The organism is Promicromonospora sp. NPDC057138 (assembly GCF_042670845.1).
In the GTDB taxonomy this organism is placed as follows: Bacteria; Actinomycetota; Actinomycetes; order Actinomycetales; family Cellulomonadaceae; genus Promicromonospora.
In genome coordinates, this window is sequence record NZ_JBHUUX010000014.1 from 1 (window position 1) to 56,400 (window position 56,400).

Consider the following 56,400-nt stretch of genomic DNA (forward strand, 5'->3'; position numbering starts at 1 on the left):
CAGCCTGTCCCCCCTGCGCAAGGCTCACCTTGCGCAGGGGGGACAGGCGCTCTACTTCGCGGGTCCCGTCAGAGGCCGAAGCGCTTCTGCACAGCCCGCACGCTCTCGGCGGACGCCCGCAGGCCCGCCAGCTCCTCGTCCGACATCGGGACTCGCACGTTGTCGGTGACGCCGCGCCGGTCCACGAGGGACGGTACCGACAGGCAGACGTCGCTGATGCCGTAGTAGTCGTCCAGCAGCGAGGACACCGGCATGATCCGGCGCTCGTCGTTGAGCACCGCCTCGATGATGCGGGTCGTGGCCAGGCCGACGGCGTAGTTGGTGGCCCCCTTCCCGGCGATGATCCGGTAGGCCGAGTCGACCACCTCGTGGTGCACCTCCGCGCGCGCCGCGGCGTCGATCGGCGCGGCGCCGCCCACCGGCTCCCAGTCGAGCAGCGGGACGCCGCCGATCGAGGCGGAGCTCCACAGCGCGATCTCGGAGTCCCCGTGCTCCCCGGCGATGTAGGCGTGCACGTTCGCGACCGCGACCCCGCAACGCTCGGCGAGCACGACGCGCAGCCGGGACGAGTCCAGGACGGTGCCGCTGCCGAACAGCTGCTCGCGCGGCAGGCCGGAGATCTTGAGCGCCGCGTACGTGACCACGTCCACGGGATTGGTCACCATCAGGTAGGTCGCGTCGGGCGCGACGTCGACCAGGCCGGGCAGGATCTGCCGCATCAGCCCGATCGTCGCCTCGGCGAGGTCGGTTCGGGTCTGCCCGGGCTTCTGCTTCGCCCCGGCGGTCACCACGACGACGTCGGCGCCCGCGCAGACAGCGACGTCGTCCGAGCCGATCACGTGCGCCTGGGGCGTGAACATCAGGCCGTGCTGCAGGTCCAGCACCTCGGCCTGGACCTTGGCCCGGTTCACGTCGTGCAGGGCGATGGTGCGCGCGGATCCCCGCGCGAGCGCGGCGAAGGCCAGCGTGGACCCGACCGCCCCGGCACCCACCACGGCGATCTTGGTGGTCTGCGAGCTGGAAGGCTCCGTGACCGGGACGTTCGAGAGGGCTGCCATGCGCCCAGGCTATGCGGGTCGGCGGGCTAGGTGTCGAGCCGGGCCAGCGCGGCGCGGACCAGCGCCGGGTCCGTGGTGGGCCAGAACCCGGGCATCGAGCGGGTCAGGAACGACGCGTACCGGGCGGTCGCGAGCCGCGGGTCCAGGACGGCGACCACTCCGCGGTCGTCCATGCTCCGCACCAGGCGCCCCGCGCCCTGCGCGAGCAGCAGCGCCGCGTGCTGCGCGGACACCGCCATGAACCCGTTGCCGCCCGCCTGCTCGACGGCGCGGGCGCGCGCCGCCTTGACCGGGTCGTCGGGGCGCGGGAACGGGATGCGGTCGATGAGCACGAGCTGGCAGGACGGGCCCGGCACGTCGACGCCCTGCCACAGCGACAGCGTGCCGAACAGGCAGGTGGCCGGATCGTCGGCGAACTGGCGCACCAGGGTGGGCAGCTGGTCGTCGCCCTGGGCCAGGATCGGGATGTCCAGCCGCTCGCGCATGGCCTCCGCCGCCGCGTTCGCCGCGCGCCGCGACGAGAACAGGCCGAGCGTGCGGCCCCCCGCCGCGGTGATGAGCTCGGCGATCTCGTCGAGCTGCGCCTCCGTGGTGGGCTCCCGGCCGGGGGCCGGGAGGTGTCGCGCGATGTACAGGATGCCCTGGCGCGGGTAGTCGAACGGGCTGCCGGCGTCCAGGCCCTGCCACGGCGGGGCGTCCTCGCCCTTGAGACCCAGCGTGCCGGCCACCGGGTCGAAGGTGCCGCCCAGCGCCAGCGTGGCCGAGGTGAAGATGCCCGTCGCCTCGCCCAGCAGGTGCGTCCGGATCAGGCCCGCCACGTGCAGCGGCGCCGCGTGCAGGCGCGTCACGTTGTCGCCGAACCCGCCCCACCCGTTGTCGGGGCGCGAGCACCACAGCACGTCGGCGGTCGTGTCCTGCGACGCCATGCGCTCCGCCGTCTCGAAGAGCTGGAGCATGGCGCCCTGCGCCATCTTCAGACCCGGGTCGGGCTGGCCGGCGGCCTGGCCCTTGCCGCCGTTCGCGTCCGGCTTGAGCGTGCTCAGCACCTCGCGCGCGGCGTCGCGCACCGCGCCGACCGCCGTCCGCAGGGAGTCCGGCAGGCCTTCCGGGAACCGCTCGGCGGGCGCCGTGACGAGCAGCGTCCCGAGGTCCTGCGCGGCCTTGTCCAGGGTCTCGGTGTTGGTCCCGGCGTGCCGCCGCGCGAGCCGCGCCGCGTTCTCCACCGAGGCCATCGACAGGTCCACCGTGGCCGACGACGTCACGCGGTCCGTGAGCTCGTGCGCCTCGTCCACCACGACGACGTCGTGCTCCGGGAGGACGCCCGGGCTGCCCGTGGCCGCGATGCCGAGCATCGCGTGGTTGGTGACCACGACGTCCGCGTCCCGGGAGGCGGCGCGCGCCTTGTCCGGGAAGCACTCGGCGAGCATGGGGCACTTGCCGCCGAGGCACTCCATGGCCGTCACGGACACCTGCCGCCACGCCCGGTCGGGCACGCCGGGCACCAGGTCGTCGCGGTCGCCCGTGTCGGTCTCGCTCGCCCACTCGTGCAGGCGGCGGACGTGGTCGGCGAGCGTGGCGCCGTCGTCCTTGCGCCGGCCGCGCGCGCCGCCAGGGCCGGGCGTCTCGTCGGTGCGCGGGTGGTCCTCGCCGCCGGGCAGGTCGAAGAGCGTGGGCTCGTCGGCCGGGTACCCGCCGCCGATCTTGTGCACGCACAGGTAGTTGTGCCAGCCCTTGAGCAGGGCGATCCGCGGCTCGCGCGGGAGCTGGGGCGTTACCGCCTTCGCGACGAGCGGGAGGTCGCGCGTGATGACCTGGCGCTGCAGGGCGAGGGTCGCCGTCGAGATGATGACCTTGCTGCCGTCGGCCACCGCGTGCCGGACGGCGGGCACGAGATAGCCGAGCGACTTACCCGTGCCCGTGCCGGCCTGGACGAGCAGGTGCTCGCCCTTCTCGATCGCCTCGCCGACGGCCACCGCCATCCGATGCTGGCCGTCCCGGCGTCCGCCACCCAGCTCGCCGACGGCAAGGTCGAGGAGCTCCTCGACGTCGGGAACTCGCTGGTCGGAAGTCGTGTCGGTGGGTGCGTCGGGAAGGCTGGTCACGCACTCGATCCTAGGCCGGACCTCCGACATCCACCCCACGTCGTCCACAGGCCCGGCACCGCCGCCCGGACATGCCAGACGCCCAGGTCGGCGGTGCGACCTGGGCGTCTGGCACGTTCCGGGGTGGCTGTGGGTCAGGACGCTACAGCGACCTGCTTCAGCTCTGTGGCGAGCTGCTCGTCGACGCGGCCGCGCAGGTGCGTACCCGCCGCGACGTGCTCGGTCAGCTCGATGTCGCCGTGCTCGTGCACGCGGTGCACCAGGTCGCCTCGCTCGTACGGGACCACGAGGTCGATCTGGATCCCCGGGCGCGGCAGGTCGGCGGCGATCCGGGCCCGCAGCTCGGCGATGCCCTCACCGGAGTGCGCCGAGACGACGGCGGTGTGCCGCTCCCGCCGCTGGATGCGGCCGACGACCGTCGGGTCCGCGATGTCGGCCTTGTTGAGCACCACGATCTCGTGCACGTCCCCGAAGGCGGGGATCTCGGACAGCACCTCGCGGACCGCCGCGATCTGCCCCTCCGGGTCCGGGTGGGACGCGTCGACCACGTGCAGCAGGATGTCGGCGTCGCCGACCTCCTCCAGCGTGGACCGGAACGCCTCGACGAGCTGGTGCGGCAGGTGCCGCACGAACCCGACCGTGTCCGTCAGCGTGTAGATGCGGCCGTCCTCGGTCTTGGTACGCCGCACCGTCGGGTCCAGCGTGGCGAACAGGGCGTTCTCGACAAGCACTCCCGCGCCCGTGAGCGCGTTCAGCAGCGAGGACTTGCCCGCGTTCGTGTAGCCGGCGATGGCGACCGCCGGGATGGCGTTGCGCTTGCGGCTCAGCCGCTTGGTCTCGCGCGCCGGCTTCATCGCGACGATCTCGCGCCGCAGCTTCGCCATCCGGTTGCGGATGCGCCGCCGGTCCAGCTCGATCTTGGTCTCACCGGGGCCACGCGAGCCCATGCCGGCGCCCGCGCCGCCCACCTGGCCACCGGCCTGGCGGGACATCGAGTCGCCCCAGCCGCGCAGGCGCGGCAGCAGGTACTCGAGCTGGGCGAGCTCGACCTGCGCCTTGCCCTCACGGGACTTCGCGTGCTGCGCGAAGATGTCCAGGATCAGGGCCGTACGGTCGACGACCTTGACCTTCACCACGTCCTCCAGCGAGCGGCGCTGGGACGGGGCGAGCTCACCGTCGACGATCACGGTGTCGGCGCCCGACGCCATGACGACCTGTGCGAGCTCCAGGGCCTTGCCGGAACCCAGGTACGTGCCCGGGTCGGGCTTCTGCCGGCGCTGCAGCAGGCCGTCCAGCACCTGCGAGCCGGCCGTCTCGGCCAGCGCGGCGAGCTCGCGCAGCGAGATCTCCGCGTCGCGGGCCGCGTGCTCGCCGCCCGTGAACAGGCCGACGAGCACCACCTTCTCCAGACGCAGCTGCCGGTACTCGACCTCGGTGACGTCTTCCAGCTCGGTCGACAGACCGGCCACGCGGCGCAGCGCAGTGCGCTCCTCGAGGTCCAGCTGGTCGCCGTCGGCCACGGTGTGCACCGTTGCGCCGTCGGCACGTGCGGTCCCCGCCCGAGCGAGAACCCGTGCCACGACATCGTTCGCGATGGCCTGGGCGTCTGCCTGGACCGCGCGGAGTTCGGGCGTCTCCTCTGCGGGGAGCTCGGGCTCTGTCGGGGTGTGGGTCATGTACTGCCTAACTCTCGGTTGTTCGTCCTTCGGTACAACAAGGATCCCACGGCCGAAAGTCCCGCGGCTATGTCTTTCCACGGCGGTCTGGTCAGAAATCCAGCCGCATCACCCGGCGCCGCTTCGTCGGGCGGCTGACCTCCGTCAGGCCCGCCGCCGCGAACGGGCCGGGCGTGCCCACGTTGACCTCGCCCCACGCGATCTCCTGGCCCGGGTTCGGCGCCATCGGGTACCCCTCGACGGCCTGGGCGCCCCGTTCCCGCGCGTGCTCGACGGCGGCCGCCGCCAGCGCGTACATCAGCCCCTGCTTGCGGTAGCCGACCCGGACGGCGAAGCAGGTGACCGCCCAGACGCCGTCGTCGTCCTTGTCCTCGTGCCGGCCCGCCCAGGGCACCTGGCTGCCCCGGTACCGCACGAACTCGGTGCGAGGCGCCACCGCCACCCACCCGGCCGGCTCGGCGTCGACGTAGGCCAGCAGGGCGCCCGACGTCGGCGCGGCGGCGCCGTCCTCGCCGGCCGGAGCGTCGCCGGCCGGACCGCCGTCGGGTGAACCGGCGTCGAGCTGTTCCCGCAGGTGGTGCGCGCGCTCCTCGACGGACAGGTACCACCAGGCGCGGTCGCCGAGCCGGATGCGCTGGCACTGGCAGTGGTGGGCGCCGCCGCGCGTGCCGAACACGGCCTGCACGTCGTCCCACCGATCCGGGGTGGCCGGAACGATCTCCATTCCGGAAGGCTGGCACCGGTCACGCCGGGCGGCAAGCGCCTACGATTACGCGGTGTCCACCGACCACTACTTCACCGCCCAGCCCGCCTCGGACGACGAGCGCCGCACCCGCACCGTCCACCTCGCCGGCCGGGAGCTGGAGGTCGAGGTGGCGTCCGGCGTCTTCTCGCCCGGCGGCGTCGACAAGGGCACGGCGGTGCTGCTGAACCGGGTGCCGGCGGCCCCGCCGTCGGGCAACCTGCTCGACCTGGGGTGCGGCTGGGGGCCCATCACGATCTCCCTCGCGCTGGAGGCGCCGCATGCCACGGTGTGGGCGGTCGACGTCAACGAGCGCGCCCTCGACCTGGTGCGCCGGAACGCCGAGCGGCTCGGCCTCGGCAACGTCCGAGCCGCCCTGCCCGACGACGTGCCCGCCGGCCTGGAGTTCGACGCGTGCTGGTCCAACCCGCCGATCCGCGTGGGCAAGCAGGCGCTGCACGAGCTGCTCGCCCGGTGGCTGCCCCGGCTGGCCGAGGGCGCCGAGGCGTGGCTGGTGGTGCAGAAGAACCTGGGCTCCGACTCGCTCGCGCGCTGGATCACCGACACGCTCGGCCAGCAGGTCGACCGGGAGGCGTCGTCCAAGGGCTTCCGCGTCCTGCGCGTCGCGGGCTGACCTGTCAGAAGTGCGGCGCCCGTCAGCGGGCGACCTGGCCCGAGTACACCAGCTCCGCCGGTCCCGCCAGCTCCACGTTGCCGCTCGGCAGGACGCGCACCCGCACCTCGCCGCCCGGCACCTCGACGATCCACGTGTCGGGCGCGCCGTCGCCGGACGTACCGCCCTGCCAGGTACGCACCGCGAGCGCCGCGGCGCACGCGCCGGTGCCGCACGACGGCGTCTCGCCGACCCCGCGCTCGTGCACCCGCATGCGGAGGCGGCCGACGACGCCGTCGGGCCCCTCCTCCTCGCCGAGCGGCACCACGAGCTCGACGTTGGTGCCGTGCGGCGGGAGGGGCGCGACCTCGGGGGCGTGGAAGAGCTCCAGCGAGGCCAGCTCCTCGACGCTCGCGAGGGCGACGACGGTGTGCGGGTTGCCGAGGTCCACGCTGAGGGCGGGGCGGGGCCTGGTCCAGCCGCGGACCGCGACGGCGGCGTCGTACCCCTCGGCCGCCGCGGTCTCGCCGCCGGGCAGGAACCAGGGGCCCATGTCGACGGCGTACCAGCCGCTGGGCTCCTTGGTGACGCGCTTGACGCCGGCGCGGGTGGCGAGGCTGAGCGGGCCGGCGGACAGGTCGGCTAGCCCCTCCTGCTCGGCGAACGCCGCGAAGACGCGCACGCCGTTGCCGCACATCTCGGCGACGGAGCCGTCGGCGTTGCGGTAGTCCATGAACCACTCGGCCGTCGGGTCCTCCGCCAGCGCGGCCAGGGCGGTCTCCTCGCCGGCGCGGGCGAGCGCGGCGGTCGGGGCGAGCCGGATCACGCCGTCGCCGCCGATCCCGGCGCGCCGGTCGGCCAGCTTGCGCACGTCGGCCGGGCCGAGGTCGAGCACGCCCTCGGGGTCCGCGATCAGCACGAAGTCGTTCTGCGTGCCGTGCCCCTTCGTGAAGGCGAGGGTCGCCGGCGTCGGGGCGGAGGGCACAGGGCTGGTCGCAGGCTGCGTCATGATCCCAGGCTACGGCGCACGGGCTCGGTCCCCGCAACGGGCAGGTTCCCGGCGTCGGCGTCGGCCACGATCTGGAGGGCCTCCTGAAGGAGGCGGGGCGAGGCGGCGTCGAGCCAGTGCACGCGGGGGTCGCGCCCGAACCAGCCCATCTGCTTGCGGGCCAGGCGCCGGGTGTTCGCGGTGATCGCAGCCCTGGCCTCGGTCTCGGTGTACTCGCCGCGCCACCAGGCGAGCACCTCCGCGTAGCCGACGGCGCGGGCCGCGGTGACACCCAGGCCGGTGCCCGTGCCGCCCTGCTCGGGGCTCGCGAGGGCGCGCACCTCGTCCACGAGGCCCGCGTCCCACATGCGGTCCACGCGACCGGCGACGCGTGCGTCCAGCACCTCGCGGGAGCAGTCCAGGCCGATCTGCACGGCGGGCCGCACGTACTCCTGGCGCGGCAGGTTGGCCGTGTAGGGGCGGCCCGTGATCTCGATGACCTCCAGCGCGCGCACGATGCGGCGGGTGTTCTGCGGGCCGATGCTGGTCGCGGCCTGCGGGTCGAGCCGCTCCAGCTCGGCGTGCAGGGCGCGGCGGCCCTCGGCCTCGGCGCGCGCCTCCAGGCGTGCCCGGACGTCGGGGTCGGTGCCCGGGAAGTCCATGGCGTCCAGGAGGGCGCGGACGTACAGTCCTGACCCGCCGACGACGACGGCGCGCGCGCCCCGCCCCTCGATCGCGTCCAGGTCGGCGCGTCCCGCCTCCTGGTAGCGCGCAACGGAGGCGTCCTGCGTCGGGTCCAGCACGTCGACCTGGTGGTGCGGGATGCCGCGCCGCTCGGCCGGCGGCACCTTGGCCGTGCCGACGTCCATGCCGCGGTAGAGCTGGTAGGCGTCGGCGTTGACGATCTCCGCGCCGTTCTCGGAGGCGCCGGGCCCTGTAGTGCTCGGCTCTCTGGTGCCCAGCGCCTCGGCCATGTCGAGCGCGAGGTCCGACTTTCCGGTGGCGGTGGGCCCCACGACGGCGACGACTATCACGCGGCCACTTTACGGGCCGCCGCAGGTCACGACAGGATCGTCACCCAGTACTCGGGCGGCAGGTGGTCGTGCGACTGCCCGAACACCTGGACGTCGGTGTTCCAGGCGTCGGCGCCGGCCGCACGCAACGCCGCCCGGATCCCGTCCGTGAGCGCGCCCGGGGTGCTGTCCAGCCCGCCGGGCACTCCCCCGCTCGCGACGACGAGGCCGGCGGCGCCGCGCAGCAGGTCGGCCGCCGCGGCGTCGAGCAGGGCGGCGTCGGGCGGCACCTCCAGCGTCTCGACGTCGGCGGCCCGAGCGCCCAGCACGTCCGCGAGCGCCAGGAGCGCCACCGACGCGCCGGTGCCGGCGGGGGCGCCGTCCGCCCAGGACGTGGCCGCGGCGGCGCGCCGTCCTGAGCCTGTCGAAGGGCGCCGCCCTGAGCCTGTCGAAGGGTCGGGCAACCAGCGCTCACCGATGCCCGAACCCGCGAGCGACGGGCGCAGGCGCCCGTGCCGGAGCGTGGGTCCGTGCGCCAGGACCAGCGGCAGCCGGCCCCCCGCGGTGAGCTCCGCGAGGGCCGCCCGGACTGCGCCGCGAGCCGCCGCGAGCGGGTCCGGCCGCAGGCCAGGGGCCAGCCCGGGGACGAGCAGCGGGGTCGCAGGCAGGATCACGGCGCGCACGGTCATCGAAACTAGCAGCAGGCCCGGCCGTTGGCCGTTCCCGGACGATTCCACCCCATTTCTCACGCGTTCGACGCAGCGGGGGAAGGGGTCTGGCGGGTACTGTGGCCTGGTGAGGTTTTTCGGGTCACGACGCCGGAACACGGCGGGCGACGGCAACCGCGCGGCTACCGGCCCGCAAAAGCCCGAGCCCAAGGAACTCGACGACGACGAGCTGCGGGCGCAGGTCGAAGGCGTACTGCTCCGAGAGCTGACGGGCGGCCTCGACGATCCCGGCTCCATTCCTCAGCCGCTGACGCGCGACCGCGTCGTCGAATGGCTGGGCGAGAACGGGTTCAGCTATTTCGTGGACTCGGAGGGCGACGTCGGCGGGCTGTGGCACGGCTGGCTCTTCTACTTCCTCATGGTCGGCGAGAGCTCCGAGGTGCTCCAGGTGCGCGGGCAGTGGCACCGGGACCTCACCATCGAGCGGCTCGAGGAGATCCTCGAGCTCTGCAACGAGTGGAACGCCGAGCGCATCTGGCCCAAGACGTACGTCCGGGTCCGTGACAACGGGGCGGTGCTGGTCTACACCGAGGTCACCGTCGACCTGGAGCACGGCGTCACGGAGGACCAGCTCGACCAGCTCCTGCAGTGCGGGCTGACCACCGGGTCCATGTTCTTCGAGCACCTCGACGAGACGTACCCCGACCCGCTGAGGTCCGCGCCATGAGCCCGGCCCGGAGTGGAGGCGGCGCCGGCCGCTGGCTCGCCCGACTGCTCAACCCGCGCCCGCCGGCCGCGCGGCGTACCTCGGGCACGCAGACCCGCACCCTTGCGAACGTGCAGGTCGACAAGCCGCGCCCGCTGAGCACGCAGCGCGTCGGCGACGACCTCTCGCGCCGCGGCTACCGGTTCCGGATCGACGACGACGGCGACGTCACCGGCACCTGGGACGGCAACCGGTTCTGGTTCCTGCTGCTCGGCGAGCACGACGAGATCCTGCAGGTGCGCGGCCGCTGGGCCGGCGCGCTGCCGCCCGGCGCGCGGCTGGCCGTGCTGCAGGCCGCGAACGACTGGAACCGCGAGCGCATCTGGCCCAAGGTCTACACGCGCGAGGAGAGCTCGGGGCTCGCCCTGTACGCCGAGGTGTCGGTGGACTTCGAGCACGGCGCCACGGAGGACCAGCTCGCCCAGACCGTGTCGTGCGGCCTGGTGACGGCGAGCCAGTTCTTCTCCACCGTGGCCTCGCTGGCACCCCCGCCCGACGCGGAACCGGGCACCGAGCCGGACCCGGGCGACACCGCGAAGTAGCGCGGCCCTACCTCGCGCGGAGGGTCGGCAGGCCCAGCGGCACCGGGCCCGACGGCGCCGGGGTGCCGTGCGAGTGCGCGTCCTCCCCGCCGCCGAGGCGGACCTTCTCGCGCTCCGCCCACGCGTCGCCCGAGCGGGTGCGCCGCACCGCGAGCGGTCCGTCGGTCACGGGGTCGGCGATGAGGTGGTGCGGGGCGGCCTTCGTCACGGTCACGGTCACCATGTCGCCGGGCCGCGGCAGGCCTTCGGGCACGACGGCGGACAGGCGCGGGTCGTCGAGGCTCGCCGGAGCACCGGTGAGCTCCGCGTGGGCGAGGTGCGCGCCCGAGGCGACCGAGGCGGCGTCGGGCAGCGCGGGCAGGCCGAAGTGCACCAGGCGGTTGTCGGCGGCCCGGCCCGACAGCCGGTGCATCGCGCCGTCCTTCCTGCCGGAGCCCTCGGCGACGAGGACCTCGAGCGTGCGTCCCACCTGCCGTTGCGCCTCCTCGGCGCCGATGCGCTCCTGCAGCGCGAGCAGGCGCTCGAAGCGCTCCTGCACGACCTCCTTGGGGAGCTGGTGGTCCATGGTCGCGGCCGGCGTGCCGGGGCGCGGCGAGTACTGGAAGCTGAACGCCGAGCTGAACCGGGACGCCTCGACGACGCGCAGGGTCTCGGCGAAGTCCTCCTCGGTCTCGCCCGGGAAGCCGACGATGATGTCGGTCGTGATCGAGGCGTCGGGCATCGCGGCGCGGACACGCTCCAGGATGCCGAGGAACTTCTCCGAGCGGTACGAGCGGCGCATCGCGCGCAGGATCCGGTCGGAGCCGGACTGCAGCGGCATGTGCAGCTGCGGCATCACGTTCGGGGTCTCGGCCATGGCGGCGATGACGTCGTCGGTGAACGCGGCGGGGTGCGGGGACGTGAACCGCACGCGCTCCAGGCCCTCGATCCGGCCGCACGCGCGCAGCAGCTTGGCGAACGCGCCGCGGTCGCCGAACTCGACGCCGTAGCTGTTCACGTTCTGACCGAGCAGCGTCACCTCGATGGCGCCTGCGGCCACCAGTGCCTCGACCTCGGCCAGGATCTCGCCGGGACGGCGGTCGCGCTCCTTGCCGCGCAGGTGCGGCACTATGCAGAACGTGCAGGTGTTGTTGCAGCCCACGGAGATGCTGACCCAGCCGGCGTAGACGGACTCGCGCTTGGTCGGCAGCGTGGACGGGAAGACCTGCAGGGACTCCGCGATCTCGACCTGCGCCGACTCGTTGTGCCGGGCACGCTCCAGCAGCACCGGCAGGGCGTCGAGGTTGTGCGTGCCGAACACGACGTCGACCCACGGCGCCTTCGCCACGATGTCGCCGCGGTCCTTCTGGGCCAGGCACCCGCCGACGGCGATCTGCATGCCCGGCCGCTCCGCCTTGACCCCGGCGAGCTGGCCGAGGTTCCCGTACAGCTTGTTCGCCGCGTTCTCGCGCACGGCGCACGTGTTGATCACGATGACGTCGGCGGAGCTCGCCGCCTCGTCCTCGCTGGACGCACGCGTGTAGCCGGCCTGTTCGAGCATGCCTGCCATGTGCTCGGAGTCGTGCACGTTCATCTGGCAGCCCAGCGTGCGCACCAGGTAGGTGCGGGGCCGCTCCGGAGCGTCGTCGCGGACGACGGCGTCCGTCGCCAGTTTGGTCGCGGCGGCGTCGGGCAGGGCTGGGGTGAGGGCGGTCGTGGACATCGGAGCCAACTTTACGGCCCCTGTCGAGCCGCCCCGAACTCGCCCGGGCTCGCCCGGAACAGTGCAGGTCCGACCCCATAGCGGGCATCTGTTACCGAAACGTTGTGCCCGGATGACCCGTCGACTTGGCCCTCGAAACATCGGATCGTTAGGTTCAAGGGATGGACCAGAGCACCCCGACCACCGGCCAACCAGCGGCCGACGAGACCGTGGACGCTCCGACGTCGGACCGCGTCCTCGGGGCGCCCCTCGTAGAGCTGAAGCACGTGAACAAGCACTTCGGCGCGCTGCACGTCTTACAGGACATCAACCTCACCGTCCGCAAGGGCGAGGTGCTGGTCGTGATCGGGCCGTCGGGCTCCGGCAAGTCGACGCTGTGCCGGGCGATCAACCGCCTGGAGACCATCGACGACGGCAGCATCGCCATCGACGGCAAGACCCTGCCCGAGGAGGGCAAGGCCCTGGCGCAGCTGCGCGCCGAGGTCGGCATGGTCTTCCAGTCGTTCAACCTGTTCGCGCACAAGACCGTGCTCGACAACGTGACCCTCGGGCCGCGCAAGGTCCGCGGCATGAGCAAGAAGGCCGCCCAGGAGCAGGCCCGGGCCCTCCTCGACCGCGTGGGCGTCGGCAACCAGGCGGGCAAGATGCCCGCCCAGCTGTCGGGCGGCCAGCAGCAGCGTGTGGCGATCGCCCGCGCGCTGGCGATGCAGCCGAAGGTCATGCTCTTCGACGAGCCGACGTCGGCCCTCGACCCCGAGATGATCAACGAGGTGCTCGACGCCATGGTGGCGCTCGCCCAGGAGGGCATGACCATGATCGTCGTCACGCACGAGATGGGGTTCGCCCGCAAGGCCGCGAACCGCGTGGTCTTCATGGCGGACGGCCAGATCGTCGAAGAGGCTCCCCCCGAGGAGTTCTTCACGGCGCCCAAGAGCGAGCGGGCGCGCGACTTCCTCTCCAAGATCCTGACCCACTGATCTTTCATTGACTGATCCCAGGGTTCCGCAACGGAGCCCGGACTACCGAAGGGGAATCATGCGTAAGCACACCATGGGGCTGCTAGCAATGGCGGCAGTATCTACTCTCGCGCTTTCTGCGTGTGGCGGCGCCGAGGTCGGCGAGCCGTCCGGCGACGACACCGCCGCGGGTGGCGGCGACACCATCCGCATCGGCATCAAGTACGACCAGCCGGGCCTGGGCCTCCAGGAGGGCGACGAGTTCACGGGCTTCGACACCGACGTCGCTCGCTACGTGGCCGACAAGCTCGGCTACTCCGAGGACCAGATCGAGTGGGTCGAGACCATCTCCGCGAACCGCGAGACGGCGCTGCAGAACGGCGACGTGGACATGATCTTCGCCACCTACTCGATCAACGACGAGCGCAAGGAGCTCATCGACTTCGCCGGCCCGTACTTCGTCGCCGGACAGGACCTGCTGGTCGCCGCCGACAACACGGACATCAAGGGCCCGGAGGACCTCGAGGGCAAGAACCTCTGCTCGGTCACCGGCTCGACCTCGGCGGAGAACATCAAGAAGGACTACGCCGAGGGCGTGCAGCTCGTGGAGCGCGGCGGCTACGCCGAGTGCGCCACCGCCCTCGCGTCCGGTGCGGTCGACGCCGTCACCACTGACGACATCATCCTTGCCGGCCTGGCCGCGGCCGAGCAGAACGCCGGCAAGTTTAAGGTCGTCGGCGCGCCCTTCTCGGAGGAGCGCTACGGCGTGGGCCTGCCCGACGGCAGCACCGACGAGTGCGAGAAGATCAACACCGCGATCGGCGAGATGATCGAGGACGGCACGTGGGAGGAGCTCATCGCCAAGAACACCGAGGGCACCGACTACACCCCGAACGCGGACCTCAACCCGCCGGAGCAGGACGCCTGCGCGTGACCTCCTGATAGTTGATCTGTTCCAGCGTGCTCGACGCCGGACCGTCCGCTCTCCGTGCGGCTGCCGGTCCGGCGTCGGGCGCGTCCGGCGCCGTCGGCCCGTGTCGCGACGCCCCCGACCATTTCCCTGAAAGGTGACCGTGGACGACTTCTTCGCCGGGTTCGCCGAGCTCTTCGCTCAGTACGACGTCCTGGCTGCGTTCTGGGTCAATATCCAGCTCACGTTCTGGGCCGCCCTCCTGTCCCTGGTCCTCGGCACCGTGCTCGCACTGATGCGCATCTCCCCGATCGCGTCGCTCCAGTGGGCCGGCACCGCGTACGTGACCATCTTCCGGAACACCCCGCTGACGATCATCCTCACGTTCATGTTCCTGGTGGTGTTCTCGCAGCTGGGGCTCTCAATCTCGGACGACTTCGACACCACGTTCTTCTGGTATGCGGTGATCGGCCTGTCCATCTACCACGCGGCGTTCGTCTGTGAGGCCATCCGCTCCGGCGTGAACACGGTGCCGGTGGGCCAGGCCGAGGCCGCGCGCGCGATCGGGCTCTCGTTCCTGCCCGCGGCGGGCCTCATCATCTTGCCGCAGGCGTTCCGCGGCGCCATCGCGCCGCTCGGCAACACGCTGATCGCGTTGCTGAAGAACTCGACCGTCGCCGTCGCCGCCTCGGTCGCGACCGAGACGTCATCGCTGATGAAGACCATGATCGAGTTCCGACCGGACCTCATGGTCGCGATCTTCCTGCTGTTCGCGGTCGGCTACGTCATCCTGGTGATCCCGATCGGTGTGACCACCACCTGGCTGTCCACCCGACTGGCGGTGAAGCGATGACCGCGTCCGTCCTGTTCGACGCCCAGGGGCCTCGCGCCCGGGCCCTGTCCGCGGTCGGCAACGTCGTCTCAGCCCTGGTGGTGCTCGCCGGGCTCGCCTGGCTGGCGTCCGAGCTGTATGCCAAGGGCCAGTTCGAGTCGTCGCTCTGGCAGAACGCCGTGTCCGCCGAGGCCTGGCAGTCCTACTACCTGCCCGGCCTGCAGAACACGCTGCGCTCGGCGTTGTTCGCCACGGTGGGCTCGGTGGTGTTCGGCATCATCTTCGGCGTCGGACGGCTGTCGCACATTCGTCCGATCCGGTGGATCTCGGGTGTGGTCGTGGAGTTCTTCCGCGCGGTGCCCGTCCTGCTGATGATGATCTTCTTCTACATGTTCTTCTCGGCACAGGCCCAGTGGATCGCCGACCGCCCGTTCGCGGCGGTGGTGCTGGCCCTCGTCCTGTACAACGGCTCGGTCATCGCGGAGCTGGTCAGGTCCGGGGTCGGGAACCTCCCGAAGGGACAGGGCGAGGCCGGGCTGGCGATCGGCCTGACTCCCGGGCAGACGCTCCGCTCCGTCCAGCTTCCGCAGGCCCTCGTCGCCATGCTTCCCGCGATGGTGTCGCAGCTCGTGGTGGTGCTCAAGGACTCGGCGCTCGGCCAGATCATCCTTTACCCCGAGCTGCTCCGATCCGCCCAGATCCTCTCCTCCAAGGAGCAGAACCCGCTGCAGACGCTGGTCGTCGTGGCGATCGTGTTCATCATCATCAACTGGCTGCTCACCGTCCTGGCGCACCGGCTCGCGAGGCTGCTGTCCAGCCGGACGGCGGGGGCCACGATCGAGGGCACCGGCATCGGCATCCCGACCGCCGTGGCCGGTGGACCCGTGGGCGGCGGACCAGGTCCGGGCGCGGGCGTCGTCTGACGGTCCACCCGCACCGACGCCGGAGCCGCCCTCAGCACACACGCTGGGGGCGGCTCCGGCGTTCGGGCACCCTGTCGCGAGTCGGCGCGCAACGACGTCGCCGCGGGGCGAGGACGCCGGTGCTGGACGTCAGTCCTCGGCGTAGCCGAGGTCGTCCGTCTCCTCGCCCTCCGCGGCGAGCGCGTCGCGGACCAGCTCGAACGCCAGCCCGGGCGCATAGCCCTTCCGCGCAAGCGAGCCGACGGCGCGGCGCACCCGCACCTGGCGGTCGAGGCTGCGCGTGCGGGTGACGAGCTTGGTGGCCAGCTTCGCGCCCGCGACGCGTTCGTCGTCCGGGTCGAGCTGGTCCAGCGCCTCCGTGGCCGTGTCCTCGTCGATGCCTCGCCGGCGCAGCTCCGCGGCGATGCCACGGCGGGCCAGGCCGCGCTCGGCGTGCCGGGTGCGGACGATGGTCTCGGCGTAGGTCGCGTCGTCCACCAGGCCCACCTCGTCGAACCGGTCGAGCACCTGCACGACGACGTCCTCCGGGTAGCCCTTGCGCGCCAGCGACTGCTCGAGCTCCCGGCGGGACCGTTGCGCCGCCGTCAGGATCCGCAGAACTACCTCGCGGGCCTTCTCGACGGCGTCGTCGCGGCTGATCTCGCCGACTTCGAGGCGCTCCGCGACGGTCTTCCGTGGTGCCCGGTCGGCTCCACTGCCCCGCCCACGACTGCTCGTCCGGCCGCCCTCCCGGGAGGCCGGATGGCCCCGACGCTTCCCCACGCCGGGACCATCCGCTGGATTACCGTACTGCACGTCAGAACGGTGCCTTCTCGGCGGCCGCCTCCGCCTTGGCGGCGGTCTTCGACACCGCCGGCTTGGTGGCCCTCGCACGCGTGGCGGTCGACTTGGTGGCCTTCGCCGTGGTCGTCGTCCGCGAGGACGAGCTCGCCGCCGCGACCGTGCCCGCGGCCGGTCCGCTCTCGGTGGTCGGAGCGGCAGTGGCGCCCGCACCCTCGTCCGCCGGGGCGTCGACCTTCGGGCCCACGCCCAGCTTCTCCTTGACGCGCTTCTCGATGTCGTTGGCGAGGTCGGGGTTGTCACGGAGGAAGGCCCGCGCGTTCTCCTTGCCCTGGCCGAGCTGGTCGCCCTCGTAGGTGAACCACGAGCCCGACTTGCGCACGAAGCCGTGATCCACGCCCATGTCGATCAGGCCGCCCTCGCGGGAGATCCCGTGGCCGTACAGGATGTCGAACTCCGCCTGCTTGAAGGGCGGGGCCATCTTGTTCTTGACGACCTTCACCCGGGTGCGGTTACCGACCGCGTCCGTACCCTCCTTGAGGGTCTCGATGCGGCGGATGTCGAGACGGACCGACGCGTAGAACTTCAGCGCCTTGCCACCGGTGGTGGTCTCGGGCGAGCCGAAGAACACGCCGATCTTCTCGCGCAGCTGGTTGATGAAGATCGCGGTGGTGCCGGACGAGCTGAGCGCGCCCGTGATCTTGCGCAGGGCCTGCGACATGAGGCGGGCCTGCAGACCCACGTGGCTGTCGCCCATCTCGCCCTCGATCTCGGCCTTGGGCGTCAGGGCGGCGACGGAGTCGATCACGATGATGTCGAGCGCGCCGGAGCGGATCAGCATGTCCGTGATCTCCAGCGCCTGCTCACCGGTGTCCGGCTGCGAGACCAGGAGGGCGTCGGTGTCGACACCGAGCTTCTTGGCGTAGTCCGGGTCCAGCGCGTGCTCGGCGTCGATGAACGCCGCGATGCCACCCTGGCGCTGCGCGTTGGCCACCGCGTGCAGCGCGATGGTCGTCTTGCCCGAGGACTCGGGCCCGTACACCTCGACGACGCGGCCACGGGGCAGACCTCCGATACCGAGCGCCACGTCGAGGGCGATCGAGCCGGTCGGGATCACCTCGATAGGCGCACGGATCTCGTCGCCGAGGCGCATGACCGAGCCCTTGCCAAAGCTGCGGTCGATCTGGGCGAGGGCCGCTTCGAGGGCCTTGTCGCGATCTGCTGGTGCGGGCATGTGCAACACCTTCGGTTTCAGGGCGCTCTGTGCGCCGGCGTGGATGGCTCTGTACGTCGTAGCCGACCGTACGCGGAGCCACTGACACGGACGCCTGCTCCGGCCGCCGCCTGTGGACGACGTTCCGAAATCCGTGCCTGTGGTCGAAGTCTAGCCGAACGCGTGTTCGAGGCAAGGCACGACACACCGGTGTGTCGCGGGACATCTCGCCGGGCTCAGCGACGCGGCGGCGGAGCCTGCCGGTGCTTGTCCTTGCCCCACCGGTCGGCGTCGGGCACGTCGAGCGCGTCGCACAGCGCGTGCCACACGTCGCGCGGCTCGTCGCCGTCGTCCAGGGCGACCGCGGGGGTCCGGCCGCCAAGCGTGGGGAGCACCTGCTCGCGCGCCAGGGCGCGCCCGTACGCGGGACCGAAGACCTCGTCTATCAGCTGCCAGAAATCCCGTTCGCGCACCCGCCAACCCTACGTCTCCCGAGGTCCGCCCCGAGAACCGGGTCCATGTCAGAGGTCAGGGACAGAATGGGTCCATGCCCGCACCCGACGACCCGCTCTCCCGGTTCGGACCTGCCACCCGCACGTGGTTCACCGGGGCGTTCGCGCAGCCCACCGCCGCCCAGGCCGGCGCGTGGGACGCCATCGCGCGGGACCAGCACGCGCTGGTGGTCGCGCCGACCGGGTCGGGCAAGACCCTCGCGGCGTTCCTCTGGTCGATCGACCGGATCATGTCCGCTCCCCCGCCCGAGGAGCGGGTCCGCCGCTGTCGCGTGCTGTACGTGTCGCCGCTCAAGGCCCTGGCCGCCGACGTGCAGCGCAACCTGCGCTCCCCGCTCACGGGCATCCGGCAGGCCGCCGCCCGGGACGGCATCGAGGTCCCGGACGTCACGGTCAGCATGCGCACGGGCGACACGCCCGCCAGCGAGCGCCGCTCGTTCGCCACCCGCCCGCCGGACATCCTCGTCACGACGCCGGAGTCCCTCTTCCTCATCCTCACCTCGTCGGCCCGCGCCGGGCTCGCCGGCGTGGAGACCGTGGTGCTCGACGAGATCCACGCCGTAGCGGGCACCAAGCGCGGTGCCCACCTCGCGCTCAGCCTGGAGCGGCTCGACGCCCTGCTGGACCGGCCGGCGCAGCGCATCGGCCTGTCCGCGACGGTCCGCCCGGTCGACGCCGTCGCGCGGTTCCTGGGCGGCGGCCGGGACGACAGCTCGGCGCGCGAGGTGGCGGTCGTGCAGCCGCCGTCGCACAAGGAGTGGGCCATCGACGTCGTCGTGCCCGTCCCGGACCTCGCGGACCTCGACAGCGCACCCGCGCCCGGACCGGCCGACGGCGCGGCGCCCGCAACCGGCGCCGCCGGGCCGGACGGCACCCGCTCCGGCGACGACGAGATCGACCTCTCGGGCGAGGCGACCCGCCCGCTGCGCCGGGCCTCGGTGTGGCCGCACGTCGAGGAGCGTGTGGTCGACCTCGTCGCCGACCACACGTCCACCATCGTCTTCACCAACAACCGGCGCGGCGCCGAACGGCTCACCGCCCGCATGAACGAGGTCTGGGCGCAGCGCCAGGGGCTCGACGTGGCCGACCCGGCCAGCACCTGGGCGGCGCTCGTGCCGGGCCAGTCCGGGACCGCGGCGGGTATCCCCCGGCCCACACCCGGCGAGCGCGGTCTGCCCGAGGCGGTACCCGGCCAGGGCGAGACCGTCCTCGCGCGCGCCCACCACGGGTCGATGAGCCGCGCGGAGCGCACCCGCACCGAGACGGAGCTCAAGGAGGGCCGGCTGCCCGCGGTCGTCGCCACGTCGTCCCTCGAGCTCGGCATCGACATGGGCGCGGTGGACCTGGTGGTCCAGGTCGGGGCCCCGCCGTCGGTCGCCAGCGGGCTGCAGCGCATCGGCCGCGCCGGCCACCAGGTGGGCGCGGTGTCGAAGGGCGTGGTCTTCCCGCTGTTCCGGGGCGACCTGGTGCCGGCCACCGTCATCGCGCAGCGCATGCGCGCGGGCGCCATCGAGCACATGCACGTCCCGGCCAACCCGCTCGACGTCCTGGCGCAGCAGGTGGTGGCGGCCCTCGCCGTCGACGACTGGGACGAGGCGGACCTGCTCGCGCTCGTGCGCCGCGCCGCGCCGTTCGCGCACCTCGGCGACGCCACGTGGCGTGCCGTGCTCGACATGCTCGCGGGCCGCTATCCCAGCGAGGACTTCGCGGAGCTGCGCGCCCGCATCACCTGGGATCGCGCCACCGGTATGCTCCGCGGCCGCCCCGGCGCGCTGCGGCTGGCCGCCACGAGCGGCGGCACGATCCCGGACAAGGGCGCTTACGGCGTTTTCCTCGCCACCGAGGCGCCCGCCGGCGGTGCTCCGGGCGACGTGCTCACCGACAGCGTGACCTCCGGCTCCGGCCGTACGCGCGGCGGCAAGCGGGTCGGCGAGCTGGACGAGGAGATGGTCTACGAGTCGCGGGTCGGCGACACGTTCACTCTCGGGTCGAGCACCTGGCGCATCGAGGAGATCACCACCGACCGCGTCCTGGTCACGCCGGCGCCCGGCCTGCCCGGACGCCTGCCCTTCTGGAAGGGGGACGCCCCCGGCCGGCCGGCCGAGCTGGGGCGCGCGGTCGGTGAGTTCGTCCGCGAGGCAGACGCCGCCCTGGCCGCCGACCCGGAGGCCGGGCGCAAGCACCTGCGCGACGCCGGGCTCGACGCCTGGGCCGCCGACAACCTCGCCGCCTATCTCACGGAGCAGCGGCTGGGCACGGGGCGCGTGCCCGACGACCGGACGGTGGTCGTGGAGCGGTTCCGCGACGAGCTCGGCGACTGGCGCGTGGTGATCCACTCGCCGCTCGGCGCGCGGGTGCACGCACCGTGGGCGCTGGTGATCTCCGCCCGGCTGCGCGCCCGCTTCGGCCTCGACGTGGCGGCCATGCACTCGGACGACGGCATAGTGCTGCGCCTGCCCGACTCGGGCGGCGGCTGGGACGGCGACCTCTGGGACGTGGGCCTGCGCGCCGCCCAGCACGGCGACAGTGACGGCGACGGCGAGGCACAGGCGCCGCACGCGCCCGGCCGGGTCACGCTCGAGGACCTGCTCCTGGACCCGGACGAGGTGCTGGGCGCCGTGCGCGACGAGCTGGGGTCGTCGGTGATGTTCGCCGCGCGGTTCCGCGAGGCCGCGGCCAGGGCGCTCCTGCTGCCCCGCCGCCGCCCGGACAAGCGACAGCCGCTGTGGCAGCAGCGGCAGCGGTCCGCCCAGCTCCTGGAGGTGGCGAGCCAGTTCCCCGACTTCCCGATCGTGCTGGAGGCGGCCCGCGAGTGCCTGCAGGACGACTTCGACGTGGCGGCCCTGTCCGGCCTCATGCGCGACATCGCAGGCGGCGGCGTCCGGGTCGTCGAGGTGACGACGCCGACGCCCTCGCCGTTCGCGCAGTCGCTCCTGTTCGGCTACACCGCCCAGTTCCTGTACGACGGCGACGCGCCGCTGGCCGAGCGCCGCGCGGCCGCCCTGTCGCTCGACCCGGAGCTGCTGGCCGAGCTGCTCGGCGAGCGGGGCACCGCGGACCTGGCGGACCTCCTGGACCCGGGCGCCGTCGAACAGACCGAGGCGGAGCTGGCCGGGCTCGCGCCGGACCGCCAGGCGCGTGACGCCGAGGGACTGTGGGACCTGCTCCGGCGCACGGGACCGCACCCGCTCGGAGCCCTGGAGGCCCGGACCCGCGAGGAGGCGCGCCACGCCGTCGGGCACTGGCTCGACCAGCTGGAGGCGACCCGCAGGGTCATCCGCGTCCGGTTCGCGGGCGCGGAGCAGTGGGCGGTCGCGGAGGACGCCGGCCGCCTGCGCGACGCGCTGGGCGTGGCCCTTCCGGTCGGCATCCCGGAGACGTTCACCGAGCCTGTGCCCGACCCGCTCGGCGACCTGCTGCGGCGTCACGCCCGCACGCACGGCCCGTTCGGCGCGGCGACGGTGGCGCAGCGGTTCGGGCTGGGCGTCGCGATCGTCGCACACGGCCTGGCCCGGCTGGAGGCGGACGGCGTGCTCGCCCGCGGGAGCCTGCGCCCCGGCTCGCTCGGCGGCACCGGCGACGAGTGGTGCGACCCCGGGGTGCTGCGCCTGCTGCGGCGGCGGTCCCTGGCGGTCCTGCGGGCCGAGGTGGAGCCCGTCGAGCAGGAGGCGCTCGGCGCGTTCCTGCCCCGCTGGCAGAACGTCGCCACGGGCCTGCTGCGCGGAGCCGACGGGCTGATCCAGGCCATCGAGCAGCTCGCGGGCGCTGCGGTCCCGGCGTCGGCCCTGGAGACCCTCGTGCTGCCCGCACGGGTCGTCGACTACTCCCCGGCGCTCCTCGACGAGCTGACTGTCGCCGGGGAGGTGCTGTGGTCCGGGCACTCGCGCCTGCCCGGCTCGGGTGGCGGGGACGGCCTCGTCTCGCTGCACCTGGCCGACGGCGCCCCGCTCACCCTCCCCGCGCTGGAACCGGTCGAGGAGGAGAGCCCGCTCGACTCCGACCAGCACCGCGCGGTGCTGGACCTGCTCACCGGTTCGGGAGGCTTCTTCCTGCCCCGGGTCGCCGAGCTCACCGGCGCCGATCCGGACGCCGTGCTGGAGGTGCTGTGGGACCTCGTCTGGGCCGGACAGGTCACGAACGACGGGCTGGTCGCCCTGCGTGAGCGGGTCAGCGGCGCCGGCGCGCATCGTGCGCCCCGTACGGCCGCGCGAGCCCGGCCGGTGCGGCGGTCACGGTTCGCCATCTCGCCGGGTCGCCCCTCCTCGGCCCGGGCGAGCACCTCGATCCCGGGCGGCGGCGGCCGCTGGGCGGCCCTCCCGATGCGCGAGGCCGACCCGACCCTGCGCGCGCACGCGCTGACCCAGGTGCTCCTCGAACGGCACGGCGTGCTCACGCGCTCGAGTGCGGCCGCCGAGGGCGTCGGGGCCGGTTACCGCGACGTCTACCGCGTGCTGTCGGGCCTGGAGGAGCGCGGCGCGGTGCGCCGCGGGTACTTCGTGGAGCACCTCGGCGGCTCGCAGTTCGCGCTGCCCGGCGCCGTGGACCGCCTGCGGGTGGACGCGCAGGACCGCGCACGCGTCGTGGAGGCCGAGCTGGAGGTCGCGGAGCGGACGGCGGCCGTCGCCGCCGACACCGGCGCGAGCAGCACCACCGGCGCCGTGGTGCTCGCCGCGATGGACCCCGCCAACCCGTACGGCGCGGCGCTCGCCTGGCCGGCGCGCCCGGCAGCGGACGGGTCCCCCGGCGGCGTCCCCCGCGGCAGAACGCCCGGGACCGGCGCACCCGGGCCGGACGGGGAGCCGCCGTCGGACGAGAGCGGCGAGAGCCGCGAGAGCAGACCGACCACCGCACACCGGCCGGGCCGCAAGGCCGGGGCCGTCGTGGTGCTCACCCATGGCGACCTGACGCTGTTCGTGGAACGGGGCGGGCGCACGGTGCTGTCGTTCACCCAGAACCCCGCGCGCCTGGCGACGGCGGCCGCCGCGCTGGCCCGCACCGTCCGCGAGGGACGGCTGGGGCGCCTCGTGGTCCAGCGGGTCGACGGGGTGCCCGCCCTGGAGGCCGCACGGCACCATCCGGTGGCGCGCGCGCTCGTGGAGGCGGGTTTCGCGATCACCCCGCGAGGCCTGCGGATCTCGATCCGCTGAGGACCAGGGCAGGCTCGTCCACCTCGACCGCCTTACGCCCGAGGGCCCCGGCCCCGGCCCCGGCCCCACCGCTCCCGACGCCGCCGCCGAGCGCGGACACCTCGTGCCAGGCGCTCCTCCCGGCCTGGACCGGAGCGTTCGTGCCCTCCCGGTCGATCGTGGCCGCGAGCAGGAACAGGTAGCCGATCATGATCACGAACCCGATCCGTTCGATGAGGCCGAAGGCCAGGATCCCGGAGTCGGCGAAGAAGACCAGCGACAGGTGCACCACGAGGAACACGACGACCACGACGCCCAGGGCGCGCGCCGCCGTCCGCAGCCCGTGCGGGAGCGAGGAGCGGGGGTGCCGGATCGACCGCTCCAGGCTCAGGCCCACCAGCGGGAGCACGCAGAACGCCGCCGCCGCGCTGACGCGATGCACCGTGGCGGACAGCGTGGGCGCCGTCCCCGGCGGGTCGGTCGGGAACGCGCCGACGAGCACCATCGCGATGGCGAAGACGATCATCGCGAGGGCGGGCACCGCACCGACCGCCAGGCCGGCGCGATACATCCGGACCGTGAGGATCAGCCCGAGCACGGCCAGGACCACGCCGCCCGCCAGGATCAGCTCGCCGCCGCCGGGCACGAAGGCGTACCAGCTGATCGGGTCGAGCACCGGGTCGACGGCGGACGCCCCCACCACGTGCGCGGCGACCATCGGCAGCAGAGCGGTCGCGCCGAACCAGCCGACCGTCCGCTTGCTGCGGGGGTCTGCGGAAGTGGCGGGCAGGTCGGGATGTCTCCCCAGGTCAGCGGCGGCAACGGTCATGGGACAAGCATTGTGGACCACGAGCTCGGAAACCATCGGGTCTTCCCCCTGATCGTTACTGGGGGCAACCCCTGATACACCGTGACCGACCGACCGAGGGGGCGCGGAGCTGGCCCTCACAAGCCGGGTGATATGTCGGTTTGCGCAGCCTACCGGGCCATGGCGCCCACTACGCTGAAGCCCCACGACGAGGGGAGCATTCGTGCCCGAGGGCGATGTACTGCGCCTCACCGCCGAGCGCCTCACCGCGGCGCTGCGCGGCCTGCCGCTCGTCCGTGCCGAGCTGCGCTGGCCCAGTGCCGGCGCCGCGGACCTGACCGGCGCCACCGCGCTGGAGACGAGCGCGTACGGCAAGCACCTGCTCACCCGGCTCGACGACGGCCGCACCCTGCACACGCACCTGCGCATGGAGGGGCTCTGGAAGATCCACCGCACGGGCTCCCGTGACGCCTCGGCCCGCAACCCCGCCATCCGCGCTGTGCTCGCGACGGACGCCTGGACCGCCACCGGATGGCACCTCGGGATGCTGGACCTGCTACGCACTCACGACGAGCAACGCATCCTCAGCGGGCTGGGCCCCGACATCCTCGGCGACGACTTCCCCACTACCGGCCTGCCCGACGGTGCCGCGCGTCTCGTCCGCGAGCCCGACCGGCCGCTGTGCGCCGCCCTGCTGGACCAGCGAACCGTGGCGGGCATCGGGACCATCTGGATGGCGGAGTCGCTCTTCGCGCGGCGCCTGTGGCCCTGGGCGCCCGCCAGATCGCTGTCCGAGGACGAGCGCGACGACCTGCTCCGCACCGCCCGCAGGCTCATGGAGCGCAGCGTCACCGTGGGCCGGGCGCGCGGCATGGGCGCCGTCGAGATGCATGTGCACGGCCGCGCGGGCCGGCCGTGTCACCGGTGCGGTACCCCGATCGGCGTCGGCTCGGCGAACGAGAAGCCCTACGAGCGTCCGGTGTTCTGGTGCTCGACCTGCCAGGACCCCGGCCCGAGGTAGAACAGGACCGCGAAGTAGAGCGCCTGTCCTGCTTCCGCACGGATCGCTCCGTACGGAAGCAGGACAGGCGCTCTACTTCGCGGTCCTGCAGCTCCGGTCAGCCGACCGGTGCCAGGTCTGTCGGTGCGACCTCCCGCCGCGCTGCAGTCCGGTCGCCTCCCCTGGCCAGCAGCCCGGCGACGAAGTCCGCCGGGATCGTGTCGGGGATCTGGAAGCCTTCGGCCACCGCTACGCGGTCGCTCACTTCACGCAGTACCAAGGACAGCGGCACGTCGAGCGCCTCGCAGATGGAGCCAAGAAGCTCGGACGACGCCTCCTTCTGACCTCGCTCCACCTCACTGAGGTAACCCAGCGACACGCGTGCCGCCGACGAAACCTCGCGCAGGGTGCGCCCCTGACGCTGCCGCGTGTCACGCAGCACGTCTCCGATTTCTCGCCGTAGTACGACCATCTCGCGCCCCCTCTCAGTGCCTGTCCCTGAACTGACGCCCTGCCCTGACTGGACCGGACGTGCCTTGCGTGTAGTGCGTCCTCCGTGAGCGGAGGTCGTTCTACCGTACCCCGCGCTCGAAGGGTTCTTACGCCGGCTCCGGGTGGTCGGCCTGTTCGTGATCACACCGGGACCAACGTCGTGGATATGAGCCTTGTTCCCGAAGTGCACCTGCGTCAAGTCCTGTGCAAGATTAAGCCAAGAAGTTTCACTTGTCTGTAACTTCAGGAAACACGGTAGGGGGTGTGCCGCGGTTTTCACCCGGTGCCTCGCTGACGAGGGCCAACGCCAGCTCGAGCACGCCGCGTGCCGCGTCGGCGGTCACCTGGGACCGATCGCCGTCGAGGTCCAGGCGGTGCACCTCGGACGCTACCGGGGTACTCACGGCGACGAACACCACACCCGCCTCTTGACCATCCTGAGGATCCGGCCCTGCGACGCCGGTAGTGGCGAGGCCGACGTCGGCACCCGTGGCCGTGCGCACGCCGGCCGCCATCTGGGCGGCAACGGCCTCGTCCACGGCCCCTCTCTCGGCGAGCAGGTCCGCGTCCACCCCGAGCAGCCCGGCCTTCAGGTCGGTGGCATACGCGACGACGCCGCCGCGCAGCACCCGCGACGCGCCGGGAACCGAGACCAGCGCCGCCGTGACGAGCCCGCCCGTGAGCGACTCGGCCACGCCGATGGTCCAGCCTCGTGCGGCCGCCGCCGCCAGCAGGCGTGCCGCGGTCATACGTCCGACGTCCTGGCCAGCGCGTCCCGGCGGATCTTCCAGCCCTGGTACACGTACTCGACGCCCGTGACGACCGTCAGGACGAACGCTGCCATCAGCACGACCCAGGCGATCACCGTGAACCATTCGAAGCCGTCACGCGGCAGCAGGAACATCGAGATCGCCACGGACTGCAGCACGGTCTTGAGCTTCCCGCCCCGCGACGCCGGCATCACCTCGTACTTGAGCATGCCCATGCGCATGAACGTGATGCCGAGCTCGCGCACCAGGATCACGACGGGGATCCACCACGGCACCTCGCCCAGCGGGATCCAGAGCAGGATCAGGGCGGTGCCCACGAGCAGCTTGTCCGCGATCGGGTCGAGCAGCTTGCCCAGGTCCGTGATGAGCCCGCGCGACCGGGCGAGGTAGCCGTCCACCTTGTCCGACACCGCCGCGACCACGAAGATCGCCGTGGCCACGAGCCGCCACGTGGTGTCGTCCCCGCCTTCGGCGAGAAGTGCCCAGGCGAAGAACGGAACCATGGCGATGCGAATCATCGTGACGATGTTCGCAATATTCCAGGGCGACGGAGCGTCGTTGACCATTGCTCAAGCCTAACCGTGCGGCGCCGGCGCCCGGACCGCCGTCGGGCGCCGCTCCGCGCCGCTGAAAACCGGGTGGCTGCGCCACGCGACCGCCCGTAACATCCGGACGTGACCACCGTCCGCGTCATGCGGCTCCTCGTCTCCGTAGCGCTGTGCCACGCCCTCGTCGGCACCGCCGCGGGCTGCACGTGGGGCCCCGGACCGGGCGCGGCGGCGACCCCCTCCGGTGCGGCGAGCGCCGGCCCCGCACCCACCGTCCCGGCGCCCGCGCCCTTCCCGGACCCGGAGCCGCAGGACGTCGAGTTCACCCTGCTCGCCGCGGGCGACGTCCTGCCCCACGGCCCCCTCAACGACTCGGCGACCGGAGCGAAGGGCATCGACTACTCGCCGCTGCTGGCGGGCATCGATCCCTGGGTCGCCGGCGCCGACCTGGCCCTGTGCCACCTGGAGGCGCCCGTGGCGCCGCCGGGCACGGAGCCGTCGGGCTACCCCGTGTTCGCGGGGCCCGCGGAGCTGGTCCGCGACCTGGGCGAGCAGGGCTGGGACGGCTGCTCGACGGCGTCGAACCACTCGGCGGACGCCGGGTACGACGGCGTCGCGGCGACACTCGACGCGCTCGACCGGGCCGGGATGGGCCATGCCGGGACCGCGCGCGACCGGCGCGAGTCGCACGGCGCCCAGCTCTACGAGCTGCGCCGGGCCGGCCGGACCGTGACCGTCGCCCACCTGGCGGCGGCGTATGGGCTGAACGGGTACGACCCGCCCCGCGGCGACTGGTCGGTGGACCTCATCGACAGCCGGCGGATCATCCGGCAGGCCGAGCGGGCGCGGGCCGCCGGCGCGGACCTCGTGGTGGTCAGCCTGCACGACGGCGACGAGTACGTCACCGAGCCCACGCCGCACCAGCTCGACACGACGCGGGCACTGGCCCGCTCCCGGCAGATCGACCTGGTGATCGGGCACCACGCGCACGTCCCGCAGCCGATCGAGCACCTGCGGGGCGGCCCGCGGGGCGACGGGATGTGGGTCAGCTACGGCCTGGGCAACCTCATGTCCAACCAGGGCGCGGACTGCTGCGGGACCTGGGCGACCGCCGTCGGGCTGATGCTGCTCGCCGACATCGTGCAGCCGCCGGACGAGCCCGCCCGGGTCAAGAGCGTGCACTGGGCGGCTACCACCGTCGACCTCGACGCCGGGCACCGGCTGCACAGCACCCGCGACGCGCTCGCGCACCCCGGCGACGGGCAGCTCACCGTCGCAGAGCTCCGCGAGCGCCTCCGGATCGCGCGGGACGCGGCCGGCGACGCCGCGAACGAGCAGCGCACGCCGCCCCGGCCGACGGGCGAGCCGCCCCGCGTGGTCCCCCGCAACCGCTGACCCGATCCGCGAAGTAGAGCGCCTGTCCGAGCCGCCCGGCTTCAGCCAAGTGGACTCGGACAGGCGCTCTACTTCGCGAAACCGTGGCTTTCGGATCAGCGCACGGCCTCGGCGTCGTCGTGGTAGTCCGTGGCGGCGGGCGGCAGGTGGCCGTCCGTGCCGTCGGCGTACTGGTCGTGCGCCGCGTAGGCCGCGCCGTCGTCGTCGGGCGCCGCCTGGTCGAAGACCTGGGACGGCTGCTCGCCGCGGATGAGCGCGAGCGCCGACGGCAGCTCGTCGGCCGTGACGAGCACGTCGCGCGCCTTGGAGCCCTCGGAGGGCCCGACGATCTCCCGGGACTCCAGGAGGTCCATGAGGCGCCCCGCCTTGGCGAAGCCCACGCGGAGCTTGCGCTGCAGCATGGAGGTCGAGCCGAACTGGGTGGTGACCACGAGCTCGGTCGCCTGCAGCAGCAGGTCGAGGTCGTCGCCGATGTCCTCGTCGACCTGCTTCTTGGCGGCCGCCGGCGCGGCCACGTCCTCGCGGTAGACGGGCTTGAGCTGGCTCTTGACGTGCTCGACGACCTCGTGCACCTCGGACTCGGTGACCCACGCGCCCTGGACGCGCATCGGCTTGGCCGCGCCCATGGGCAGGAACAGCGCGTCGCCCTGGCCGATGAGCTTCTCGGCGCCCGGCTGGTCGAGCACCACGCGGGAGTCCGTGACGGACGACGTCGCGAACGCCAGGCGCGACGGCACGTTGGCCTTGATGAGGCCGGTGACGACGTCGACGGACGGCCGCTGCGTGGCGAGCACGAGGTGGATGCCCGCGGCGCGGGCGAGCTGCGTGATGCGCTGGATCGAGGCCTCGACGTCGCGCGGGGCGACCATCATCAGGTCCGCGAGCTCGTCGACGACCACGAGCAGGTACGGGTACGGCGCTATCTTGCGCTCGGAGCCGGGCAGCGGCTTGACCTTTCCGGCCCGGACGGCGGTGTTGAAGTCGTCGATGTGCTTGTAGCCGAACATCGCCAGGTCGTCGTAGCGGGCGTCCATCTCGCGGACCACCCAGTCGAGGGCCTCCGCGGCCTTCTTGGGGCTGGTGATGATCGGCGTAATCAGGTGCGGGATGCCCTCGTAGATCGTGAGCTCCACGCGCTTGGGGTCCACCAGGATGAGGCGCACCTGCTCGGGCGTGGCGCGCATCAGGATCGAGGTGATCATCGAGTTGATAAAGCTCGACTTGCCGGCGCCGGTGGCGCCCGCCACGAGGATGTGCGGCATCTTGGCGAGGTTGGCGACGACGTAGCCGCCCTCGACGTCCTTGCCCACGCCCATCACCATGGCGTGCTCGGTGCGGCGCGCGGCGCCGGAGCGCAGCACGTCGCCCAGGACGACGGTCTCGCGGTCCGTGTTCGGGATCTCGATGCCGATGGCGGACTTGCCCGGGATGGGCGACAGGATGCGCACATCCGCGCTCGCCACCGCGTACGCGATGTTGTTGGACAGCGACGTGATGCGCTCGACCTTGGTCTTGGCGCCCACCTCGACCTCGTACCGGGTGACCGTCGGGCCGCGGCTGAAGCCGGTGACCTTCGCGTCGACGCCGAACTGCTCGAACACGCCGGTGAGCGACTCGACGACCCGGTCGTTGGCGGCGGACCGCGCCTTGTGCGGCGGTCCCTGCACGAGCACGTTCTCGTCCGGGAGCAGGTAGACGGTGTCGCCCTCCAGCATGGGCTGGACGCCCCGCGGCATGGGCTCGCCGCCCTCCGGGGGCCGCGGCCCGTCGGCCTTGGCCGGCTTCGCGCGCTCGCCGTCGGGCCCGAGGACGCCGGGGCCGATGGCCGGCGCGCCGGTGACCTTGCCGGCGGACTCGCTGGTCGGGATGCGCTGCGTGGTGAGCTTGCCCGCCTTCGCGGCACGCTCGGCGGCCTCCACCTCGGCGGCCTTCTCGAAGGCCTCGTCGCCGACGAACCCGGCGAGGCGCTCCTTCTCGGCGGCGATCTCCTCCTTGGTGCGGCGCTTGCGACGCTTCGTACCGCCCGCGGCGCCGTCGTGCCGCGAGACGCCCTCGGCCAGGGCCAGCTCGTCCCCGCCTCGCTCGTCGGGCTCGCGGTGGTTGCCGGTGAGGCGGTCGTACAGGCCGCGCAGGCGCGCGGGGATCCGGTGCACGGGCGTCGCGGTCACGATGAGGACGCCGAAGAACCCGGCCAGGACGTAGAGCGGGATCGCGAACCACTGCGTCAGGCCGGTGACGACCGGCGTCGCGAAGAGGAAGCCGACCACGCCGCCGGCGTCCTGCACCGCGACGAATCCCTCGGCGGGCGAGGGCAGGCCGGCGCTGATGTGCACCAGGGAGCAGGTCGCGACCACCAGGAAGCCGACGCCGATCGCCACGCGCCCGTTCTGCTGGGCGCGCTCGGGATGGCGCATGACCCGGAAGGCGAGCCACATCAGCAGCACGGGCAGTGCGACGCCAGCGATGCCGAACGTGCCCGCGACCACGGCGTGCACGCCGTCGCCGAATGCGCCGTCGATGCCCCACCACTCGCGCGCGGCGACGATCACCGCCACCGCGAGCAGCGCGAAGCCGACGCCGTCGCGCCGGTGGTCCGGTTCCAGTTCCTGCCCTCCCTGCTGTCCTGAGCCCTGTCCTGAGCTCTGCGCGCCCTCGCCGGACGCGTCCTGCACGGTCCGCGGCCCGGCGGCGCGGGTGGCGCCGCCGACGGCGTGCGCCATGCCCATCCACAGCCCCCGCAGCGCGCGGACCGGCCACGGCGGTCCGGACGGCGCAGCCTTGGGCGCCGGGCGGGTGGCCCCCCGGCGCTGGGTCGATCGTTTCGACGCTGCGGCCTTGGGCCGGGCGCTCTTCGCGCCCTGCCCGGATCCCTTCCCGGAACTTCGCCGGGCCGACGTGCGGGTCGCCATGATGTCGCCACCGTAACCGCGGACGGCGGCCCGGCCCAGGAACCCTCGCGGTGTGTCCTGGACCGGGCCACTGTCCGGTATGCCGCTCTGCGGGCTCCGGCTCAGCCCATCAGGAGCCCGACCGCCAGCGTCACGACGCCCGCGGCGAGGACCACGGCGCCGATCGGGATCAGCACGACCGCGCGGTTCGGCGTCGTCCGCCCCTCCCCCATCGCCGAGAAGAAGAACCCCGCGGGCATGAGGATCGCGGCCCAGAGCACGCCCGTGGCGGCGAGCCAGTGCGCGAACCCGGTCAGGTCCGTCGCCTCCGCCAGGAGCACGCTCAGCAAGCCGAGGATCACCAGCACGCCCGCGTGGGCGTGCCCGGCCCGGTAGAAGCTCTTCTGCAGGTCGGTGGTCGCCGGCTTCGGGCCGAACACTCCGCCGAAGACCCTGAGCAGGAAGTAGCCGCCGGACTCGATCCCGACGACGGTCAGCAGCACGATGCCCGCGGTGATGCGGGCCGGGTCAGAGAGCTCGAGCACGACGTCCTCCTGGGGGGGTCTGGCCATCAGCTGTTCTGTAACGCTGTTATCAAACAGTGTTCGCAAACGCCCGTCAAGGCTTCTAGACTCGCGGCATGGCCCGACCGCGACTGCACGACGACGCCCTGCGCGCCCGGCTCCTCGAGGTCACCTCGCGGATGATCTCGGCCGACGGCGAGGGCGCCGTCACCGTGCGGAAGGTCGCGGCCGAAGCCGGGACGAGCGCGTCGGCCGTCTACGCGCTGCTCGGCTCCCGCGAGGCGCTGGTCGAGGCGGTCGGCGAGGAGGGGTTCCGGCGGTTCGCCGGGCACCTCGCCGCCGTCGGGCGGAGCGACGACCCCGCGGTGGACCTGCGCGCCCTCGGCGTCGCCTACCGGGAGTTCGCCCTGGCGGACCCGCACTTCTACCGCGTCATGTTCTACCGCGGCGTCTCACCCGCCGACGGCGATCCCGCAGCCGCCGTCGACCGCCCCACCTTCCGGGTGCTGCACGACGCCGTCGCCCGGGTCCTCGACGGCGCGCCGGCCGGGCGCGTGCTGAGCGCCGCCGTCGGGCTGTGGGGCCTGGTGCACGGACTGGTCTCGCTCGAGCTCGCCGGGCTGCTGCCCGGCGACGAGGACGCCCGTGCGGCCGCGTTCGGTCAGGCGGCCGGAGCCGTGGCGTCCGCGCTGCTCAGCCACTGACGCTGGGCGGCGTGGATCTCCCGCACGATCTCGATCCAGCCCCACAGGGCGAGCGCCATCGCGACGAGGACGACGCCCTCCATGACGGGCGCGAGCATCGGGTCCGCGATGCCCGACACCACGAACACGACCGTGTAGAAGGAGACGGTGCTCGCCAGGGACGTGACCAGCCAGGCGCCCCACCAGAGCCCGCCCCGGTCCGCGGGGTCGCGCACCGTGGCCTCCCGGATGTCGCGGACCACCTGGTACGGGAACCACCAGGCGACCACCGGGACCATCCAGCCGAGCCAGACCCAGGCCGCCTCCCGCGCGTGTGGCGCGCCCGGGTCCACCGCCACGGCGAACCCCCGGCTGCGCCAGAGCCACCCGCACGCGACGACCCCCGCGGCGACCTGCGCCAGCGCGATCGGCATGTCGGTGAGCGACACGGCCGCGGGCTCGGGCGCTCCGGTCCCCTGGGTCGCCGACCGGAGCGCGACGACGAACGCCAGCACCTGCAGAACCATGACCACGCAGGCCAGGGCGATCACGGCGGTGGCGCCGCCGGGCACCCTGAGCGGCGGGCCCGCCGGGCCGTACGCCGGCCGGTACTCCTGCTGGGACATCGATGGCCTCCTCGGGACCGGCGAGCGGAGCTGGTACCTGCCGAGTCAATCATCCGGGCGCGGGGACCGGTCCCGGGCCGCGGCGCGCCCCGGGCGGTCCAGGGCTCAGGCCCCCGCGCGCCAGTCCTCCACCTCGGCCAGGTACACGGCCACCCGCTCCGGGGGCAGGAACGATCCCCGGAACGACGCCGCCGCGAGCGCCGCCCGCTGGTCCCGGGTGAGGCCGAAGGCCGCTGTGACGGCGTCGTCGACGTCGTCCACGTAGGCGCCGAAGTACGGCGGGTCGTCGGAGTTGATGCTCACGAGCATGCCCGCCTCGATCATGGCGGGCAGCGGGTGCTCGGCCAGGGCGGGCACGGCGCGCAGCCGCACGTTCGACACGGGGCACACCGTGAACGGGACCTGCTCGGCCGCGACGCGCGCGACGAGGTCCGGGTCCTGGACGACGGCGATGCCGTGGTCGATCCGCTCGGCGTGCAGCAGGTCGAGCGCGTCCCGGATGTTCGACGCCGGGCCCTCCTCGCCGGCGTGCGCGGTGCGGCGCAGCCCGGCCTCCTCGGCGCGCGCGAAGACATGCTCGAACAACGCAGCGGGGTAGCCGATCTCCGCGTTGTCCAGCCCCACGCCGACGATCGGCGCGCCCATCGCGAGGAGTCGCTCCAGGACGTCGAGGGCGTCCGCGCCGGACCGGTTGCGGTGGAACGCGGCGATGAGCAGGGACGAGATGCCGAAGTCGGCCTCGCTGCGCTCCAGGACGCCGGCGATGCCGCCCACGACGGCTTCCAGCGGAACGCCTCGGACGAGGTGCGCCTGCGGGTCGAAGGTGATCTCCGCGTGCCGGACGCCGGCCCGGGCAGCACGCGTCAGGTAGGCGCGGGTCAGGTCGGCGAAGTCCTCCTCGGTGTGCAGCACCGCCATGTTCGCGGTGTACAGGTCGATGAACGACTGCAGGTCCTCGAACTCGTAGGCGGCGCGCAGGCTCGCCGGGTCGGGATACGGCAGCCCGACGCCGTTGCGGGCCGCCAGCTCGAAGGCCAGGTCGGGTTCCAGCGTGCCCTCGAGGTGCACGTGCAGCTCGGCGCGGGGCGGGCGCGACGACGGCGCGAGAGTGGTCATGAGGGCAGGTTACGTCCCGTCGGCGCGCTCGTTGGTGCGCTGGCTCAGCCGAGTCCGGCGGCCTTCTCCTGCGCCCTCGTGATCTCGCGGAGCACCCGGATCCAGGGGACGAACGCGACGATCAGCGCGACCGCCGCGATGGAGCGGGCGATGATCTCCAAGTCGCCCGAGGACGAGGAGACCAGGCGCAGCCCGGCCAGCAGCCAGAAGGGCCACCACAGGCCGAGGCTGACTCGGCGTACGCCGTCGGGCACCACTGCCGCTCGAATGTCCCGGACCACCCGGTAGGGGATCCACAGGAAGACGACGGGAACCCACCAGCCGAGCCACGTCCAGGCACGGCCGTGGGCGAACCGCGCCGTCGGGTTCGCGGCTTCGGCGAACCGGCGGCTCGCCTGCAGCCAGAAGCCGGTGGCGAGGTACGCGGCCAGCCCGAAGACGATCGTCGCGGTGTCGCCGTTGGGGTCGAACCGAGCGCCGAGGCCGAGCTCGATGGCGGCCTCGGCCCGGTCGCCGGTGACGAGCAGGATCACCAGCTCGACCAGCTCGACGAAGAGCAGGCAGCACGCGGCGACGGCCGCGCCGACGGCGAGCCCGGCGGGCGGCTCGGGCAGGCGCTTGCGGGGTCGGGGGCTGCCGGGCAGACGACGGCGCGCGGGCGGGTAGGCCTCGTCCGCCGGCACGCGATGCTGCCCGGAGGCAGTCGACTGCTGGGCGGCATGCTGCCCGGTGTCGTGCCCGTTGCGCTGCCCGCTGCCCAGACCGGGGTACTGCTGGTCCGGGTACTGCTCGGCGTACGGCGACTGCGGGTGGGCGGGGCTGCCCGCCTGCTCCGGGCGGGGCTGGCCCAGCTGGGGCTGCGGGCCCCGCCCGGGATCGGACCATCCCCTGGGGGTGGCACCGTTCTGGTGGGGAAAACGCGGATCGGACATCAACGGCCTCCGGTGTGTTCCCGCCACCGTACTCACTCCTGCTATGTCCGGTACCTACCGGTGGTGGGTGAACCCGCGACCCACTTGTGGGTGAACGCGCGACGCCCCGTCGAGATCGCGTGCACGCGCGGCACTTTCGTGGGGAGTGTCAGAGTGCGCCACTATCGTTTCGCGCACCATGACGACGCAAGATACCCCGGCGCAAGCACCGCACACCTTCCAGGTCGACCTTCGCGGGTTGGTCGACCTGCTGTCCCAGCACCTGTACGCCAGCCCGCGCGTGTACGTGCGCGAGCTGCTCCAGAACGGCGTCGACGCGATCACTGCGCGGCGTGCTCTCGATGCCGGCGCGCCCGGCACCGTGCGCATCGAGGCGACCGGCTCGGCGCTGCGGGTCACGGACTCCGGCGTCGGCCTCAGCGAGGCCGAGGTGCACGAGCTGCTCGCCACGATCGGCCGCAGCTCCAAGCGCGACGAGCTCCAGGAGGCCCGCAAGGAGTTCCTCGGCCAGTTCGGCATCGGCCTGCTCGCCTGCTTCGTCGTGGCCGAGACCATCCGGGTCGTGAGCCGGTCGGCACGCACGCCCGACGCGCTGCCCGTCGAGTGGGTGGCACGCGACGACGGTTCGTACACGGTCCGCATCGTGGCGGCGTCCGAGCACCCCGAGCCTGGCACGACCGTGCACCTGACCTCCCGCCGCGGCAGCGAGCAGTGGTTCGAGGCCGACACCGTGGCCGACCTCGCCGCCGACTTCGGGGCGCTGCTGCCCTACGACGTCCGCGTGGGCGACGAGCCGATCACCGGGCGGCGACCACCGTGGGAGGCCGAGCACACGAGCCCGACGGCGCGGGCCACCGCGTTGTCCGCCTACTGCCAGGACACGTTCGGCTTCGCGCCGCTCGACTCGATCGAGCTCGACCTGCCGCTGGTCGGTATCCGCGGCGTCGCCTACGTGCTGCCCGGCGTCGTCAGCCCAGCCCAGCGCGGCGGGCACCGCGTCCACCTCAAGGGCATGCTGCTCACCGACCGCGCGGAGACCCTGCTGCCGGACTGGGCATTCTTCGTGCGGTGCGTGCTGGACACCGACTCGCTGCGCCCCACCGCCAGCCGCGAGCAGCTCTACGAGGACGAGACGCTCGCCGCCGTCCGGGACGCGCTCGGCGACCGGGTCCGGACCTGGCTCGCGCGGCTCGCGACCGCCTCGCCGGAGCGCCTGCGGCGCTTCCTCGCCGTGCACCACCTGGGCGTCAAGGCGCTCGCCCTGCACGACGACGACGTCCTGCGCACCATGCTCCCCTGGCTCCCCTTCGAGACGTCGGAGGGCGAGCTCACGCTCGACGACCTCGCCCGCCGGCACCGGACCGTGTACTTCACGCGTACCGTCGACGAGTTCCGGCAGGTCTCAGCCATCGCGGCGGCGCAGGGCATGGCCGTGGTCAACGGCGGGTACACCTACGACGCGGCGCTCGTCGAGGCGCTGCCGCTCGCCCGGCCCGGCATCGTCGTCGAGGAGCTCGACGCGTCCGTGGTGACCGCGCACCTGGACCATCTCGACCCCGCGGCCGAGCTGGCGCTCGCTCCGTTCCTCGCCACCGCCCGCGCACGGCTCGACCCGCTGGACTGCGACGTCGTCGTGCGCACGTTCCATCCGGCGGCCCTGGCCGCCGTCCACCTCGACGACCGGTCGGCTCGGCACGAGCGCGCCCGCGCCGAGGCGGAGGGCGAGGCCGACGACCTCTGGGCGGGCATCCTCGGCTCCCTGCGCGACGAGGCACCGCGGGCCCGGCTCGTGCTCAACCACCTCAACCCGCTGGTCCGGCGCATCGCCGCGCTGCCGGACGCCGAGCTGACCGGCGTCGCGGTCGAGGCCCTGTACGGGCAGTCGCTGCTCCAGGCCAGGCGGCCGCTGCGGCCCGTGGACCAGGCGCTCGTGAACCGCGCGTTCGGCGAGCTGCTGGAGTGGGCCACACCCACTCCGCCTGCAGCGCGCGACGACCGACCTGACGACACCCAGGAGACCGACCGATGACCGAGATCACCGACCTGGCGAGCCTCCAGGAAGCCATCTGGGAAAACCAGCGGCGCCCCCGCGGGACGTCGCAGGCGGTAGCCGCCGAGAAGATCCTCGACCACGCGGCGCAGATCGGGCCGCAGGCTGAGGTCAGGGCGCTGTTCCACCTGATCGGCGCCTACGAGTTCAGTGCGGACCGGCACAAGGCGCTCGTCCCGTTCGCGCGGGTCCTGCGGCTGTGGGACCAGGACCCGAGCGTCTTCGACCGGTCCAGCACGCGGTCGCTGTTCTGGGACTTCAAGTGGATGACCACCGGCATGCTCGACCTGCCCCAGGTCTCGCTGGCCGCCATCGAGAACTGGCTCATGGAGATGGACCGCCGCTACCGGCTGGCGGGCCACACCGAGCGCGCGGTGCGGATGTCCGAGTTCTACGTCGCCGACCACGTGGGGGACGCCGAGCGGGCGCAGCGGGCGTTCGACGGCTGGCTCGCCGCCGAGCGCGGCGAGATGGCCGACTGCCATGCCTGCGAGACCGCCCGGCAGGGCGAGTTCTATGCCGACGCCGGGTTCGACGCGAAGGCGGTGAACCACTGGGAGCCCGTGCTCGCCGGCCGGCAGACGTGCGCCGAGGAGCCGCACCGCGCGCTGTCCCGCTCGCTGCTCCCCCTGGTCCGGCTGGGCCGGCTCGACGAGGCCCGGGCGAACCACCTGCGCGGCTACCCCATGGTCAAGGGCTCCGAGAGCCTGATGTCGTCGGTGGCCCGGCACATCGAGTTCTGCGCGCTGACCGGGAACGAGCCGCGCGGGCTCGAGCTCCTGGCCGACACCCCCGCCTACTTCCAGGCCGACGGGGAGCCCGAGCCCCGCATGGGGTACTACGCGGTGGTCGCGCTGCTCATGGACCGGCTGGTCACGCTGGGCCGGGGCGACCTCCAGGTCACCGGCCCCACAGGCCGCGCCTGGTCCGCCGCCGGGCTGGCCGTGCACGCCCGGACGGAGGCGCTCGCCCTGGCGGCACGGTTCGACGAGCGCAACGGCACGACGGCGGTCAGCGAGCGCGTGCGGGCGCGCCTGGACGCCGAGCCGCTCCTCGACCGGCTGCCGCTCGGGCTGCGCGCGGTGCTGCCCGTCGCTGACGGCGCACCTTCGGAGGAGCCAGACGCCCCGGACGCGGACGACGAAACCGGCGAGCCCGCGATGCCCGCCGGCGTCAGCGCGTCGATCGACCAGTACAACCGCGCTCGGGACGCCGAGGACCTGGCCGGGATGCGGGCGGCGATGGCGGAGGCGATCGACCGCGCCGGCGACGCGGCTCCGCCCGGCTGGCGCGCCGTCGCGCACCTGCAGCTCTCCGAGCTCCTGGCCGCCGACGAGGACCCGTCCGGCGCCATCCATCATGCGCTCGAAGCGGTGGCCTGGGCCGATCTGGCCGACCTGGGCTCCGCGGTGGTGGCCAGGGTACGGCTGGGCGGGTTCCTCATGGCCGGCGGCCGGCTGGACGAGGCGGCTCCGGTCCTGGAGCAGGCGCTGTCCGACCTGGACCCCTCCCCGGAGGCGCACGGCGACGGCATGCTCGTGCAGGTCCGCTGGTGGCTCGGCGAGTGTGCGATGGCCCGGCAGGAGCCCGCGGAGGCGGCCAAGCACTGGCTCGCCGCCGCTCAGGTCGCGCAGCACTGGCCCGAGCAGGCCGACCACGCGATGCTCGCCAACCTCGCCGCCGAGGCCCTGGACAAGGCGGGCGAGAAGCTGTCGGCGGAGCTCGCCTACGAACGGGCGGCCGACCTGTGGGCGGAGGCCGGCGACGCCCGGCGCCAGCTCCGCGCGACCCGCGCATGGGCGTGGGCCGTCCGTGGTCGCGACGCCGCCGAGGCGAGCCGCGTCATGACCGGCGCCACCCGGGTGTGCGAGGCGGCGCTCGCCGACGCGACGGACCCGGACGAGCTCGCCGAGCTGCGGACCGAGCTGCCCGAGACGCTCGAACAGCACGCCAGGGTCATCGCTGACGAGGACCTGGAGTCCGGCCGCTTCGGCGGCCTCTACGACGGCGCCCTGGCGGAGGCCGCAGCCTTGGCGGGCCGCGCCGAGCAGCTCCTGCGGGAGTCCGACGACGTCGCGCGCTGGTGCCGCGGCGCCCTGCTCGCCGCCGAGCTGGCCGTCGAGTCGGGCGAGACGGCCCGCGGCCTGGAGCTGGTCGCGGCCGTCGAGGCGAAGGTCGACGACGACGAGGAGCTCATCGGGTTCCGCGGCCACGCCGGCTGGATCCGCGACCTGGTGACCGCCTGATCGTGGCCGCCGCCCGACCGGGAGTCCGGTCAGGCGGCGGTCCCATGGTCGAGCCGTGGCCCCGCTCAGCGGCGCGCCACGACCGGGTGCGGCACCACGCGGTACAGCCGGAGCGACGCGAGCAGCAGCCAGGCGAACCCGGCCACCACCGCGAGCCAGAGGCCGCCCATCCCGGCTGGCCCCAGGGCGGCGCCGCCGACAAATCCCACCAGGATCACGACGCCGGCGACCCGCGACCACGCAGCGCGCCCGCTCTCGCCGTGCCGCGCGAGCCACCCGCCGAACAGCAGCGCCGCCACCGCGAACGCGACGAACCCGATGCCGCCGAACGCGAAGTGCAGGATGCCGGAGATGCTCATCGTCGTGGCGCCGTCCTGCCCGGGAGGGAACCCCGGCATCGGGTCGGGCGGGAAGATCGCGCTCGCCACCATCGCCCCGCCGTAGATCCCCACCCCGATCCCGGCACCGCGTGCGCCCGCACGGACCATGCCCACGCCGGCGACGAGCACCATCACACCGCTCAGCGCCAGGTTGGTGATCTGCATCCAGCCGCCGTCGCCCAGCATGAGCGCGCTCAGAGGGTGCCGCGCGAAGTCGAAACCTTCCCGGGTGAGCGCCAGGATCAGCCCGACAACCAGGTAGAACGGCCCCGCGACCACACCCCAGCCCAGCATCGACCGCGTCACTGCGGCCCCCATGTCGAACTCGCTCTCCTGTGCCATCTCGTCCTCCGGACCTGACCGCCGACCCGCTGCCGACGTCCTAACGGCTCAGACGACGAACCCCACCACAACTGAGCGACCGTTGAGTGCTGGGTATTTGTTGGATCGAAACGTTCCGAGCCAACAAATACCCAGCACTCAACGGTCAGGCGTGGGCCAGACTGGTCACGCCTCCACGATCACAGGCACGATCATCGGCTTGCGGCGCAGGCGCGTCGCCACGTACCGCCCGACGGTGCGCCGCATGATCTGCTGCAGCTGGTGCGTGTCCGTGGCCCCGCCCGCGATCGCGTTCTCCAGCGCCGCGGTGACCTCCGGCATCACCTTGTCGAACACCGAGGCGTCCTCGGCCATGCCGCGCGCCAGCACCTGCGGCGGCGCGAGCACCTTGCCCGTGGCCGTGTCGATGACAGCGAAGACGGACACGAAGCCCTCCTCGCCCAGGATCACGCGGTCCTTGAGCTCGGCGTCGGTGATCTCGCCGACCGACGAGCCGTCGACGTACACGTACCCGCACGGCACGGCGCCGACCACGGAGGCCTTGCCGTCCACGAGGTCGACCACGACGCCGTCCTCGGCGAGCACCACGCGGTCGGCCGGCACGCCGGTCCTGACCGCGAGCGCCCCGTTGGCGACGAGGTGACGCACCTCGCCGTGCACCGGCATGACGTTCTTGGGCTTGAGGATGTTGTAGCAGTACATGAGCTCGCCAGCCGAGGCGTGCCCGGAGACGTGCACCTTGGCGTTGCCGCCGTGCACGACGCGCGCGCCGAGGCGGGTAAGCCCGTTGATGATGCGGAACACGGCGTTCTCGTTGCCCGGGATGAGCGACGACGCCAGAATCACGGTGTCGCCGAACTCGACCTGCACCTTGTGGTCGCCGTTGGCCATGCGCGACAGGGCGGCCATCGGCTCGCCCTGCGAGCCGGTGGACATGTAGACGATCCGGTCGTCGGGCAGGGAGTCGGCCTTCTTCAGGTCGATCAGCACGCCCGGCGGCACGTCGAGGTAGCCGAGGTCGGCGGCGATGCCCATGTTGCGCACCATGGAGCGGCCCACGAGGGCAACGCGCCGGCCGTGGGCGTGGGCGGCGTTGAGCACCTGCTGGACGCGGTGCACGTGCGACGAGAACGACGCGACGATGATCCGCTTGTCCGCCTGCGCGAACACGTTGTCGAGCACCGGGCCGATCTCGGCCTCCGGCGTCACGAAGCCCGGCACCTCGGCGTTGGTGGAGTCCACCATGAAGAGGTCAACGCCCTTCTCGCCGAGGCGGGCGAAGGCGCGCAGGTCGGTGATGCGGCCGTCGAGCGGCAGCTGGTCCATCTTGAAGTCACCGGTGTGCAGCACGGTGCCCGCCGCGGTGGTCACGGCCACGGCGAGCGCGTCCGGGATGGAGTGGTTGACCGCGACGAACTCGCAGTCGAAGACGCCGAGCTTCTCGCGCTGCCCTTCCTTCACCTCGAGGGTGTAGGGCTTGATGCGGTGCTCCTTGAGCTTCGCCTCGATGAACGCGAGCGTCAGGCGCGAGCCGACCAGCGGGATGTCCTTGCGGAGCCGCAGCAGGTACGGCACGGCGCCGATGTGGTCCTCGTGGCCGTGCGTCAGCACGATCGCCTCGATGTCGCCGAGGCGGTCCTTGATGTAGTCGAAGTCCGGCAGGATCAGGTCCACGCCGGGCTGGTTGTCCTCGGGGAACAACACGCCGCAGTCGATGATGAGCAGCTTTCCGGCATGCTCCAGGACCGCCATGTTGCGTCCCACCTCGCCCAGGCCGCCGAGGGCGACCACACGCAGACCGCCGGCAGGCAGTGCGGGGGGCAGGGACAGTTCGGGGTGAGGATGACTCACGTGGCCTCCAAGGCCTCGTTCCAACAGAAAAGTTTCAGTGCCCGACGGCGGAGCTCGCCTGGGCGAGCTCGCTCACCTCGGGCTGGTGTGCGGTGTCGCCGTCGCGCAGCAGGCCGGCCTCGGCCAGGACCGCGCGCAGGGCGACCACCTCGTCGTCCGACGCTGCGACGTTCGGCAGACGCAGGAACCGGTTGTCCGTGACGCCGAGGATCTCGAGCGCCGCCTTGACCATGACGGCCTGCGCGCCCGCGCCGTTCATCGCGTCGATGACGCCGGTGGTGGTGCGGAAGACCTCGATCGCTCCGGCGATGTCGCCGGCGTCGAACCGGCGGACCGTCTCCGCGAAGTGTGCGCCGACCAGGTGGGCCGACACGGACACGATACCCGCACCTCCGACGCTCAGGAACGGCAGCAGCAGGCCGTCGTCGCCGGAGTACCACGCCAGGCCCGTGCTCGCGGCGAGCTTGCCGCCGCTGTAGACGTCGCCGGTGGCGTCCTTGTTCGCGACGATCCGCGGGTGCTGAGCCAGGCGCGCGAACGTCTCCGGCGCTATGCGCACCCCGGCCCGGCCGGGGATGTCGTACAGCATCACGGGCAGGTCGGTCGCGTCCGCGACGGCCGTGAAGTGCTGGTACAGGCCCTCCTGGGTGGGCCGGGAGTAGTACGGGGAGACCACGAGCAGGCCGTCCGCGCCGGCGCCCGCGGCCTGTTCGGCCATGCGGATCGCGTGCACCGTGTCGTTCGAGCCGGCGCCCGCCACGACGGCGGCGCGGTCGCCCACGGCCTCGACGACGGCGGCGACGAGCTCTTCCTTCTCGGGCGTGTGCGTGACCGGGGACTCGCCGGTGGTGCCGGACAGGACGAGGCCGTCGTTGCCGTCGTCGACCAGCTTCTTCGCCACCTTCACCGCTGCCTTCAGGTCTATGGCGCCGTCCGGCGTCATGGGGGTGACCATCGCAGTCAGGACCGCGCCGAACGGGCGCGCGGGATCAGTGGGAAGAACCATAGGCATACCGTACCGTTTACCGCCCGATCACCGGGCTCGCGCCCCGCTGCGGGTCACCGCTCGACCAGGACGCCGTCCTCGTCCGCGTAGACCATGGCACCCGGCCGGAACACGACGCCGCCGATCTCGACCGGCTCGTCCACCACGCCGGCACCCGCCTTCGACGACTTGCGCGGGTTGGTGCCCAGCGCCTTCACGCCGAGCCGCAGCCCGCCGATCGCCACCGAGTCGCGGATGGCGCCGTGGATGATCGCGCCGGCCCAGCCGTTCTCGACGGCCGCCGCCGCGATGAGGTCGCCCATCAGCGCGCTGCGCAGCGAGCCGCCGCCGTCCACCACCAGGACCGCGCCGTCGCCCGGGGTCTGCGTCAGCTCCTTGACCAGGGCGTTGTCCTCGTGGCACCGCACGGTGCGCACCGGGCCGGAGAAGGCTCGGACCCCGCCGAAGTCGCGCAGCTGGACGGGCAGCGAGGCCAGCGCATCGCCGTGCTCGTCGTACAGGTCGGCCGTCACCGTCATGTGATTCCTCCGCGTCGTGGGTGTGCGGCAGACGCTACTCGACGTGGTCGCGGTCGCTCGGCCGCGACGTCACCCCGCCGTGGGTTGCGCGGCGATGGATACTCGAAATATGACGGCGACGACGCTCTCCCCCGCCTTCGTGGCGCACCTGCCCACCGGCATTCTCGTCGGCGGGCACTGGGGCCCCGCGGCGGGCGGCGGCACGTTCGAGGTCGCCGACCCGGCGACGGCCGAGCCCATCTTCGACGTCTCCGACGCCACACCCGCCGACGCCGTACGAGCCCTCGACGCCGCACACGCCGCCGCCCCCGCCTGGCGCGCCGTGCCGCCGCGCGAACGCGCCGAGCTGCTGCGCGCCGTCTTCGCGCGGCTCGTCGCCCGCGCCGACGACATCGCCGCGCTGATCACCGCCGAGGCCGGCAAGCCCCTGGCCGAGGCGCGCGCCGAGGTGGTCTACGGCGCCGAGTTCCTGCGCTGGTTCGCCGAGCAGGCGGTGCGCGCCGACGGCCTGGTGCGCACGGCGCCGTCGGGCACCAACAAGCAGTACGTGAGCCGCCGACCGGTGGGGCCCTCCCTGCTGATCACGCCGTGGAACTTCCCCATCGCGATGGCGACCCGCAAGATCGCGCCGGCGCTGGCGGCCGGCTGCACCGTCGTGATCAAGCCGGCCCAGCTGACCCCGATGACCACGCTCCTGGTCGCGGAGATCATCCGCTCCGAGGCCCAGGCGCGCGGCCTGCCGGCGGGCATCGTCAACGTGGTCCCGACCACGCAGGCGGGGCCGGTCACCGAGCCGCTGTTCGAGGACCCCCGGCTGCGCAAGGTCTCGTTCACCGGCTCCACGCGGGTCGGTCAGGCCCTGCTCGCCCAGGCCTCGAAGAACGTGCTGCGCAGCTCGATGGAGCTGGGCGGCAACGCGCCGTTCGTCGTGTTCGAGGACGCCGACCTCGACGCCGCGGTCGAGGGCGCGCTGATCGCGAAGCTGCGCAACTCCGGCCAGTCCTGCGTCGCGGCCAACCGCTTCCTCGTGCACGACGCCGTCGCGCACACCTTCGCGCAGAAGTTCGCCAAGGCAGTGGCCGCCAAGGTGACCGCCCCGGGCACGCAGCCCGGCGCCGACGTGGGCCCGCTGATCGATGAGTCGGCGGTCGAGAAGGTCACGGACCTCGTGGACGACGCCGTCGTGCACGGCGCCCAGGTGCTCACCGGCGGCGCGCGCCTCGACCGCCCGGGCCACTTCTTCGAGCCGACGGTGCTCACCGGCGTCAGCGGCGACGCCCGGATCGTCACGGAGGAGATCTTCGGCCCCGTCGCCCCGATCGTGGTCTTCGGCTCCGACGACGAGGCGTACGAGCTGGCCAACGGCACCCCGTTCGGCCTGGCCGCCTACGCGTACACGACATCGCTGGCCCGGGCGCAGCGCGCGATGGACGAGATCGAGGCCGGGATGATCGGCATCAACCGCGGGCTGGTGTCCGACGCGAGCGCCCCGTTCGGCGGCGTCAAGGCCTCCGGCCTGGGCCGCGAGGGCGGCGAGGCGGGCATGGAGGAGTACCAGGAGACGGTGTACGTGGCGATGTAGGGCCAGGGTTGACCACAGCAGCTTCTGCCAGGACCCGCGCCCGCCTGGCAGAAACTGCTGTGGTCAACTCAGCCGCTGGCTGGCCGCAGCCGCCGTGGTCCGCCCGGGCCGGCGGTGGGCCGTTAGGGTGGTTGCGTGGCCCTGTTTCGCGAGACCGCCGACGTGTCCGTCCGCCCCGCCGTCGCCGGTGACGAGTCCGCCGTGACCGACGTGCAGGTCGCCTCCTGGCGCGCCGCCGGGGTGCTGGGCGAGGGCGTCGTCGACGCACTCGACGTCCCCGCGATGCGCGCGCGCTGGTCGTCGGCGATCACGTCGCCGCCCGGCCCGGGCTTCGCGGTGTTCGTCGCGCTCGACGGGCCCGACGTCGTCGGGTTCGCCGCCGTCTCCCCCGGTCAGGTGCTGTCGCTCGAGGTCCTGCCGAAGGCGCAGCGCGCCGGGCACGGGTCGCGGCTCCTGGCGGCCGCCGTCGACCGCCTCCGCGCGGACGGTGCGGAGACCGTGAGCACCTGGGCGCTCGTCGACGACACGGCGCGGGCCACGTTCCTTCAGGCCAGCGGGCTCGGCGAGGACGGCCGCAGCCGCACGCTCGCCACGGGCGTCCGCGAGGTCGTCGAGCACCGCTGGTCCGCCGAGATCTGACTGACGCCTTTCGGACGCGGGCGTCCCGGCGCAGCCGACTCCCTGTGCAGCCGTGTTCGCGACGCGAACCCCAGGGTTCACGCCCACGTGACAGTCCCGTGACACGGCCTTGCGACCATCGGCTTCATGGGGATACGCACGGAGTACTTCGCCGCACCTACCGATGAGGTGGCGGCGACGGCGCTCCACACGCCTGGCGGGCCGTCCGAGCCCGACCAGAGCACCGACCTGCCACGGTTCGACGCCGTGGAGGTGCCGTCGGTGGACCCGTTCGTCATGCTCGGTGGTCTCGCGGGCGTGCTGTCCGGGCGCCCGTACGGCGAGGTCACCGCGCACCCGCGGCACGGCAACCTCATCGGTAGCGGGGGCGACGAGGGACCCTGGATCGTGACCGTCTCGCAGACCCTCGCGGACGAGCTCGCCGCCGCCGGCCCCACCCGGCTGGCCCAGGCGGCTCGTGACTGGTCCGAGGCCGCGCCGCCCGCCGTCCCGCCGCGCAACCTCGCCGCCGCCCTGCTGCCACTCGCGGCGCTCGCCGCCCGCGCGGCCGACCAGGGACACGCCCTGTACTGCTGGACGAGCCTCACCGACTAAGACGATCGTCCCCGTGGCTCCTCCCGAACCCCTCGTGATCGACCGCCTCGACCTGGCCGCCCCGGACGCGCTCGGGCTACCCGCGCTCCTGACCGCCTACCACCTGCGGACCGAGGCCGAGAAAGGCGTACCCGTCAGCGATGTGGAGGTGCTGCCCGCCCGCTACCGGGCGGAGGTCGCCGATCCACGGTCCGCGTTCGCGGACGACGTCGTGCTGGTCGCGCGCTGCGGGAACCGTCCGGCAGGCTGCCTGGTCGTGACCGCACCCGTGGCGGGGCGCTCGGAGATCAAGCGGCTCTGGACGGACCCGGAGCTGCGCGGCCGCGGCATCGCGTCGGCACTGATCGACACGGCGCTGACCCAGGCGGTGGAGGGCGGCGTCAGCACGGTAGCGCTCTCGGTCTGGAGCTGGCGCGCGGGCGCGATCCGCCTGTACGAGAGGCTCGGCTTCGCCGTCGTCGACGCGTGGGACGAACGGGACGACCTGGTCTGCATGGAGCGCGCCGTCCGGGCGACGAGCACCGGCTGAAATGATGGCGCGGCCAGGGCCGCGGAAATGCTTCACTTGCCCGGTGACCCGCACCCCCAACCCGCTCTGGCGGACCCTTGTCCAGCTCCGCGGCAACCCTCGCGCCTGCGTGTGGACCGAGCCGCTGTGGGGGCTGTCCATGGCCCTGGTGCTGCCGTACGCGTCGGTGTTCATGCTGGCGCTCGGCCTGCACGACGCGCAGATCGGCTTCCTCGCGACCGTCGCCATGCTCTCCCAGGTCGGCTTCGGGCTGGCCGGCGGGATCATCACCGACCGGCTCGGCCGGCGCGCCACGACGGCGTGGTTCGACGTGATCGCGTGGGTGATCCCGTGCGTGCTGTGGGCGTTCGCGGAGAACTTCTGGTTCTTCCTCGCGGCGTCGCTGGTCAACGGCGCCCTGCAGGTCACGCAGAACTCGTGGGACTGCCTCATGGTCGAGGACGCCGAGCGGGGCCAGATCACCCGGATCTACTCGCTGGTCAAGGTCGCGTCCGACTGCTCAGCCCTGTTCGCGCCGCTGGCCGCCGTCCTGGTCGCCCAGCTCGGGCTGGAGCCCGCCGTCCGCATCCTCTACGTCAACGCCGCGGTCGTGATGACGGCGAAGATCATCTGGCTCTACCTGTGGTCGAGGGAGACCCGCCAGGGCCGCGTCCGCATGGCCGCCACCCGCGGGGAGAGCGTGTGGCGCCTGATGGCCGGGTACCGCGGCGCGCTCGGGCTGCTGCTGCGCTCGCGCGGGTCGCTCCTCGCGCTGGCCGTGGCCGCGCTGACCGCCGCGGTCACGCTCGTCAACGGCACGTTCTGGCAGGTGGTGGCCAGCCAGCACCTGCACGTGCCGGACGCGCTGCTGCCCTTCTTCCCGATGGTCCGCTCGGTGCTGTCCGTCGTCTTCTTCTTCACGCTCATCCCGCTGCTGACCACCGCCGTCGACCTCAGGCGCGCCACGTTGTGGGGGTTCGGGGTCCACCTCGCCGGGCAGCTCGTGCTGGTCGCGATCCCGGCGTCGGACGGCGCGGCGACGGGTTCGACGTACGCGTTCCTCGGCCTGTGCCTGCTGCTGGACAGCTTCGGTGCGGGCATGCTGTTCATGCTCTCGGAGTCGCTCGTCGCGCTGCACGTGGACCCGGCCGAGCGCTCGCGCGTGATGGCGCTCCAGCGCACCTGCATCATGCTCGCCGCGGCGCCGTTCGGCTGGATCTCCGGCTGGCTGTCCGGGATCGACCGCACCTACCCGTTCATGCTCACGTCCGTGCTGCTGGTCGTCGGGCTCGTGCTGGTGATCGTGCGCTGGGTGCCGACGCACCCGGACGCCGAGGCCGTCCTGACGTCCGACCCCGCCTGACGCGAGGCCGGCCCTCGGGCGGCGCGGTCCCGGACCGGAGCGCCCGCCGTCAGAGCCCCGGCTCGTAGCGGGTGTACCCGGGGCGAAGCACGACCGTGGCCTCGCGCCCCGGGTCGGTGTCGTCGTCCGGGCTCGGCACGTGCGCGACGTCGGGCCAGTGCACGAGGAACGTGCCGCGGTGCAGCCACCGCAGCAGCGGGGCGACGGGCCACGGCTGCCGCACGCGGGACCGCTCGAAGCCCAGGAACGACGTGCGGGTCCGCGGAGACACCACGAGCCCGTGCAGCCGCGCGCGGGCGAGGAACGTGCTCGGCGGCCCGTCGAGCACGAAGCGCAGGTCGACCACCCAGCCGAGGTGCGCCCCGGCGTCGTCGCGCACCGGGACGTCGAACAGGTCGGAGGCGATCATCGGGGCCTCCTCATCCTGAGGCCTCCGGATCGTGCGTGCCGCCGGGGATCCGCCCTACGACGTGGTCGCGCGTCCAGCGGTCGAGCCAGGTCACGTCGAGGCCGCCGCCCCGGACGCCCAGGTGCACCACCGTGCCGACGTCCGACACCTGCGCCCACGGCAGGCGGTACCAGCGGGATGCGGGCGGGCGCCCCCCGAACACCCGGGTGCCGAGCACGGGACCGGTGAGCAGCGCGGAGATCACGACGGGGACGCGGCCGTCGATCCGTCCGTCCTCGGCGGGCTCGCCGTCGGCGGCCTCGAGCTCGAGGTCGTCGAGCGTGCACACCGGCAGGTCGTCAACGTCGAGCACCTGACGGTCCAACAGGTGCAGCCCTGCGTCCAGGACCCGTCCCGGCTGTCGCGGCTCGGGCTCGCGGGACAGGTCCCGCGGGCCGGTCCGGGTGCGCCTCATCCGCCCGCCTCCGTCGCGATCATCAGGGGTATCGCGGCCAGCGCGGCCGCGACGAGGACGAACAGATATATCGTGCCCAGCACGTTCATCACCCGCCCGTTGACGTGCTCGCCCATGTACTCGGGATCGTTCGCCACCACCAGGATCGGCAGATACGTCAGCGGCAGGGCCACGGCCGAGAAGACCACCGAGTACTCGGTGACGGCGATCGGGTCGACGTTTGTCATCAGGACGCCGACCGCGACGACGAGCGCCAGGATCATCGCCAGGTGGAACCGCGGGGCCTGCGCCGGACGCCGGAACTTGCCCCATGACCAGCCCAGGTACTGGGAGAGCGTGTACCCGGTGGACAGCGCGGTCTCCAGCGCGGCACCGGACGTGGCCGCCACCATGCCCACGATCACCACGGCCACGAGCAGGGTCCCGCCGGCCTGCGCCACCGGCAGCACGAGCTGGGACATCGAGTCGACCCGGATGCCGGCGGGCAGCAGCACGAGGGCCGCGCACGCGGCGATGGCGATCGACAGGACGCCGCCGAGCGGGAACCCGACCAGCACGTTCAGGCGGGACGTCGCGAGGTCCCGCACCGTCCAGCGGTCCTCCACGCCGCCCGACGAGAAGAAGAAGACCTCGTAGGGCGTCATGGCCGCACCGAACAGCGCGATCGCGAAGTACCAGTACACCGCGGCGCCCTCCTGCGCCGGCACGTGCGGGACCAGCTGCGCGCCGAGCTCGCCCCAGTCCGGTCCGAGCAGGAACACCGCCACCGCGAACCCGACCAGCGTCAGGCCCAGCAGGCCGGTGACGTTCTCCATGAGGTCGAACTGCACGCGCCACAGGACGAGCCATACCGCCAGCGCCGCGACCGGGACCCAGAGCCGGTGGTCCACGCTGCTCGCGAGCTGGAGCGCCAGCGCGATGCCACCCACCTCGGCGATCAGCGTCAGCACCGTGACAGCGAGACTGGCGACCAGGTTCAGCCCGGCGGTCCGCGGGCCGAGGCGCTCGCGGATGATCTCGAACGTCGCCCGCCCGGACACCGCGGCGACCTTGCCGGACATGTGCGCGAACACGCAGATGCCGACCACGCCCACGCCGACCACCCAGGCCAGCGACAGCCCGAACCGCGAACCCACCACGGCGTTGGTGACGAGGTCCCCGGCGTCGAGGAACCCGCCGATGGCGGTGAGGATGCCCAGGGCGACGCTCAGCAGGCGAGTGTTCACGGCGCCGTCCGCTCGGCCCGGGGCCCGGTCTGCGCGTCGATCTGCGCCTGCGCCCGCTCGACGGTAGCGCTCGCGTCGTCGAGCGCGCTGGACGCGTCGTCGAGGGCCCGCAGGACGTCGTCGGCGGGCGACGGCGGCCGCCCCAGCCACGTGCGCGCCGCCGCGACCGGGCCGACGGCGCCCGAGGCGGCGTCCAGCGCGTCGCCCCGCACCTGCTCGGCGCCGTCGGCCGCGATGACCAGGGTCCCGATGCCGTGCACCGCGCCCGTGGCGGTCTCGACCGCGTCCCCGATCGCGACGTCCGCGGTCACGGCCGGCAGGTGCCCGGCGGCCCGCTCCCGGACGGCGAGCTCCGCCGTCGCGACCGCCGAGCTCGCGTCGTCGAGGTGGTCGGACACACTGCCGAGCGCGCCGACGTCGTCCGACCGCGTGGCGGCAGGCCCGCATGCCGTGAGCAGCCCCGCCAGCCCGAGGACCAGCACCACCGCGACGCACCGGCGGGAGTGCTGGCAGCGCTGGCGGGTGGTCACCGTCGCATGCTGGCCCGGATCGGCGGCACTCGCACGCCGACAGCGACCACCGGAGGTTCACCCACCGACCCTCGCGCGGCAGCGCACGGGCGGGTCTACCGTCTTGCCTATGGCCTTCGACGTCGCCGCCGGCGCTTACGCGCAGTTCATGGGCAGGTACGCGGAGCCGCTGGCGGACCAGTTCGCCGAGCTGCTCGGGGTGCGGCCCGGTCAGCGAGCGCTCGACGTCGGGTGCGGCCCGGGCGCCCTGACCGAGCGGCTGGTCGCCAGGCTCGGCGCCCATGCGGTCGCCGCGGTCGACCCGTCGGCGTCGTTCATCGAGGCCGTCCGTGCGCGCTGTGCGGGTGCCGACGTGCGCCAGGGAACCGCCGAGAGCCTGCCGTTCGACGACGACAGCGTGGATCTCTCGGCGGCGCAGCTCGTGGTGCACTTCATGAGCGACCCGGTCGCGGGCCTGAAGGAGATGGCGCGCGTGACCCGGCCTGGCGGCCAGGTCGCCGCGAACACCTGGGACTTCTACGGCAGCCGGGCGCCGCAGTCGGTGTTCTGGCTGGCCGTCCGGGATCTCGACCCCGCCGCGACCGCCGAGTCGGACCCCGCGGGCGCCCGCGAGGGACACCTGGCCGAGCTGTTCCGGGCGGCCGGTATGACCAGCCTCCAGTCCGCCGAGTTGAGCGTCGTGTCGTCGTACACCGGCTTCGACGAGTGGTGGCACCCGTACACGCTCGGCGTCGGACCGCCCGGCGACTACGTGGCCGCTCTTGGGCCGGACTCCCGTGGGGTACTCGAGGAACGCTGCCGCAAGCTGCTCCCCGACGGGCCCTTCGACGTCAGGGCGACCGCGTGGGCCGTCGTCGCGCGGACCGGCTGAGCGCGGCGGCCTTGCGCAGGGCCTCGCGGGCCCGACGGCGGTCGCCCGCGGCGTCGTAGGCGAACGCCAGGTGGTACCAGGCGCGCCAGTCCTCGGGGGCGGCCTCGACCGCGGCCCGGCGCGGCTCGAACGCCTCGTCTGCCGCGGCCCGGTCGATGCGGCCGCCGGGCGACCGCGGCAGGTCGTCCACGGGGAGGTCGCCCTCGGCGTACAGGGTGTCGGCCATGGTCTGCACGGTCGCCGCCAGCCAGTACTCCCGCACGATCAGCCCGATGACCAGCAACGGGATGATGAGCACGCCCAGCCCGATAGCGATCAGCACGGGCTCGCCGGTGCGCGCCATCGCGAGGCCACGCCCGGCGATCTGCCACACGTACAGCGCGAGCAGGGCGGTGACGGCGAGGGCTCCGGGCAGGCCCTTGGGCAGCTTCCGGCCCGACGCCGGTCGCCCGCCGGCGCCGTCGGCCCGCGACTCGCTCACGACAGGTCCAGCACGTGCTCGAGCCCGACGGTCAGCCCGGGCCGCGAGATCACGGACCGGATCGCGAGCAGCACGCCCGGCATGAACGAGGCCCGGTCGAACGAGTCCTGCCGGATCACGAGCTGCTCCCCCTCGTTGCCGAAGAGGATCTCCTCGTGGGCCACGAGCCCGCGCAACCGCACGGAGTGGACGCGCACCCCGTCGACGTCGGTCCCGCGCGCCTCCCAGCCCGACTCGGTCGCGTCGGGCGACCGCCCGAGCCCGGCCTCGGCACGCGCCGCGGCGATGGCCTCGGCGGTGTGCCGCGCGGTGCCGGACGGCGCGTCCACCTTGTTCGGGTGGTGCAGCTCGATGACCTCCGCCGACTCGAAGTAGCGCGCGGCCTTCGCGGCGAACGTCATGGCCAGCACGGCCGACAGCCCGAAGTTCGGGGCGATGAGCACGCCGAGCGACCCCCGCCCGCCCGCACCGCGGGGCGACAGCCGGGCGAGATGCGCCGCGACGCGGCCCCGCGAGTCGTCGTCCCAGCCGGTGGCGCCGACCACGGCGTGCGCGCCGGCGTCGAGCACCGCGTGCACGTTGGCCTCGGTGACGGCCGGGACCGTGAAGTCGACGGCGACGTCGGCCCCGGCGAGCGTCTCGGCGGAGACCGTGTCGCCGCGCCCGAGCCGGGCGACCAGCCGCATGCCGTCCGCGGCCTCGACTGCCGCGCAGGCCTGCGCGCCCATGCGCCCACCCGCACCGAGCACGGCCACCTTGATCTCACTCACGATCTACCACCCTCACGTCTTCGTTGAGTGCTGGCTATTTGTCGAATCAGAGGGCCCAATTCGACAAATACCCAGCACTCAACGGGGTCAGTTGTCGAACGGGCCCACGCGGACGATCGAACGCGGGCGGCCGGCCAGGTCTTGGGCCAGGGACTGGACGTCCGCTGACGTGACCGCCTGGATGCGCTCCAGCGACTCGGCCAGCGACAGCAGGTCGCCGTAGACGAGCTCGGCCTTGCCGAGGCGGCTCATCCGCGATCCGGAGTCCTCCAGACCGAGCACCGTGCCGCCGGACAGCTGCCCGACGGACCGCTTCAGCTCGGCCTCGGTGATCCCGTCGTTCGCGAGCTTCTCCAGCTCCTCGACGAGGAGGTCGGTGACCTGGTCCGCCTTGGCGGCCGCGCAGCCCGCGTACAGGCCGAAGGTGCCGAGCCCGCCGTGGGCGGACGCGAACGAGTACGTCGAGTACGCCAGGCCCCGCCTCTCGCGGATCTCCTGGAACAGCCGCGACGACATGCCGCCGCCCAGCACCGCGTTCAGCACGGACAGCGCGAAGCGCCGGTCGTCCGTCGCCGAGATGCCGGTGGACCCCACGATGATGTTGGCCTGCTCGACGGACCGCTTGACCGTCCGCTCGGCTCCGGCCTCCGGCACGCCTACCCGGTCCTCCGTGGCGGCGCGGCGGTCACGCGGCGCGACGGCGGCGTCGAGGTCCCATCCGCCGTCGGACAGCGCCTGCGTCACCTGCTGCACGAGCTTGTCGTGGTCGATCCCGCCGGCCGCCGTGACCACGAGGGTCTCGGGCCGGTAGTTCCAGCGGTAGTGGTCCCAGACGGCGTCGCGCGGGACGGCGTTGATCGTCTCGGGCGTGCCGCCGATGGGGCGGCCCAGCGCGTGGTCCCCCAGGACCAGGGCGGAGAACTCCTCGTGCACGACGTCGGTCGGGTCGTCGTCGTTCATCGCGAGCTCTTCGAGGATCACGCCGCGCTCGGTCTCGAGCTCGTCGGAGTCCAGGCGCGCGGAGGTGACCATGTCGGAGATGACGTCGACCGCCATCGGCAGGTCGGAGTCCAGCACCCGCGCGTAGTAGCAGGTGTGCTCCTTGCCGGTGGCCGCGTTCGCCTCGCCGCCGACGGCGTCGAACGCCTCGGCGATGTCCATCGCGGACCGCCGGGCGGTCCCCTTGAAGAGCAGGTGCTCCAGGAAGTGCGTCGAGCCGAAGTGACCGTCGGTCTCGTCCCGCGAGCCGACGCCGATCCACGCGCCCACCGTCGCCGAGCGCTGGCCCGGCATGTTCTCGGTGAGCACACGGACACCGCCGGGCTCGCCCGCGGGAACGAGCGGCAGGTGCCAAGCCATGTCAGGCGTCCGCGTCGGCGGGAACCGCTGCGGCGTCGGCGTCTGCCTGCGGGGCCTCGGCCGGGGCGGCCTCGTCCTCGTCGGTGACGGCGACCAGCGACAGCTTGCCGCGCGGGTCGATCTCGCCGATCTCGACCTGGACCTTCTGGCCGATGGACAGCACGTCGTCGACGTTCTCGACGCGCTTGCCGCCCACGAGCTTGCGGATCTGGCTGATGTGCAGCAGACCGTCCTTGCCCGGGGACAGCGAGATGAAGGCGCCGAACGACGTCGTCTTGACGACGGTGCCGACGAACCGCTCGCCCACCTCGGGGACGTGCGGGTTGGCGATCGCGTTGATCGCCGCGCGGGCGGCCTCGGCCGAAGGGCCGTCAGTGGCGCCGATGTACACGGTGCCGTCGTCCTCGATGGAGATGTCCGCGCCCGTCTCCTCCTGGATCTGGTTGATCATCTTGCCCTTCGGGCCGATGACCTCGCCGATCTTGTCGACGGGGACCTTCACCGTGATGACGCGCGGGGCGTTCGGGGACATCTCGTCCGGCGTGTCGATCGCCTCGTCGAGGACCTCGAGGATCGTCAGGCGGGCGTCGCGGGCCTGGCCCAGCGCCGCACCCAGCACCGAGGCGGGGATGCCGTCGAGCTTGGTGTCGAGCTGGATGGCCGTGACGAACTCCTTGGTGCCGGCGACCTTGAAGTCCATGTCGCCGAACGCGTCCTCGGCGCCCAGGATGTCCGTCATCGCGGCGTAGCGGGTCTCGCCGTCCACGGTGTCGGACACGAGGCCCATCGCGATACCGGCGACCGGGGCGCGCAGCGGCACACCGGCGTTCAGCAGCGACAGCGTGCTCGCGCACACGGAGCCCATCGACGTCGAGCCGTTGGAGCCGAGCGCCTCGGACACCTGGCGGATCGCGTACGGGAACTCCTCGCGGCTCGGCAGGACCGGCACCAGGGCGCGCTCGGCGAGCGCACCGTGGCCGATCTCGCGGCGCTTCGGGCTGCCCACGCGGCCCGTCTCACCGGTCGAGTACGGCGGGAAGTTGTAGTTGTGCATGTAGCGCTTGCGCGTCTCCGGACCGAGCGAGTCGATCTGCTGCTCCATGCGGAGCATGTTCAGCGTGGTGACACCCAGGATCTGGGTCTCGCCGCGCTCGAAGATCGCCGAGCCGTGCACGCGCGGCAGCACCTCGACCTCGGCCGAGAGGGTGCGGATGTCCGCGAGCCCACGGCCGTCGATGCGGACGCCGTCGGTCAGCACGCGCTGGCGGACGAGCTTCTTCTGCAGCGAGCGGTACGCCGCCGACAGCTCCTTCTCGCGGCCCTCGAACTGACCGGCGAGCTGCTCCTGCAGGCCCGCCTTGATCTCGTCGAGGGTGTTCTCGCGCTGCTGCTTGTCCGCGATGGTGAGCGCGTCCCGCGTCGCGGGGGCCACGGCCGCCTCGACGGCCGCGAACGCGTCGTCCTGGTAGTCCGGGAAGAGCGGGAACTGCTGCGTCTCCTTGGCGGACTGCGCGGCGAGCTGGGCCTGCGCGTCGCACAGGGCCTTGATGAACGGCTTGGCCGCCTCGATGCCCTCGGCGACGACCTCCTCGGTCGGCGCCGCGACGCCCTCGTTCTTGATGAGGGTCCACGCGTTGTCGGTGGCCTCGGCCTCGATCATGGCGATCGCGACGTCGTCACCGACGACGCGGCCGGCCACGACCATGTCGAAGACCGCGCGCTCCTTGTCGGAGTACTTGGGGAACGCGACCCACTGGCCGTCGACCAGCGCGATGCGGACCGCGCCGACCGGGCCGTCGAACGGCAGGCCGGAGATCTGGGTCGACGCCGACGCGGCGTTGATCGCCAGGGTGTCGTACGCGTCGTCCGGGTGCAGCGCCATGACGGTGATGACGACCTGGACCTCGTTGCGCAGGCCCTTGACGAACAGCGGGCGCAGCGGGCGGTCCGTCAGGCGGCAGGTCAGGATCGCGTCGGTCGACGGGCGGCCCTCGCGGCGGAAGAACGAGCCGGGGATGCGGCCCGCGGCGTACATCCGCTCCTCGACGTCCACCGTCAGGGGGAAGAAGTCGAACTGGTCCTTGGGGTGCTTGCCGGCCGCGGTGGTCGACAGCAGCATGGTCTCGCCGTCGAGGTACGCGGCGACTGCGCCGGCGGCCTGCTTGGCGAGGCGTCCGGTCTCGAACCGGACGGTACGGGTGCCGAAGCGACCGTTGTCGATAACGGCCTCGGCGAACTGGATCTCGGGACCCTCCACGGGTGCCCTCCTTCTGTTGGGTGTTCTCTGGGAACGCCCCCGTGCCCGACGGTCATCGAT

General features: G+C 73.0%; 51 protein-coding genes. 19 read left to right on the forward strand and 32 right to left on the reverse strand.

Annotation, left to right across the window (positions count from 1 at the left end; translation table 11 throughout):
- Nucleotides 1-68 precede the first annotated feature (68 nt).
- The 4 genes from ACFT2C_RS10865 to ACFT2C_RS10880 all read right to left on the reverse strand — a co-directional run bounded on the left by ACFT2C_RS10865 (nt 69) and on the right by ACFT2C_RS10880 (nt 5,560).
- Nucleotides 69-1,058, reverse strand: a complete 990-nt coding sequence (locus ACFT2C_RS10865; protein WP_377207062.1) for an L-lactate dehydrogenase — start codon at nt 1,056-1,058, stop codon at nt 69-71.
- 26 nt (nt 1,059-1,084) lie between these two features.
- Complete coding sequence (locus ACFT2C_RS10870) at nt 1,085-3,190, reverse strand: ATP-dependent DNA helicase (protein ID WP_377207063.1); 2,106 nt, start codon at nt 3,188-3,190, stop codon at nt 1,085-1,087.
- A gap of 104 nt (nt 3,191-3,294) precedes the next feature.
- The gene (gene hflX, locus ACFT2C_RS10875) at nt 3,295-4,836 is read right to left on the reverse strand and encodes a GTPase HflX (RefSeq protein WP_377207064.1); all 1,542 of its coding nucleotides are present in this window, start codon (nt 4,834-4,836) and stop codon (nt 3,295-3,297) included.
- Between the two features lie 91 nt (nt 4,837-4,927).
- A complete protein-coding gene (locus tag ACFT2C_RS10880) occupies nt 4,928-5,560 on the reverse strand; it encodes a GNAT family N-acetyltransferase (RefSeq protein WP_377207065.1) in 633 nt (210 codons plus the stop codon).
- Between the two features lie 52 nt (nt 5,561-5,612).
- Here ACFT2C_RS10880 and ACFT2C_RS10885 point away from each other — a divergent pair, with 52 nt between their 5' ends.
- A complete protein-coding gene (locus ACFT2C_RS10885) occupies nt 5,613-6,212 on the forward strand; it encodes a class I SAM-dependent methyltransferase (RefSeq protein WP_377207066.1) in 600 nt (199 codons plus the stop codon).
- 22 nt (nt 6,213-6,234) lie between these two features.
- On the opposite strand, the gene dapF is transcribed toward ACFT2C_RS10885, so the two are convergent.
- The 3 genes from dapF to ACFT2C_RS10900 are packed head-to-tail and all read right to left on the reverse strand — an operon-like array spanning nt 6,235 to nt 8,866.
- Nucleotides 6,235-7,200 carry a diaminopimelate epimerase gene (gene dapF / locus ACFT2C_RS10890; RefSeq protein WP_377207067.1) on the reverse strand — a complete coding sequence of 322 codons (966 nt, stop codon included), beginning with the start codon at nt 7,198-7,200 and terminating at the stop codon, nt 6,235-6,237.
- Complete coding sequence (miaA, locus tag ACFT2C_RS10895) at nt 7,197-8,213, reverse strand: tRNA (adenosine(37)-N6)-dimethylallyltransferase MiaA (protein WP_377207068.1); 1,017 nt, start codon at nt 8,211-8,213, stop codon at nt 7,197-7,199. The genes dapF and miaA overlap by 4 nt, the downstream gene beginning before the upstream one ends.
- Nucleotides 8,214-8,239: 26 nt before the next feature.
- Nucleotides 8,240-8,866, reverse strand: coding sequence for a hypothetical protein (locus ACFT2C_RS10900; RefSeq protein ID WP_377207069.1), 627 nt, complete (start codon nt 8,864-8,866; stop codon nt 8,240-8,242).
- A gap of 121 nt (nt 8,867-8,987) precedes the next feature.
- Between ACFT2C_RS10900 and ACFT2C_RS10905 the strand changes: the two genes are divergently transcribed.
- Complete coding sequence (locus tag ACFT2C_RS10905; RefSeq protein WP_377207070.1) at nt 8,988-9,587, forward strand: YbjN domain-containing protein; 600 nt, start codon at nt 8,988-8,990, stop codon at nt 9,585-9,587.
- Nucleotides 9,584-10,168 carry a YbjN domain-containing protein gene (locus ACFT2C_RS10910; protein WP_377207071.1) on the forward strand — a complete coding sequence of 195 codons (585 nt, stop codon included), beginning with the start codon at nt 9,584-9,586 and terminating at the stop codon, nt 10,166-10,168. The genes ACFT2C_RS10905 and ACFT2C_RS10910 overlap by 4 nt, the downstream gene beginning before the upstream one ends.
- Nucleotides 10,169-10,175: 7 nt before the next feature.
- Here ACFT2C_RS10910 and miaB read toward each other — a convergent pair whose 3' ends face one another.
- Nucleotides 10,176-11,870, reverse strand: coding sequence for a tRNA (N6-isopentenyl adenosine(37)-C2)-methylthiotransferase MiaB (gene miaB, locus ACFT2C_RS10915; protein WP_377207072.1), 1,695 nt, complete (start codon nt 11,868-11,870; stop codon nt 10,176-10,178).
- 161 nt (nt 11,871-12,031) lie between these two features.
- Here miaB and ACFT2C_RS10920 point away from each other — a divergent pair, with 161 nt between their 5' ends.
- The 4 genes from ACFT2C_RS10920 to ACFT2C_RS10935 all read left to right on the forward strand — a co-directional run bounded on the left by ACFT2C_RS10920 (nt 12,032) and on the right by ACFT2C_RS10935 (nt 15,491).
- Complete coding sequence (locus tag ACFT2C_RS10920) at nt 12,032-12,847, forward strand: amino acid ABC transporter ATP-binding protein (protein WP_377207073.1); 816 nt, start codon at nt 12,032-12,034, stop codon at nt 12,845-12,847.
- Between the two features lie 58 nt (nt 12,848-12,905).
- Entirely contained in the window at nt 12,906-13,760 is an 855-nt protein-coding gene (locus ACFT2C_RS10925; RefSeq protein WP_377207074.1) for a transporter substrate-binding domain-containing protein, read from the forward strand.
- A 139-nt stretch (nt 13,761-13,899) separates the two neighbouring features.
- Complete coding sequence (locus ACFT2C_RS10930; RefSeq protein ID WP_377207075.1) at nt 13,900-14,589, forward strand: amino acid ABC transporter permease; 690 nt, start codon at nt 13,900-13,902, stop codon at nt 14,587-14,589.
- On the forward strand, nt 14,586-15,491 hold the full coding sequence (locus ACFT2C_RS10935; RefSeq protein WP_377207076.1) for an amino acid ABC transporter permease: 906 nt from the start codon (nt 14,586-14,588) through the stop codon (nt 15,489-15,491). The genes ACFT2C_RS10930 and ACFT2C_RS10935 overlap by 4 nt, the downstream gene beginning before the upstream one ends.
- A 129-nt stretch (nt 15,492-15,620) precedes the next feature.
- Here ACFT2C_RS10935 and ACFT2C_RS10940 read toward each other — a convergent pair whose 3' ends face one another.
- The 3 genes from ACFT2C_RS10940 to ACFT2C_RS10950 all read right to left on the reverse strand — a co-directional run bounded on the left by ACFT2C_RS10940 (nt 15,621) and on the right by ACFT2C_RS10950 (nt 17,957).
- Nucleotides 15,621-16,253 (reverse strand): regulatory protein RecX, encoded by a 633-nt coding sequence (locus ACFT2C_RS10940; protein ID WP_377207077.1) that lies wholly within the window; start codon nt 16,251-16,253, stop codon nt 15,621-15,623.
- Nucleotides 16,254-16,287: 34 nt separating this feature from the next.
- A complete protein-coding gene (recA, locus tag ACFT2C_RS10945; protein ID WP_377207078.1) occupies nt 16,288-17,505 on the reverse strand; it encodes a recombinase RecA in 1,218 nt (405 codons plus the stop codon).
- Nucleotides 17,506-17,720: 215 nt separating this feature from the next.
- Entirely contained in the window at nt 17,721-17,957 is a 237-nt protein-coding gene (locus tag ACFT2C_RS10950) for a DUF3046 domain-containing protein (RefSeq protein WP_377207079.1), read from the reverse strand.
- A gap of 74 nt (nt 17,958-18,031) precedes the next feature.
- On the opposite strand from ACFT2C_RS10950, the gene ACFT2C_RS10955 reads away from it, so the two are divergent.
- Complete coding sequence (locus ACFT2C_RS10955; protein WP_377207080.1) at nt 18,032-23,143, forward strand: DEAD/DEAH box helicase; 5,112 nt, start codon at nt 18,032-18,034, stop codon at nt 23,141-23,143.
- Here the strand turns inward: ACFT2C_RS10955 and ACFT2C_RS10960 are convergent.
- The gene (locus tag ACFT2C_RS10960) at nt 23,109-23,951 is read right to left on the reverse strand and encodes a DUF998 domain-containing protein (RefSeq protein WP_377207081.1); all 843 of its coding nucleotides are present in this window, start codon (nt 23,949-23,951) and stop codon (nt 23,109-23,111) included. The genes ACFT2C_RS10955 and ACFT2C_RS10960 overlap by 35 nt on opposite strands.
- A gap of 202 nt (nt 23,952-24,153) precedes the next feature.
- On the opposite strand from ACFT2C_RS10960, the gene ACFT2C_RS10965 reads away from it, so the two are divergent.
- Nucleotides 24,154-24,951, forward strand: a complete 798-nt coding sequence (locus ACFT2C_RS10965) for a DNA-formamidopyrimidine glycosylase family protein (protein ID WP_377207082.1) — start codon at nt 24,154-24,156, stop codon at nt 24,949-24,951.
- A gap of 97 nt (nt 24,952-25,048) precedes the next feature.
- Here the strand turns inward: ACFT2C_RS10965 and ACFT2C_RS10970 are convergent, their stop codons facing one another.
- The 3 genes from ACFT2C_RS10970 to pgsA form a co-directional block, all read right to left on the reverse strand.
- Entirely contained in the window at nt 25,049-25,402 is a 354-nt protein-coding gene (locus ACFT2C_RS10970; protein ID WP_377207083.1) for a helix-turn-helix domain-containing protein, read from the reverse strand.
- Between the two features lie 247 nt (nt 25,403-25,649).
- A complete protein-coding gene (locus ACFT2C_RS10975; RefSeq protein WP_377207084.1) occupies nt 25,650-26,171 on the reverse strand; it encodes a CinA family protein in 522 nt (173 codons plus the stop codon).
- Nucleotides 26,168-26,758: a CDP-diacylglycerol--glycerol-3-phosphate 3-phosphatidyltransferase gene (gene pgsA, locus ACFT2C_RS10980; RefSeq protein WP_377207085.1), complete on the reverse strand. Its 591-nt coding sequence runs from the start codon at nt 26,756-26,758 to the stop codon at nt 26,168-26,170. Before pgsA ends, ACFT2C_RS10975 begins: the two co-directional genes overlap by 4 nt.
- A 108-nt stretch (nt 26,759-26,866) precedes the next feature.
- Between pgsA and ACFT2C_RS10985 the strand changes: the two genes are divergently transcribed.
- Entirely contained in the window at nt 26,867-28,135 is a 1,269-nt protein-coding gene (locus ACFT2C_RS10985; RefSeq protein ID WP_377207086.1) for a CapA family protein, read from the forward strand.
- Nucleotides 28,136-28,230: 95 nt separating this feature from the next.
- Here the strand turns inward: ACFT2C_RS10985 and ACFT2C_RS10990 are convergent, their stop codons facing one another.
- On the reverse strand, nt 28,231-31,044 hold the full coding sequence (locus ACFT2C_RS10990; protein ID WP_377207087.1) for a DNA translocase FtsK: 2,814 nt from the start codon (nt 31,042-31,044) through the stop codon (nt 28,231-28,233).
- A gap of 101 nt (nt 31,045-31,145) precedes the next feature.
- The gene (locus ACFT2C_RS10995) at nt 31,146-31,595 is read right to left on the reverse strand and encodes a hypothetical protein (RefSeq protein ID WP_377207088.1); all 450 of its coding nucleotides are present in this window, start codon (nt 31,593-31,595) and stop codon (nt 31,146-31,148) included.
- Nucleotides 31,596-31,663: 68 nt separating this feature from the next.
- Here ACFT2C_RS10995 and ACFT2C_RS11000 point away from each other — a divergent pair, with 68 nt between their 5' ends.
- The gene (locus ACFT2C_RS11000) at nt 31,664-32,251 is read left to right on the forward strand and encodes a TetR/AcrR family transcriptional regulator (RefSeq protein WP_377207089.1); all 588 of its coding nucleotides are present in this window, start codon (nt 31,664-31,666) and stop codon (nt 32,249-32,251) included.
- Here ACFT2C_RS11000 and ACFT2C_RS11005 read toward each other — a convergent pair.
- The 3 genes from ACFT2C_RS11005 to ACFT2C_RS11015 all read right to left on the reverse strand — a co-directional run bounded on the left by ACFT2C_RS11005 (nt 32,209) and on the right by ACFT2C_RS11015 (nt 34,904).
- Nucleotides 32,209-32,856: a DUF4328 domain-containing protein gene (locus tag ACFT2C_RS11005; protein WP_377207090.1), complete on the reverse strand. Its 648-nt coding sequence runs from the start codon at nt 32,854-32,856 to the stop codon at nt 32,209-32,211. The genes ACFT2C_RS11000 and ACFT2C_RS11005 overlap by 43 nt on opposite strands.
- Nucleotides 32,857-32,961: 105 nt before the next feature.
- Nucleotides 32,962-33,972: an adenosine deaminase gene (add, locus tag ACFT2C_RS11010; protein WP_377207091.1), complete on the reverse strand. Its 1,011-nt coding sequence runs from the start codon at nt 33,970-33,972 to the stop codon at nt 32,962-32,964.
- A 44-nt stretch (nt 33,973-34,016) separates the two neighbouring features.
- Complete coding sequence (locus ACFT2C_RS11015) at nt 34,017-34,904, reverse strand: DUF4328 domain-containing protein (RefSeq protein WP_377207092.1); 888 nt, start codon at nt 34,902-34,904, stop codon at nt 34,017-34,019.
- A 178-nt stretch (nt 34,905-35,082) separates the two neighbouring features.
- Here ACFT2C_RS11015 and ACFT2C_RS11020 point away from each other — a divergent pair, with 178 nt between their 5' ends.
- On the forward strand, nt 35,083-36,933 hold the full coding sequence (locus tag ACFT2C_RS11020) for an HSP90 family protein (RefSeq protein ID WP_377207093.1): 1,851 nt from the start codon (nt 35,083-35,085) through the stop codon (nt 36,931-36,933).
- Nucleotides 36,930-39,200: a hypothetical protein gene (locus ACFT2C_RS11025; protein ID WP_377207094.1), complete on the forward strand. Its 2,271-nt coding sequence runs from the start codon at nt 36,930-36,932 to the stop codon at nt 39,198-39,200. The genes ACFT2C_RS11020 and ACFT2C_RS11025 overlap by 4 nt, the downstream gene beginning before the upstream one ends.
- Before the next feature lie 65 nt (nt 39,201-39,265).
- Here ACFT2C_RS11025 and ACFT2C_RS11030 read toward each other — a convergent pair whose 3' ends face one another.
- The 4 genes from ACFT2C_RS11030 to rraA form a co-directional block, all read right to left on the reverse strand.
- A complete protein-coding gene (locus ACFT2C_RS11030) occupies nt 39,266-39,922 on the reverse strand; it encodes a DUF998 domain-containing protein (RefSeq protein ID WP_377207095.1) in 657 nt (218 codons plus the stop codon).
- A gap of 165 nt (nt 39,923-40,087) precedes the next feature.
- Nucleotides 40,088-41,773, reverse strand: a complete 1,686-nt coding sequence (locus ACFT2C_RS11035) for a ribonuclease J (protein ID WP_377207096.1) — start codon at nt 41,771-41,773, stop codon at nt 40,088-40,090.
- 34 nt (nt 41,774-41,807) lie between these two features.
- Complete coding sequence (dapA, locus tag ACFT2C_RS11040; RefSeq protein ID WP_377207097.1) at nt 41,808-42,779, reverse strand: 4-hydroxy-tetrahydrodipicolinate synthase; 972 nt, start codon at nt 42,777-42,779, stop codon at nt 41,808-41,810.
- A gap of 53 nt (nt 42,780-42,832) precedes the next feature.
- Complete coding sequence (gene rraA, locus ACFT2C_RS11045) at nt 42,833-43,297, reverse strand: ribonuclease E activity regulator RraA (protein WP_377207098.1); 465 nt, start codon at nt 43,295-43,297, stop codon at nt 42,833-42,835.
- A gap of 109 nt (nt 43,298-43,406) precedes the next feature.
- On the opposite strand from rraA, the gene ACFT2C_RS11050 reads away from it, so the two are divergent.
- The 5 genes from ACFT2C_RS11050 (at nt 43,407) to ACFT2C_RS11070 (ending at nt 47,983) form a co-directional block, all read left to right on the forward strand.
- The gene (locus ACFT2C_RS11050) at nt 43,407-44,879 is read left to right on the forward strand and encodes an NAD-dependent succinate-semialdehyde dehydrogenase (RefSeq protein WP_377207099.1); all 1,473 of its coding nucleotides are present in this window, start codon (nt 43,407-43,409) and stop codon (nt 44,877-44,879) included.
- 135 nt (nt 44,880-45,014) lie between these two features.
- On the forward strand, nt 45,015-45,518 hold the full coding sequence (locus ACFT2C_RS11055) for a GNAT family N-acetyltransferase (RefSeq protein ID WP_377207100.1): 504 nt from the start codon (nt 45,015-45,017) through the stop codon (nt 45,516-45,518).
- Between the two features lie 126 nt (nt 45,519-45,644).
- Entirely contained in the window at nt 45,645-46,112 is a 468-nt protein-coding gene (locus ACFT2C_RS11060) for a hypothetical protein (RefSeq protein ID WP_377207101.1), read from the forward strand.
- 13 nt (nt 46,113-46,125) lie between these two features.
- Nucleotides 46,126-46,641, forward strand: coding sequence for a GNAT family N-acetyltransferase (locus tag ACFT2C_RS11065; RefSeq protein ID WP_377207102.1), 516 nt, complete (start codon nt 46,126-46,128; stop codon nt 46,639-46,641).
- Nucleotides 46,642-46,684: 43 nt separating this feature from the next.
- The gene (locus ACFT2C_RS11070; RefSeq protein ID WP_377207103.1) at nt 46,685-47,983 is read left to right on the forward strand and encodes an MFS transporter; all 1,299 of its coding nucleotides are present in this window, start codon (nt 46,685-46,687) and stop codon (nt 47,981-47,983) included.
- A gap of 49 nt (nt 47,984-48,032) precedes the next feature.
- On the opposite strand, the gene ACFT2C_RS11075 is transcribed toward ACFT2C_RS11070, so the two are convergent.
- The 4 genes from ACFT2C_RS11075 to ACFT2C_RS11090 are packed head-to-tail and all read right to left on the reverse strand — an operon-like array spanning nt 48,033 to nt 50,602.
- Nucleotides 48,033-48,392 (reverse strand): PRC-barrel domain containing protein, encoded by a 360-nt coding sequence (locus ACFT2C_RS11075; protein ID WP_377207104.1) that lies wholly within the window; start codon nt 48,390-48,392, stop codon nt 48,033-48,035.
- Nucleotides 48,393-48,402: 10 nt separating this feature from the next.
- Nucleotides 48,403-48,846 (reverse strand): hypothetical protein, encoded by a 444-nt coding sequence (locus tag ACFT2C_RS11080; RefSeq protein ID WP_377207105.1) that lies wholly within the window; start codon nt 48,844-48,846, stop codon nt 48,403-48,405.
- On the reverse strand, nt 48,843-50,072 hold the full coding sequence (locus ACFT2C_RS11085; protein ID WP_377207106.1) for an NRAMP family divalent metal transporter: 1,230 nt from the start codon (nt 50,070-50,072) through the stop codon (nt 48,843-48,845). Before ACFT2C_RS11085 ends, ACFT2C_RS11080 begins: the two co-directional genes overlap by 4 nt.
- Nucleotides 50,069-50,602 carry a hypothetical protein gene (locus ACFT2C_RS11090; protein ID WP_377207107.1) on the reverse strand — a complete coding sequence of 178 codons (534 nt, stop codon included), beginning with the start codon at nt 50,600-50,602 and terminating at the stop codon, nt 50,069-50,071. Before ACFT2C_RS11090 ends, ACFT2C_RS11085 begins: the two co-directional genes overlap by 4 nt.
- A 109-nt stretch (nt 50,603-50,711) precedes the next feature.
- Between ACFT2C_RS11090 and ACFT2C_RS11095 the strand changes: the two genes are divergently transcribed.
- Complete coding sequence (locus tag ACFT2C_RS11095; protein WP_377207108.1) at nt 50,712-51,473, forward strand: class I SAM-dependent methyltransferase; 762 nt, start codon at nt 50,712-50,714, stop codon at nt 51,471-51,473.
- Here ACFT2C_RS11095 and ACFT2C_RS11100 read toward each other — a convergent pair.
- The 4 genes from ACFT2C_RS11100 to ACFT2C_RS11115 form a co-directional block, all read right to left on the reverse strand.
- On the reverse strand, nt 51,433-51,954 hold the full coding sequence (locus ACFT2C_RS11100; protein WP_377207109.1) for a hypothetical protein: 522 nt from the start codon (nt 51,952-51,954) through the stop codon (nt 51,433-51,435). The genes ACFT2C_RS11095 and ACFT2C_RS11100 overlap by 41 nt on opposite strands.
- The gene (gene dapB, locus ACFT2C_RS11105; protein WP_377207110.1) at nt 51,951-52,724 is read right to left on the reverse strand and encodes a 4-hydroxy-tetrahydrodipicolinate reductase; all 774 of its coding nucleotides are present in this window, start codon (nt 52,722-52,724) and stop codon (nt 51,951-51,953) included. The genes ACFT2C_RS11100 and dapB overlap by 4 nt, the downstream gene beginning before the upstream one ends.
- A gap of 87 nt (nt 52,725-52,811) precedes the next feature.
- Entirely contained in the window at nt 52,812-54,083 is a 1,272-nt protein-coding gene (locus ACFT2C_RS11110) for a M16 family metallopeptidase (protein WP_377207111.1), read from the reverse strand.
- A 1-nt stretch (nt 54,084) separates the two neighbouring features.
- Entirely contained in the window at nt 54,085-56,340 is a 2,256-nt protein-coding gene (locus ACFT2C_RS11115; RefSeq protein WP_377207112.1) for a polyribonucleotide nucleotidyltransferase, read from the reverse strand.
- Nucleotides 56,341-56,400 lie beyond the last annotated feature (60 nt).

Coding starts and splice junctions, on each gene's coding strand:
- ACFT2C_RS10865 (WP_377207062.1), bottom strand. CDS start 1,058: ATGGCAGCCCTCTCGAACGTCCCGGTCACGGAGCCTTCCAGCTCGCAG.
- ACFT2C_RS10870 (WP_377207063.1), bottom strand. CDS start 3,190: ATGTCGGAGGTCCGGCCTAGGATCGAGTGCGTGACCAGCCTTCCCGAC.
- hflX (WP_377207064.1), bottom strand. CDS start 4,836: ATGACCCACACCCCGACAGAGCCCGAGCTCCCCGCAGAGGAGACGCCC.
- ACFT2C_RS10880 (WP_377207065.1), bottom strand. CDS start 5,560: ATGGAGATCGTTCCGGCCACCCCGGATCGGTGGGACGACGTGCAGGCC.
- dapF (WP_377207067.1), bottom strand. CDS start 7,200: ATGACGCAGCCTGCGACCAGCCCTGTGCCCTCCGCCCCGACGCCGGCG.
- ACFT2C_RS10910 (WP_377207071.1), top strand. CDS start 9,584: ATGAGCCCGGCCCGGAGTGGAGGCGGCGCCGGCCGCTGGCTCGCCCGA.
- miaB (WP_377207072.1), bottom strand. CDS start 11,870: ATGTCCACGACCGCCCTCACCCCAGCCCTGCCCGACGCCGCCGCGACC.
- ACFT2C_RS10920 (WP_377207073.1), top strand. CDS start 12,032: ATGGACCAGAGCACCCCGACCACCGGCCAACCAGCGGCCGACGAGACC.
- ACFT2C_RS10925 (WP_377207074.1), top strand. CDS start 12,906: ATGCGTAAGCACACCATGGGGCTGCTAGCAATGGCGGCAGTATCTACT.
- ACFT2C_RS10935 (WP_377207076.1), top strand. CDS start 14,586: ATGACCGCGTCCGTCCTGTTCGACGCCCAGGGGCCTCGCGCCCGGGCC.
- recA (WP_377207078.1), bottom strand. CDS start 17,505: ATGCCCGCACCAGCAGATCGCGACAAGGCCCTCGAAGCGGCCCTCGCC.
- ACFT2C_RS10955 (WP_377207080.1), top strand. CDS start 18,032: ATGCCCGCACCCGACGACCCGCTCTCCCGGTTCGGACCTGCCACCCGC.
- ACFT2C_RS10960 (WP_377207081.1), bottom strand. CDS start 23,951: ATGACCGTTGCCGCCGCTGACCTGGGGAGACATCCCGACCTGCCCGCC.
- ACFT2C_RS10970 (WP_377207083.1), bottom strand. CDS start 25,402: ATGGTCGTACTACGGCGAGAAATCGGAGACGTGCTGCGTGACACGCGG.
- ACFT2C_RS10975 (WP_377207084.1), bottom strand. CDS start 26,171: ATGACCGCGGCACGCCTGCTGGCGGCGGCGGCCGCACGAGGCTGGACC.
- pgsA (WP_377207085.1), bottom strand. CDS start 26,758: ATGGTCAACGACGCTCCGTCGCCCTGGAATATTGCGAACATCGTCACG.
- ACFT2C_RS10990 (WP_377207087.1), bottom strand. CDS start 31,044: ATGGCGACCCGCACGTCGGCCCGGCGAAGTTCCGGGAAGGGATCCGGG.
- ACFT2C_RS10995 (WP_377207088.1), bottom strand. CDS start 31,595: ATGGCCAGACCCCCCCAGGAGGACGTCGTGCTCGAGCTCTCTGACCCG.
- ACFT2C_RS11000 (WP_377207089.1), top strand. CDS start 31,664: ATGGCCCGACCGCGACTGCACGACGACGCCCTGCGCGCCCGGCTCCTC.
- ACFT2C_RS11005 (WP_377207090.1), bottom strand. CDS start 32,856: ATGTCCCAGCAGGAGTACCGGCCGGCGTACGGCCCGGCGGGCCCGCCG.
- add (WP_377207091.1), bottom strand. CDS start 33,972: ATGACCACTCTCGCGCCGTCGTCGCGCCCGCCCCGCGCCGAGCTGCAC.
- ACFT2C_RS11015 (WP_377207092.1), bottom strand. CDS start 34,904: ATGTCCGATCCGCGTTTTCCCCACCAGAACGGTGCCACCCCCAGGGGA.
- ACFT2C_RS11020 (WP_377207093.1), top strand. CDS start 35,083: ATGACGACGCAAGATACCCCGGCGCAAGCACCGCACACCTTCCAGGTC.
- ACFT2C_RS11025 (WP_377207094.1), top strand. CDS start 36,930: ATGACCGAGATCACCGACCTGGCGAGCCTCCAGGAAGCCATCTGGGAA.
- ACFT2C_RS11030 (WP_377207095.1), bottom strand. CDS start 39,922: ATGGCACAGGAGAGCGAGTTCGACATGGGGGCCGCAGTGACGCGGTCG.
- dapA (WP_377207097.1), bottom strand. CDS start 42,779: ATGGTTCTTCCCACTGATCCCGCGCGCCCGTTCGGCGCGGTCCTGACT.
- rraA (WP_377207098.1), bottom strand. CDS start 43,297: ATGACGGTGACGGCCGACCTGTACGACGAGCACGGCGATGCGCTGGCC.
- ACFT2C_RS11050 (WP_377207099.1), top strand. CDS start 43,407: ATGACGGCGACGACGCTCTCCCCCGCCTTCGTGGCGCACCTGCCCACC.
- ACFT2C_RS11060 (WP_377207101.1), top strand. CDS start 45,645: ATGGGGATACGCACGGAGTACTTCGCCGCACCTACCGATGAGGTGGCG.
- ACFT2C_RS11075 (WP_377207104.1), bottom strand. CDS start 48,392: ATGATCGCCTCCGACCTGTTCGACGTCCCGGTGCGCGACGACGCCGGG.
- ACFT2C_RS11080 (WP_377207105.1), bottom strand. CDS start 48,846: ATGAGGCGCACCCGGACCGGCCCGCGGGACCTGTCCCGCGAGCCCGAG.
- ACFT2C_RS11095 (WP_377207108.1), top strand. CDS start 50,712: ATGGCCTTCGACGTCGCCGCCGGCGCTTACGCGCAGTTCATGGGCAGG.
- ACFT2C_RS11110 (WP_377207111.1), bottom strand. CDS start 54,083: ATGGCTTGGCACCTGCCGCTCGTTCCCGCGGGCGAGCCCGGCGGTGTC.